We start from the raw sequence: 55,087 nt of genomic DNA, 5'->3' as shown, positions 1-55,087 counted from the left end.
GGTCGGCGAAGCGGGGCGCGAACCGGTAGCCGAGCATGGAGAAGATCCCGAACACCATGTCGCTGTCGCTGGCCTGGTCCGTCGTGACCACCTCGGGGTTCGGCCCGGCATCCAGGTTGATCAGGCAGTCCAGGATGTAGAGGGAATCGCGGGGCGTGCCGGGCACGACCATCTGCCCGATCCCCGCCACTTGATCATTTACTGCGTTGGGCCAGGTCAGACCCCTTTTATAGCCAAAGTACTTGGGTGAGGGCCCGGCGTTGATCGTCTTGACCGGGACGACGAAGCGCAGCCCGTCCACCGAGGCCAGCAGCCCGCCGCCCCACGCCGCGACGATCGGCACCCGGCCCTGGTGCTCGATCAGGATCGCGTTGGCTGCGGCGTGCGTCTCGCCGCGGACGTAGTTCTGGTCCACGTGGGGGAGCCGGCCCCGGGTCAGCGCCTCGTCCCCGGCCTTGATCACGGGTGTCAATTCGACATTGCAGGCATCGCTGATCAGCAGCGCCACCAGCGATCTCGGCAGGTCGTTCATGCGGGTGGAGATGTCGGCCAGGTGCACGTAGGCGTCCAGGAACCCGGTCCAGGCGTGCACTTCCAGCAGTAGCTCGGGCAGGTCGATGCGGGGCAGCATGGCCTGGCAGGTCGCCCGTAGCCATGCCAGCGACTCGCTCTCGCCGAGCGCGCCGAGCTTCTCCACCGACAGCCGGGCCCGACCGCCGCCGGCCGGGGTCACCACCGAGACCAGCGCGTCCTCGCCGCTTCCTCCAGCCGGGCGGCCATCTGCTTCCAGGCCGCGTCCAGGGCCAAGACCTTGTCGTTCAGATGCTTCTGGACGGGATCGGTAAGCGACAGGGAGGCCAGCACGTCCTGGGCAATCGCCTCCCACTGCGCCCCGGCCAGCAGATGCGCGCGCGGGTCAGCCCAGCGCAGCGACGGCGAGGCGAACACATCCCTGATCGTCAGGGACCGAATCAGGTGCTCCAGCACGCACACGACGTACGCGTCACGATCCACCGCCCTTGAGGCAGGTCCGGGTTGGCATACACCGCCCGCTTCCACGACGCGGCCACCAGCGCGGCGTCGATCTCCTTGGGCAGCAGCGGCCTCTTGCTGACCTGCCGTCGCGACAGCTCCGGCAGCCGGCGTACCGCGGCCAGCGCTCGGCGCCCGCCCGGCGCCGCCGACAGCGCCTTGGACTCGCCCAGCAGCCGCAGGAACGGGCGCACGGTGTTGTACTTCTCGACCAGCGCGGCCCGCATCGCCGCCTCGCCCGCAGCGGTGCGAGACGCGATCCGCGCGGCGATCAGCGATGTTGTGGCCGCAGGTTCCCGAGCCCGCGGACGGCTTCGCTCCCCGCGTGACGATCACCCATGACAACGCGGACGGCCCCGCGGCCCCGGTCTCGACGGTGCTCCGCAGTCGATGCGGCTCCTGTGGTTGCCCCGATACGCAGCGCGGAGCTGATCGTGCCGGGACGGGACCTGCAGATGTACGAATGGGCGACCTTCACCGCCGTGCCGCTGTCATCAGCGCCTTCACCGGAAAGGTGATCTCATCAGAGATGAGACAGTCCTCGGTGACGGCCCGTCGAGGGCTGTCACCTGGAAGACCCTTGCCGGGCGTATTCCGGCCGTGCCCTCCGTCCACCCGAATTCTCGGTCTACATGGGAGGGGCCGGATCTCGCAGAGTTCGCCTTCGGTTTCGCGTTCATCTGCAGGGAGGCTCGGACTACTCGCCGATCTTCTTCGCATAGAGGGTGACCAACGTGTCAACGGACACCTTCCGGCCCGCGGCCGGGGTCTGCTTGGTGATCACCCAGTTGCGATCGGAGATCTGGAACCGGTTCCGCCCTGTGGCGTCCTTGTCGTTGAGGATGTAGAACCCGGCGGCCTGCATCGTGTCCTGTCCCTCCTGCAGGTTCATCCCGACCACGTTCGGCAGGGTCCTCCTCTCTGCTTCGACCGGCTGCTCCGCTGGCGGCGTCGGCTCCTCCTCGTCTTCTGCGGTCGGCTGCTCCGCCGGCGAGGTGGGGGCCGGCTGGGTTGCGGTGACGGTCACAACCGGCGCCGCGCTGTCCGTCCCTCCACCGCATGCGGTGAGGAACGTGAGGAGGGCGGTGGTGGCGAGAGCTTGAGACAGACGCACCGTCGGGTCCTCCGTGATGTCGGGGATGGAGTCCCTATGAGACGGTTCGCCGCCGTGGCGGGTTGACGGTGCGTCCTCATACGGACATGGGGCCCGGCTCCCCTCGGCGGGACGACCCCGGGCCCTCACGCCGCCCGCCCACCCGGCGGCCCGGGTCACCCGGTGTCGTCATGTGTTCGCCCCTCGGGATCCTCCCGACAAGAGGCTGACGGCTCCTGCCTCCGCGGGCCGTTTGCCGTCTTCCCCGTCCCACCGGCCGAAGGGGGAGAGGTTGAGGGCCGGAAGTCCCTGGCGGTCAGGTCCTCCGGCCGCTGCGCGAAACTCTGTCGGAGGGGTCGGATGGAAGGGAGAACCCAGGAGGATGACATGACAGCACACGTAACGGTGGGTGCGGACGGCTCGCCTTCCTCCCAAGCCGCGGTCGAGTGGGCCGCCGACGACGCAGTGCGGCGCGGGTGCGCGCTGCGGATCGTCCACGCGTGCCCGCCGTGGATCTACGAAATGCCACTGCACACCCCGCCCGGGTTCCGCGACTCCATGACCGACCACTGCCAGAGGCTTCTGGAGGCGGCGGCTGACCTGGCCCGTGCGCACTTCCCTCAGCTGAAGGTGGAGACCGTTCTGGGGCAGGGCAAACCGGTCGACATCCTGCGGCGTGAGGCCGAGGACGCCGAACACCTCGTGCTGGGCGGCCGGGGCCTCGGTGGATTCGCCGGACTGTTGCTGGGCTCGGTCTCGCTTGCCCTGGCCGGGCACGTGACCGCTCCGGTCGTGGTCGTCAAGAAGACGCGGCACCAGACCCACGACGAGGTCGTCGTGGGGTTCGACGGCTCGTCGGGCTCGACGGCCGCCTTCGCGTACGCCTTCGAGGAGGCCGTCCTGCGCAAGGCCCGGCTGCACGCGATCCACGCCGTGCAGGCCTCCGTCCTCGGCCCGTACGCCGCGGCCTACACCTCGCTGATCGACGACACCCTGGCGGTGGAGAAGCGCCTGGCCGCCGAGACGCTCGTGCCGTGGCGGGAGCGCTACCCGCAGGTGGAGATCAAGGAGACGGTGGTCATCGGCCACCCGGTGGCCGTCCTGCGCGAGGCCTCGGAGGCAGCGGATCTGGTCGTGGTCGGCTCCCGGGGGATGGGCGGTCTCGGTTCGGCCGTGCTGGGTTCGGTCAGCCACGGCGTGCTGCACCACGCCCATTGCCCCGTCGCCGTGGTGCGTCCCAAGGGGGAGGTATGACCGACGTCCGCGACCTCGCCGTGGTCCAGGTGATGAGCCGGATCCTCGTCGCGGTCACCCCCGAGGAATCGCCCCTGCTGGCCTGGGAGATCATGCGCCGCGCGGACGTTCACCATCTGCCCGTCGTCGAGGCGGACGGCCGTTTGCGGGGTGTGCTGACCCGCGAGGACCTCACCGCCCGCTGGTCCGGCGGCCCGATCGAGCAGTCACAGGTTCCCGTTCGCGCGCTGGTGGCCGAACACCGCTGTCCGCACACCACCCCCGAGGCACGCCTGGCCGACGCCGCCGCAGTCATGATCGGTGCCGGGGTCGACGCGATCCCGGTGCTGGGAGAGGCCGGCAGGTTGGTGGGAATGGTGACCGTCACCGACGTTCTGCGCGCCGTGGCGGGTGAGATCCCCGAGCGGCGGGAGCCGCCGGAACTCATGACAGGCGTGTTCCGCCTGGTCCCGGTGCTTCCCCCGGCCCCGGCGAGATGACCGGCGTCCCGTCCCGAAGGCCGCTCCCGTACGGGCCCGCGGACGGCTCGTCACCGACTCTGAACGCGAGGCTCGCCGATGAGACGTGAAGTGGTTGTGGCGTTCGACGGATCACCTCACAGCCGTGCCGCCGTCGAGCAGGCAGCGCGGGAGACCAGGGTGCGGGGGGCGGAGCTGACCGTCTGCCACGTCTGGGACGGGCCCCACGCCGAACGCGAGGCTGCGATCACCGATCAGGAGCGTAGGCTCGCGGGTCGTACCCTGATGGACGGGGTGCAACTGGCCGAGCGGTTGCTGCCCGGCCGGCCCGTACGGTCGATCCTGGCCCGCGGGTCTCCCGGACCCGAGCTGGTCCTGTTCAGCCGGACGGCGGAGATGCTGGTGGTGGGCAGCCGGGGGCTCGGCAGGGTCGCCGGGCTGCTGCTCGGCTCGGTGAGCGCCCATGCCGTCGTCCACGCTTTCTGTCCTGTGCTGGCCGTACCGGAACGGGTCGACCCGCGGTCGCGGGCATGGCCGGCGGACGTCGTGGTGGGGGTCGACGGATCCTCCTGCTCCCTGGCCGCCCTGACGTTCGCGCTCGGATACGCCCGAAACCACCGGCTGCCGGTCCACGTGATCCACGCGAAGGCGGACGCCTTCTTGCGGCAGAGGGCGGAGGCCGAGCGGTGGGTCGCCGAGGCCATGACCCGGCTGTCCCCGAACCATCGTGACGTGGTCGTCACAATCAGCACGCCGGACGGGTCACCCGTACCCGCCCTGCTGTCCTGCGGTGAGCGGGCCCGGCTGCTGGTCGTGGGATCCCGAGGACTGGGCCGCCTCAGGGGAGGAATGCTCGGTTCGGTGAGCCAGGAGGTGCTCCGTCAGGCCCGGTGCCCGGTGGCCGTCGTCAAGCACCGAGCCGACGACCCCTCGCCTTCGCCGTATGCGCCTGTTCTCACGGCGGACCGGCCGGGGAACAGGTCGGAAGTCCGTTGACCGGCAGGTCCGGTGCCTCGGGGATCGCCTGCTCCGGTATCCGACGCCTGAGCCGATGGGATCCGTACGCGAGGAGGCACCCCTCCTGGCGTCTGGCCGCTCTCACCGCCACGGCCCTGTCGTTGCCGCTCCTGCCGGTCAGTCCCCCTCAGACGACCGCAGGCGTCATCGTGAATGCGATCGTCCTTGCAGGAGCGCTCCTCGCCTCCCGGGTTCTGAGGCGTACGGGGAGGAGGACGTCATGAACAGAACGGAGTGGTCACGGATCGAAAGAACCCTCCTGGCGCGGCTCCCAGCCCCCGCGGTCTTCACCGCGGCCGAGGTCGCGGGACTGCCCGCGCCGGTGTGCAGGCACCTTGTCGGGGCTATCGCGCCAGGCACGCCTCTGGCGTTGGCCGTCCGCCTTCGCATGCGGGGCAGCATCAGGATCGGAAGATGGCTCCCGTTCCGGGCCCGCCAGGTGCTCGTCCCGCACCGAGGGTTCGTGTGGGCGGCGCGGGTCGCTGGCCTCATCACCGGCTCGGATCACTACGCCGAAGGACGCGGCGGTATGGACTGGACAGTGGCCGGTCTGATCCCACTGGTCCACGCCGAGGGAACCGACGTCTCCCGCTCGGCCGCCGAGCGGGCGGGGGCGGAGGCGTGCTGGGTGCCGACGTCGCTGCTGCCCCGTTTCGGCGCGACATGGTCGGCCGAGGACGACACGCACATCGGCGTCAGTCACACGATCGACGGCGAGACGGTCCGGACCCGCTACGAGCTCACCGCCGACGGCCGGATCCGGTCGTTCGCGTTCGACCGGTGGGGAGACCCGGACAACACCGGATCATGGGGGCGGCACCCCTTCGGCGGCGAGATCACCGCCTGGACCACCTTCGACGGGCTCACCCTCCCCAGCGTGGGGAGAGTGGGGTGGTTCTTCGGCACCGACCGGTGGGCCGAAGGAGAGTTCTTCCGGTACCGGATCACCGGTCTTCACCCGATCACTACGCCCTTGGCCGAGGTACGGCACGGCGTCACCCGGTGTCCCGGCCCGCCGAGATCATGCCCGGAGACGTGATCGAGGTCGCGGTCGGTGACCGGGTGACCGCCAGGCCGCCGCAGCGGCCTGCGCGACCCCGGGGAACGGGCCACGCGGCTCGGAGGCGTCTTCACCGCAGAGTCCCTTCCGAAGGCGGGACCCGGCTGCGGTGGAGCGCGTCGCTGAATTAACGGCGGATGCGCCGCCCGAGCCGGAGTGCGGCGTGGCGGCGGCCTCTGGGCGGGCCGCGGGTCACCGTTCGGTTACCCGCCGCGGGAGCATCGCAAGGTTCACCACCACCACGGCGGTGACGACAACGGCCACGATCAGCACCGTGTGCGTGATGAGCGCCCAGTCGACGGAAGGGTCGTCGAAGGCGAACGGGAAGACCCGCAGAACCTGGATCAGCATGACAAGACTGATCACCGTGGTGATCAGCTCACCGGCGTGTCTCACCCACTTCGGATCGTGGACCAGGTAGATCATGTTGGCGGCGAATCCCACGATCACTGAGAGGTTGACCAGCCACAGCACTTGCCGGACGTCTTCGGTGAGGAACGGTACGGCTTGCCAGCCCGGCCGGACGTTGATGACATGCAACAGTGTCATGTCGATGACGGCGGCGATCGTGTAGCCGACCCGGCGCGTGGCGATGGCCGGCCGACCTGCCGGCATGGTGACGCCCACCTCTGCCTCCAGTGGCTCTGCGAGGATTCCCCAGAACGCGCGCGTGGCCGAGCAGAGGACACCCTAGGCGGTTCCGTCGCCCTGCTCGTCGCGTTCGACCTCGATGGACCATTCCGCGGCCAGCGCGGCCAGTGCGCCGACCGCGGTCACCACGGGAGCGGCGATGAATGCCACCACCCCGACGGTGACCGGTACCTCCAGCACGGTGTGCCCGTGAACGTTCTTCACGAAGATCCGGCGGATGTTGCCCTCGTGGATGAACTCTTTGATCTTTTCGGCGAGTTCGCCCGCGTGGACCCGTACTTCTTCCTTCGTGACGGTCATCTCATGACCTCCCTGTGCTCCCGGGTCTTCTGTCCGGCCCCCAGCATGGCCGCTGCGGCACCTCGACGACGGAGACCAAGGTCCCGACTGCGGCCGCCGATGGTCCCGCCGTGCGAACCGGCCCGCCGTATGGCTGTCGCAGAGGTCGGAAGGCCTCGGCGGCACGCGCGTCCTGCGGCTCTGCCCGGCCCCGGCGCGGTGGCGGGTCGTAGAAGGCCCGCGGTGAGGAGGCGACATGTCCGCGGTGACCGTTGATCGCCGGTGCTCATGTCGGCCGCGACGATCACCCACCCGGGGCGACCACGGGCCCCGCCGGACGGCTCCCGCCCCGCTTCCAGCGCGGGGCGGGAGCCGTCCGGTCCGGAACCGCTACCGGTCCGTTCACGCGGGAGAGTCGTCCTCGTCCCACCGGATCTCGTCGACGACATCGACCACGCCGTTGACCCGCACCGCCATATGCGCGGTGAACCGTGCCTCGCTGCGCTGTTCCATCCGGCCGGTCAGGGTCACCACACCCCGGTGCACCAAGACCTTCACCTGGGAGGTGTCAGTCCACACGGAGCGGTCCAGGATGTCCTTTTGGATCTCCTCGGTGATCGCCGCGTCCGAGCGGAGGAAGACCTTGAGCAGGTCCTGGCGGCTGACGATGCCCTGCAGGACCCCGTTCTCGTCGACGACCGGCAGGCGTTTGACGCCGCGCTCGTCCATCAGGCGCATCGCGTACACGATCGCGGACTGAGGGCGGACGGTGACGGCGGGGGAGGTCATCAGCTCGGCGGCGGTGTCACCGTGCGCCTTGGCCCTACCCCGGTCCTGCTTCCGGGCGAGCCGGTGGCGCAGCCGGGCGCGCAGCGGTGGCTGGTAGCCCTCGTGGTAGTACTGCTCCTTGAACTCTTCCTTGTGCAGCAGGTCCGCCTCGGAGACGACGCCGATGACATGGTTGCCGGCATCGACGACCGGGACCGCGCTGACACCGTGGGCGATGAGCACTTCGGCGACGTCCTTGAACGGGGTGGCGCCGCCGACGGACGTCACCTCGCGGGTCATGACCTCGCTGACCTTCACGCGCATCGTGTCCTCCTTGAGGGGTGGGGGTTCCTTCTTCATCTCACTGCGCTTCCGGTCACGCGGGCAGGGCCGGAAGTCCTGCGTCGCCGGGATGTCACGCCGCCCCGGCGGGTCCTTGGTCTCCACAGCACCCGGTCGCCGAGCCGGACGACGAGATCGTGCCCGTCGCCGGAAGGGGTCACCGTGGAGACCGGTTGTCAACTCGGTACCAACGGCCCGCGGCGCTCGCCCAACCGGGTGATCCGGCGCAGGCGGACGATGTGGCCGGCCGCGCCGTGGGAGAGGGTCACACCTCGAAGACCAGCCGGGCCAGACGGTGCTGTCGAGGATCTCGGTGAAGGAGTTGATCTCCTCCAGGTGTGCCGCTTCGCGGGTGCCGTGGCACAGCACCGCCCGGCCGCCGGTGGCCCGTACGTTGTGTACCCAGTTGGCCCGTTCCCCGAGCATCGCCACCACATAGCGCTCACCCCGGTGGTCCACGACCACCAGGAGGCAGGAGACCGGTCTGCCGGTGTGCCGGCCGGGCACCTGCAACGTCACCCGGTGACGTGGCGCCAGGATCCCGCTGGAGAACTGCACCGCCGAGACGGCGTTCATCGCTCGTGCCAGCAGATTGGGCCGCCCTGACCGGTACATCCATCTTTTGAGGCGATACAGCCCTCCGGCGATGCCTCGTGGTGTGCCCGCCTGGCTTGGTCTGCCCATCACAGCCTCGACCTCTCCTCACGGGCCGATCATCGGGGGACCGGACCCTCACCACGATGCGCGCTGTTGTGCCTGGAGGGGGAGGGCCGTTGGGCCCTCGTGAGAGGGACCAGCCTGTGTCCTGTGTTCTGTATCGGACGCGTGAGGAAGACCTGCGGCCCCGCTCAAGGCGGCGGGGGAGAGGGGCGCCGTCCTACCGCCTGTCACGACTCGTGAGCGACCGGTGTTGCCGACCAGATCCCGGCGGTGTGGGGCCGTAGGTCCCTGTCCGGTGACCGGACCGCCGGCCGACGCTGAGTTCAGAGGAGTTCGGAAGGCGGGGGTGAGGGCATGCGCACCGCATCGATCATCGCGGGGATCATCTTGGCGGTGGTGGCTTCGTGTCTGGCGGTCCTGGCCGGGCTGGCGTTCTGGCTCGGGTTGTGGGTCGGGCTGGGCGCGGGTGTCGTGCTCGCCGCCGTGGTCCTCCTGGCGGGCGGGCTGGTCTTCCAGCCCTGGCAGCACCGCTGGGGTGCCACCGACGCCGAGGTGGCCGCGGTGATGCCGGGTGATGAGGTGATCCCGGGCGCGGGTGTCACCACCCGGGCGGTCACCATCGAGGCCCGTCCGGGGCAGGTGTGGCCGTGGCTGGCACAGATCGGCTGGGGCCGGGCGGGCTGGTACAGCTATGACTGGCTCGACAACGACGGCAGGCCCAGCGCGAACCATGTCGTCGCCGACCTGCAGGATCTTCGGGTTGGTGACCGGATCCTCATGACCCCCGGCATGGGCCCGGGGTCCGCCTCCTGCACCCCGGCGCTCTGCTCGTGGCCGGGGACGAGAAGGGCGGCACATGGTGTGTGTCCCTGCGCGCGGCGGGCCAGGATCGCACCCGCCTGGTGAGCCGGTGGCGCATGGCCCCGCCTCGTTCGTCCCTGCGGAAGGTCTTCTGGTCGCTGTTCATCGACCCGGGATCGTTCCTGTGCGAACGCAGGATGCTCAAAAATCTCAGCGCCAGGATTCCCGCGGCCGCTTCCGCCTGGAATCGGCACACCCTGTCGCGGTGAACCAAGGACGAGAGCTCAGCGCGGGCCGCCGGCCAGGAAACCGGCCAGAGCGCAGGGCGGATCGTCGACCGGGAAACCGACGTGCTCCCGGGCCCGGCGTGGGTTCTCACCGTGATCGGGGCCGAAAGCCTTCCGCGGGTGGTGCTTTCGGCCCTGTGCCGGAGGGCCGGGGATGGCGACAGTGAGGAGGTGACCATGACTTCGGGCCCGGCGCGCGGCAAGAGACGACTCCGAGCGGGGAACCCACGGATCCCGCTGACGAATCGGCTGGTGATGCGGCTACTCGACTCGGCCGCGCGATCGCCGCTCGACTGTGGAATGGGCGTGCTGCGTTACACCTCGCGTACCGGCGTGCGGGTCGCCCTACCGGTGCAGGTCGCCCGTGACGACGACCGGGTCGTGGTGCTGGCCGGTGACGCCGCGAAGAAGCGCTGGTGGCGCCATTTCACTGGCCGGGCTCCGGTCGAGGTGCTGCTGGACGGCCGGTGGCACGGCGGGACGGGCGTCGTCGTGACCGGACCGGAAAGCGCCGCCGCGGAGGCATACCGGCGGGCTCATCCACGTGTCGCGCTGCCCGAGGACGCCACCTTCGTGGTGATCACCTTCCCCGGGCCGTTACCGTCGACTCTTCCCCTTCGTGGCCGGCCGCTCGCACGGGCTTGGTTCGCGACGGTCACCCTGGCGGAGTTCACCGGCTTCGCGGTACCGGCCTGCGTCGGCACCTTCACCGCCGGCATGACCTCCGCGGTCACCGTGCCGGCGCTGCTGGTCGCGGGCGCGGTCGAGGGCTGCCTGCTGGGCTGGGGGCAGGCCGCGGTGCTGAGTCACGCGCTGCCCAGGCTGCGTCGCCGCCGATGGATCGCCGCCACGGCGGGCGCCGCCGCGCTGGCCTACCTCATCGGGTTGATCCCGTCCATCTACGGGGAGTCGATGGCCGCCTGGCCGCCGGTGCCGCTCGCCATCGTGGTCGCCCTCCTCGGCACCGTCCTGCTGGCCTCCATCGGCACCGCTCAGTGGCTGGTCCTGCGCTGTCACGTACGGCACGCGGCCCGCTGGATCCCCGCGACCACTGCGGCCTGGACTGTCGGCCTCGGCATGTTCACCGGGTTCACCACGCCGCTGTGGCAGCCAGGGCAGCCCTTGGCCCTCACCGTGACCATCGGTGTCGCCGGAGGCCTGCTGATGGCGGCCACCACCTCGGCGATCACCGGTTACGCCCTGCGCCACCTCCTGCCGTAGACGACCACGGCCGGAATCACCGTTGGCTGACGGGACACCGTCGCTCCGGCTGCCTCGCTCGCTACCGGCACGGCCTGCTCGGCCCGCTGCCGGGCCGCCTCGTGGTCGGTGACCCGCTGCGTGGTCAGCCGTTCGACCTGCTGGGCGTGCTCATGCTGGCGTGCGGCCTCGGCCCGGGCCTGCGCCTGCCATGCGGCGGCGGCGTCACGCTGAGCCGCCTCCCGGGCGCCGACGGCCTCAAAGGCGCGTTGCTCACCGGCCGCGGCCGCGGCGGGCCTCCTCGGCGTGTTGTTCAGCGGCGGCCGCCTGGTCGATCAGCTGCTGGTTGGCCTGGCGCAGCTGGTCGGTGAGCGCGATCAGCTGGAAGGCCGTGCTCGCCGAGGTCGGGCAGGCCTCCGGACGGTTGCTACGCCGCGTCACCCGCCACGGCGCCCTCGGCCCGCGCCTGGGCACCGACGCCGTCAAGGTCATCGTCCGCGACCTGGCCGTCCGCGCCCGCGTGCCCGGCGGGGAAAGCTTCACCGCGCACAGCCTGCGCGCCGGCGGCGCCACCGTCGCCTACGCCGCCGGCGTCCCCGTCTCGGTCATCGCCAAGCACGGCCGCTGGGCCCTTGCCTCACCGGTGGTGCTGCGCTACATCCGCGCCGTCGACCGCTGGCGCGACAACGCCATGCGAGGCGTCGGCCTGTGAGTCCAGCCGAGCCAGGGAGCCAACCCTCACGACGAAAGCCCGCCGTCCAGCGCTGACCGCCCAGAGCACCGATCAGCCCGCGTTCCGGTGCGGCTCCGGCGGTTACAGGGAGTTACTTGCCGCTTGGCCGTGGCTTCGCGAGCACTGGGCCTGGAAGATCTGCAGCAGGCGCTGAAAGGGGCCGAACTCCGCGCCCGAGCCGCCGGACAACGCGCAGCCACCGCCCAGCAGACGATCAGTCATCTCCGCACCCCTCGGCCGCCTCCGCAGAGCGCATCGACTGAGGGCTCAAGCGATACCGCACCTCGCGAGAACTTCTCTGAGCGTCCCTGAGACGCTCACCCCCTTCCGCCACCGCGGCCATCGATGCCGGAAAACGCCTCTCCCGGCAGTGTGTCTCGCCCCGGCGTAAAAGCGCAGGTAGCGAGCCTAGGCGGACGGGAAGATCACTCATCCGGGCCGGGAGCCCTCCATCGTCGAGGGAGGCGTCACTGACGTCCCGATGACGATTCCCCCTGACAGCAGGTGACGAACTCCCAGGTCAGAGTGTCTTTCTCCTCATCACGCCTTCCCGGAAACGTCATGTGCTGTCAGCTATGCCGGCTGTCCCTGGCCGACACCGCGGCGCGCGAGGAGACCCTGGCCACCCGCACCGACCTCGAACGGGTGCGCCAACGCCACGACCAGCAGACCCGGCGCCTACCCGCCCGACTGATCCAGGCCCGGACACCGCACGAGGCCGACCAGGATCCGCTAGCCGGACTGCACGGCCGGCAAGAGGACCTCAACGCCGGTCACGCCGCCCCGCACGCCAAGACACACGACTTCCGATGGGCAGCCCCTGCGCAGGGCGCCCATCGTCGTTTCCCCCGCTGGTGACCACCATCGCACGGCGGACGGACATCACGCAGTGCCCCCTCTCGAAGGGGCATACGGTCCGTGTCGGGTGTTCTTGATCCGTACTGACGGCGGCGGGCACCTCCCGCTGACATCTCATGGCAAAACGCCAGGTCATCGGCTCGATGGGTATCGTCAGCAGGTGGCATCAGTGCCACCACGTGTCAGTGGAGCGAAGGTCTCCTCCGTACAGATCTCGCTGCCGAAACGCAGCAGGACCACGAGGTCATCGCTTACGGGCGCAGGCGGCAGACGGATGACAGGAGGCAGGCTGCGACGCGGCTTCCGCTCCGAACATGGCGTTCACCTGCGGAAATAGCCTCTGGGTGCCGCGAGGGCGCCCCTTCGACGTGGCCTATGCAAAGGACCTTGCTGACACCTTGTGGCACTCCCACTGACACCAGGTGGCATTACCCCAGGACAACTTCGCGGCAATCCGCAGCAACATGCACCTCTGCTGTCACTCCGTCTCGGAGTGTAACTTGCGGGAATTTCCATTCCCGGTACTTACTTCAGACGGAGGGAGACGCAACAGATCTTATTTTCTGATTTTTATTTTCTAGAAAATCAGAGCTGCTAGGCTGGTGGGTGTGAAAGAGTCAGGAGCGGTTACGCCGTGTAAACACTGCGGGACGCCGATCGAGCAGCGGCACGGCAGGGGGAGACCGAAGGAGTACTGCCCGCAAAGCGACTGCCAGGCCGTGGCGAAACGTGAGCGGGAGATGCGGCGGGCGACGCCGGGGCTGGAAGGGGCGTTGGCCCGCGCCGAGGAGTTCTACGAGCGCATGGAGAAGGGGATGGCCGCGGTCATCGCGCCGCTGGCGCAGGTGCTGGCCGAGGAGGTGAGCCCGGCGGGGGTGGAGGCCAAGATCAGCGCGGCGCAGGCTGAGGCGCACACGCGCGTGGCGATCGCCCGTACCGAACGAGAGCAGGCATTCGAGCAGGTACGCCTGGCACGTGAGGCGGCCGAGCACGCCCATCGTGAGCGTGAGGCGATGGCGCGTCAGGTCGAGGAGGCCCACACGGAGCGGGACACCGCGCTGGCCGACGCGGAAACCGCCCGGGAACAGGCGCTGGCCGCGTTGCACGAGGCGGCCAGCACCGAGCGGCGGGCCAGGCACGCCGAGCATGAGGCGACCCTGCGCGCGCAACGGGCCGAGGCCGCCAGGGACGCCGCGATCCGGGAGATGGCCGAACGGGTCGAGGCTGCCGAGGCACAGGCGCACCACGACCGGGAACGGGCCGCGCACGAACAGCGGCGGGCCGAACAGGCGCAGGCCGAACGCGACCGGGCGACGGAGGCGGCCGAGGCGGCCGCCGCCGCCAGGACGGAAGCCGAACGGGCCGTCGTCGCGGCGGTGGCACGCGCGGAGGCGGCCGAGGCGGAACGGGACCGCGCGCTCGCCCGCGCCGACGGTGAGGCGGCGGCCCGCTCGGCGGCGTTGGCCGAGGCTGCGGAGGCACGGGCGAGCGCGTCGCGCGCGGAGAAACAGGCGGCCGAGGTGGAGAAGCGTACGGCCCGCCACCTGGCGGCGGCCGAGGAGCGCGCCGCAGGGAAGATCGCCGAAGCACAGGAACGTGCGGCGGGCAAAGTGACCGAAGCCCTGGCCGAGCGGGACGAGGCGCGCATGCAGCTGGCCATGGAACGCGTACGCCTGTCCGACCTGCGCGAACAGCTGGACGCGCTGCGCGCCGAGGCCGACCTGCTGCGCGAGCGCGCCGTCACCGCCGAGCTGCGCGTACGGGCCACCGGGCCGGAGGCCGGGGGAGCGGCGGGATGATCACCCCGGGGCCCGGGGTGTAGGACCGCGTCGCCTCCGTACGGCTACATGGACCGCGCCTCGGACTCGCCGGCGGTGAGGAAGTGGTGTGCCGGTCGAAGGCGGAACCCGATATCGAGCACGGTGATCTGTTGGATGCGATCGATCCGGAAGAACCGGACGCCGTCGCGGAGGCGGTCCCACGCCAGCGCATACCAGACGGGGACGTTGTGGTACAGGAACTGGGCCTCGATTTCACGGTCGGTCGTGACGCCCGACTGATCTTGGTATCTGAGGGACGCGACGCGTTGGTACATGAACGCGGTGAGAAGAGCTCTGGTCACCGCCGCTTCGGGTGGGCGGTAGCCCGCGAGGACGGCAGCCGACGCCGCCTGCCCGACGAGGACGCGGTTACGGAGCGCTTTGATGCGGCGGGTCTGCGCGGGCGCGAAGGCATTGCCGACCTTCCGCATGATGGATCTCAGGTCGCCGAGCAGCAAGGGGGATCCGATCTTCTCGGCGATGTTGAGACTCAGCAGCAGCCCGAGTGCCTCCGACTCGTTGAGGTGGACCCGGCCGAGCGACCAGCCTCGCTCCAGTCGTGTGCCACCTCCGCGTCCCCGGTCGCCCTCGATCGGCATACCTGAGTGGCGCAGCGTGGCCAGGTCGCGCTGCACGGTTCGCAGGCTCACGCCGAGCTCGTCGGCGAGCTCGGCTGCGGTGGTGATGTCACGGTCGGCCAGCAGCGCCTTGAGCGCGTCGAGCCGCTGCGCTCTGCCGCGATCGGACCCTCCAGCCTCACTCATCCGCCAAATATGACAACCACTGTCGTATTTAGCAATACCGTCCCGGGAGTGGGAAACGAAAGGAGCACCATGCGCATCGCAGTAGCACCCGTGCAGAGGTCTCTGAAGGATCAGCTGTTCAACGTGGACAAGGTCGCCATGGTCGCGACCCGGCTCCAACGAGTCCAGGCGTCGTTCCGGCGTGAGGATTTCATCGACGAGGTCATGGACCGGCTCGGGGACCTCGAGCTGAAGCAGCGCATCAGGTGGATCTCCGAAGTCCTCGAGAGGCATCTGCCCGGTGACTATCGACCCGCGGTCGGCGCTCTCCTGAGGTCGCTCCCGGCACCGTGCGACCCGACGCTGTCTGATGGCGACTTCGGTGACTTCATCTACGCGGCGTACTCCGATTTCGTCGCACGACGCGGTTGCACCGACACCGACCTCGCCTACTCCCTGGACGCGCTGAAGCAGATCACCACTCGGTTCTCCGCCGAAGACGCCATCCGGACCTTCATCAACGCCTACCCCGGCCACACCATGGACACCCTGATCGGCTGGACGCGTGACGAGCATTATCACGTCCGCCGGCTCTGCAGCGAGGGAACCCGGCCGCGGTTGCCGTGGGCCCGCAGGCTCTCGGTCCCGGCGTCGGCCGCGATCCCGATCCTCGACAACCTCTTCGATGATCGCACCCGCTTTGTGACCCGCTCTGTCGCCAACCATCTCAACGACATTGCGAAGTCCGACCCGGACCTGGTCGTGGAGACGTTGCGCAGGTGGCGGACCACCGGCCGGCAGGAGCCCCGCGAGATGAACTACATCGTCCGCCACGCCACGCGCACGCTGGTCAAAGCCGGACACCGAGACACCCTGGACCTTCTCGGCGTCGATCCCGATCGACGCGTCACCGTCACCGACGTCATGATCCCACCCACGGTCCACCTCGGCGCGGTCCTCGACATCTCGATCACCGTGCATGCCGTCGAGACATCGGAGGCGATCGTCGACTACGTGGTTCATTTCGCCGGCCCCTCGGGCCGTCCCGGTGGGCGTAAGGTCTACAAGCTCAGGAGGCTCACCGTGTCGGCGGGGAACCCGGTCACCCTCGTCAAGACTCACCCACTCCGCGCAGGGATGAGCACGCGCACAATTCACCCCGGCGAGCACGCGATCGAGGTCCTTGTCAACGGCACGCCACGTGCGAGGCGAAGCTTCCAGGTCGTACAGCCCTGACCTCGTGCGGACGGAGCGCGTTTGCGGCCACGGCCCCGAGGCGCGCCACAATGAGGTGATGAGCGGTCCATCAGGGCAGGGCACGGATCAGCCGGCCGAGGCGCACGACCCATGGCTCGGCCGGGTCCTGCGCGAGGGTGCCACGCCCCGGTTGCTGACCGCGCTCGCCGAACGGCTGTCGCCGACCGACCTGCAGACGCTGCTGCTGGAGGTCTACCGGCGCCGCGCCGCCGCAGTGACACCGGGCCGCCTGCTACGGGCCTACGAGGACAACCGGTTCACCGCGCCGTCGCCGCTGGACGCCGGTGAGCTGACGCGCCTGAACGCACTCGTCCACGACCGGCTGGCCCGGCACGCCTTCACCGCTCTGGCGCTGTCGCCGCTGTGCCCGCTGGGCACCAACTCGGCCGTGGCGACCGTGGACCAGAACAAGGTGGTCACCACCGTCCGCAACACCGAGGCCGTCGCCGACGCCACCAACGTCCTGGCCCTGGAGTGCGCGGTGCGCCGCCGGCAGCTGCTGCGAGCCGACCCTCGCTCGCGAGCAAGGGTCCGGCTCGCGGCGACCCACCGGGTGGTGCGCGCCCAGGTGTTCGCCGGGCCGGGCATGACGGCGCACTTCGCGCTGCTGGGACTGTGCACCGCGGGCCGCGCCGAGAGCTCGTTCATCTTCGAGACCGCGGCCCTCACCGAACAGATCGGCGTCCACCTCGACATTCTGGACAGTGCCCGCACCCTCGGCTACCGGGTCAGGTCGGTGCGCGTGTCCGTCACCGACCTGACCGCCGGACGGCATCGCCGGACCCTGCGCGAGAGCGTCCTGGATCCGCTCACGCAGGCGTACCCCGCCACCGCGTTCGTCTTCGACGACGAGCGCGGGGCCGGACGCGGCTACTACAGCGGTGCCTGTTTCGAGATCCGCGCGACCACCCCCGCCGGAGACGACCTCAACCTCGGAGACGGGGGCTTCACCACGTGGAGCGCCGACCTCCTCAGCGACGCCAGGGAACGCCTGCTCATCAGCGGCCTCGGCCTCGAACGTCTCTGCGAGCGGTTCCGCGGGCACCCCCGGTGACCGGCGGCCGCGGTCGCGCTCTCACGGCCGCGGCGGGCGATGAGCCGGTCGATCGCGCTCTTGGAACGGGCGGGGGTCTGGTTGTCGGGTGCGGCCGGCGACGATCGCGAGCTCACCGCGGCCGAGATCAACTCTCCGCTCCCGAGCGTGTCCCTGACCGCCGGCGGCGTGGCGCGAGGCGATGTGACCGCCCGCCGTGAACCATGTTCGCGGTGGGCGGCTTGGCCTGCTCAGGAAGGGGCGGCGGGCAGGGCGGAGTACGGGTGGACCGGAATCCGCATCGGGGGCTCGGCCAGGAGGCCGATGATCTCGTCTCGGAGTTCGTCGGCCAGAGGGCTGTTCTCGTAGGCATCTTTGGCCTCCTCGGACCTGAACACCTCGACGTTCCAAAGCACGTCCGGATCTTCGTCTTCGCGAGCGATGACGAACCGGTCGGAGGCCCCCGACTTCTCCATGCCGACGGTGGCCAGTTCGAACAGCCTGTCACCCTGTCCGGGCTTGGCACGCATCTTGATGATGTACGCGGGCTGGTGCTTGAGTGTCATGCCGTCTCCAATCTCTGCCGTTTACGCCGTTCGGTGAGGACCCGCCCGGCCTTCACATCTCGGCTGGAACGTTGTTCCATGAACCAGGATGGAACATCGTTCCATCCGTGTCAAAATGGACGTATGACGACACAGAAGCCGCGGACAGGGCGGCGCGGGGACGCGCTGTCGAAGGAACGCATCGTTCGTGCCGCGGTCGAGACCCTCGATGCGGGCGGGGAGGACGCGCTGACCTTCCGAGTGCTCGCGAATCGCCTGTCGACCGGGCCTGGAGCGATCTACAACCACGTCGCCAACAAGAACGAGCTCCTGCGCGCCGCCACCGACGAGGTCATCGCTCACGTGACGACCGGCGCGGTCACCGGTCCCGAGCCTGGCGAAGCGATCCGCGCCATCATGCTCGGCGTGTTCGATGCGATCCACGCCCACCCGTGGGTCGGTGCGCAGCTCTCTCGCGAACCATGGCAAACGGCGATGCTACAGATCTTCGAGAGCGCGGGTCGTCAGCTCACAGCCCTCGGCGTCCCCGAACAAGCGCAGTTCGACGCCGCCTCCGCGCTCGTGAACTACGTTCTCGGCGTCGCGGGACAGTCCGCCGCAGGCGCCCGCGCCTTGCCAGGGGAGACCGACCGGTCCGCGTTCCTCGAAACCGTCGCCGCTCAGTGGACGACACAGTACGACGCCGCGGACTATCCGTTCGTGCATCAGGTCGCAGCCCAGCTGGCCGGGCACGACGACCGCAAGCAATTCCTCGCAGGCATCGACCTCATCCTCGCCGGAATCTCAACCCTCCGATAGGGGGTCCGTATGCTTGGTCGAAACTCGACGAACTCGCCCGTGACCCGCGGTCCTACCTAACCCGCAGTCAGCGAGCAGCTCAGCGGCCAGGCGTTCAAGGCAGGGCAGAAATCTGACCTGCGGCTCGCCCCTTTCCGTCCCCCAGCTCCGTCCCCCGGTTCGCGTGACGACCACGGATTGACAGCGGGCGGCCGGATCCAACACTCTTTCACTACATGAGTAGTGAAAGAGTGTTTCGCTGATCGAGTTCAACCTGGACCGCGGCTCGGGGGTATCGACGTACCTGCAGCTCGTTCACCAGGTCAAACAGGCGCTCCGGCTCGGTACGCTGCGGCCCGGCGACCGGTTGCCGACCGCCCGTGAGATGGTCGAGAGCCTGGCCATCAATCCCAACACCGTGCTCAAGGCGTACCGGGAACTGGAGCGCGAGGGGCTGGTCGAGGGGCGGCGAGGGATGGGCACGTTCGTCCGGCACGGCATCGCGGGGGCGACGCTCTCCGAGCACACGCGGCTGCGGCGCGGTCTGGAGGCGTGGGTGCGCGACGCCTTCGCGGCCGGACTCGATCAGGAGGACCTGCGGGCGCTGTTCACCGTGGTCCTGGCCGACGCCGCGAAGAAGGGCATGGCGTGAGTCCCGCGCTGGAGGCGACCGGGCTGGGGGCCGCTATCGCCGCACGTAGGTGTTGCGTGGCTGCTCGCTGGCGGTGCCTGCGGGCCGTGTGGCGGCGCTCGTCGGGCCCAACGGCGCGGGCAAGACCCCGCTCATGCACGCGGCCGTCGGCCTGCTGCGGCCCGCGCTGGGAAGCGTCCGCGTGGCCGGCGAGGCGGCGTTCGTGGCGCAGGACAAGCCGCTGTACGACGGCTTCACCGTCGCCGAGATGCTCACCTTCGGCCGCCGTATGAACACCCGCTGGGATGACGCCGCCGCCGACCGGCTCGCTCGGCTGGGCATCCCGCTGGAGCGGAAGGTGGGCGGCTGTCGGGCGGGCAGCGTGCGCAGGTGGTGGTCACGCTGGCGATGGCCTGCCGGCCCGACCTGCTCGTGCTGGACGAACCGCTGGCCAACCTCGATCCCCTCGCCCGCCACGACATGATGTGCTCGATCATGGCGGAGGTGGCCGGGCGGGATCTGACCGTGCTGCTGTCCTCGCACGTCGTCTCCGATCTGGAGGAGACATGCGACTGGCTGATCGTGTTGAACGGGGGTCGGCTGCAGGTCAGCGGCGACATCGAGGAGCTGCTCGACGGGCATCTCGTGCTCACCGGGCCGGATGAGGCGTCGACGGCGGGGGCGCGGGTGGTGAGCGCGAGCCGTACCGGCAGGCAGGTCAGCATGCTGGCTGAGCGTTAGGCTGGGTGGGAAGGTGCTCTCGCCGGCCGCGCAGGCGGCCCTGGGGTGTCTTGCGGCGGTGGGGCCCGCCGTACCCGAACCGTGGCGCTGGTGTGCCGCCAATGGTCCCTGCCCGTGACAGACCGCGCCCGCACAGCCGGGAGCCACGCCACGTGTGGGGAGGATCATGCGCCGGGATGAGGTGAGGCGCACGGCAGTGACCGAGCCCGTCGACCCCGATGTCGAACTCGCCGATGCGCGTCAGCGCCAGGAACTGCGCCGCTCGCACTACCGCGTGCTGGCCGTGATCGCCGCCGGAGGCGCGCTCGGCACGGGCGCCCGCTATGCGGCGGCGCTGGTGTGGCCGACCCCGGCCGGAGCGTTCCCGTGGACCACGCTGGGCGTCAACACACTGGGCTGCCTGGTGATCGGCGTGTTCCTGGTGACGCTGACCGAGGCCTGGGCCGCACCGGCCTGGCTGCGGCCGTTCTTCGCCACCGGCGTGCTCGGTGGGTTCACCACCTTTTCCACCTACTGCGTCGACATCGAGCGCCTGGTGTCGACCGGCCGGGCCGGCGCGGCGCTGAGCTATCTGGTGGCCACGGTCGTGGCCGCGCTGGCCGCGGTGACGGCCGGAGCATGGATCACCCGCCTGATCCTGGCCGCGGCAACGCGACGCAAGGCAAGGAGAACACGATGATCATGTCGGGGCGGGCGCTGCGGCTGACCGTTTTCCTCGATGACACCGACGTCTGGCATCACCGTCCGATGTTCACCGAGATCGTGCATCGCGCTCACGCCGCGGGCCTGGCCGGGGCGTCGGTCTTTCGCGGTGTGGAGGGCTTCGGCACCACCCAGATCGTGCACACCACCCGGTTGCTGTCAATGGCCGACGACCTGCCGGTCGCCGTGGTGATCATCGACACCGAGGAGCGGATCCGCGCTTTCCTGCCCCAACTGGAAGATCTGCTCATCGAAGGAGTCGCGGTGCTGGACCAGGTCGAGGTCATCCACCATCGCGGCCGGCAACAGGACGAGCAGTAAGGCGGCATAAAGGGTGAACTGGCTACTGGTACTCCTCGGTGGTGCGATCGGCGCCCCGTTGCGCTACCTGACCGACCGGGCGGTCCAAGCCCGCCACGACACGGTGTTCCCCTGGGGCACCTTCACCGTCAACGTGGTCGGCTCGCTGATCCTGGGCGCTCTGACCGGCGCCGTACTGTCCGGCGTGATCGGTCCGAACGTGCAACTGCTGGCCGGTGTCGGCTTCTGCGGGGCACTGACCACGTATTCGACGTTCTCCTACGAGACGCTGCGCCTGGCCGAGACCGGGGCACTCTTCCTCGCCGTGGCCAACGTCGTGGCCTCGGTGGTGGCCGGCCTGGGTGCGGTGTTCGTCGGCCTGGCCATCGCCCAGGCCGCCTTCGGATGACCTGATCCTCCCCGGTCACGGCGTATCCGGGCAACCTGTTCATCGGTCGCTGACTCGACCGCCAGCACATTCTCCGCAGATCGACGAAGCACCCCGCGAAGGTTCCAGCGGAACCTGTCGATTTGATCAAGGCAGTTGAGCTGAGCTGATTCTGTGTCGTCTTCTCTGTGGCGCCCCCTTCAACGGTGTCGGCGGGCTTTTGACCCACGCCGGGCCGGGCAGGTCGGGCGGAGTGGGGAAGCCGCCGTCGGCGACCGTTCGGGGTGCGCGGCGTGAGCGGCGGCCAGGACGGCGGCACGCCGGTCACGGATGGCGGCGCGGCCGTAGTACACATCCACCGGATGGTGATAGTCCACCCCCGGGTGGTAGTGCTCGTGGCTTTGTCAGGCGTAAAAGCCCTGGCAGAAGACGCGGGTGTCCTCAACGGAGCCGAAGACGGCCGGGAAGGCGGGACAGTGCTTCAGCGTCTTGAAGCTCGCCTTGAGGTGCGGGTTGTCGTTGGAGGTCTTGGGCCGGGAGTGGGACGTGGCCACGCCCAGGTCGATCAGCGACTCGGCGAGGGTCTTGGACGTCATCGAGCTACCGCGTCGGCGTGCAACGTGGGCGGTCCTGCGTCGTTGCCGTCCTTGCGCACGGTCTGACCGATGAGGTGCCGGGCCAGGCCGGCGGACTCGATCACCTGGCGGGTCTTGCCAAGCTCGGCGCGCAGCCGCTCGACCTCGGGCCCTCGCCCAAGGCCGGGTAGTTAGAGCCTGGAGCTGCGGCGCAAGAGCGTCTCACAGAGTGAACGGGGCGTGAACGAAGGAGCGGAGCTCCGGTAGAAGGGCTTTCGGCCAAGATCGCTCTTCGTGAGGAGACTCCGCTGTCCGCACAGTCTGCCATCACCCGTCGTGTCACGGTAGCCGAGGGCGTGTTCGCGCCCGGGCACCTCGGGGAGCTGACCGCGCTGATGCCGTTCGAGCTGGTCGACGCGGTGTTGGACGAGACCCGAACCGTGCAGCGCCGCCTGCGGGACCTGCCCTCACGGGTCGGCGTCTACTTCCTGCTGGCGATGTGCCTGTTCCCGGAGATCGGCTACCGGCTGGTCTGGCAGAAGCTGACGACGGGCCTGGCCGGGCTGGTGGTGGTGACACCGACCGCCAAAGCTCTGCGTGACCTGCGTCGGCGGGTCGGCAGCGTGTCGATGCGCCGATTGTTCGAGGTCGTGTCCGGGCCGTTGGCCGGGCGTCGAACACCAGGTGCGAGGTTCGGCGCCTATCGCCCGGTCTCCTTCGATGGCTGCAGCTCGCTGAAGGCCCCCGACACCGCCCGTAACCAGGCATGGCTAGGCTCGGTCGGGCACGGCGGTTACCCCCTGCTGGAGCTGATGACGCTGGTGGAGACCGGCACCCGCGCCGTGATCGGCGCGGTCTTCGGCCCGACCAGCGAGGGCGAGACGAGCTATGCCCGGCGGCTGTTGCACCTACTGACCCCGGACATGCTGGTGTTGTGGGACAAGGGCTTCGACAGCAACGACTTCCTGGCCGAGGTGAGGGCCACCGGCGCGCAGGTCCTGGGCCGGCTGCGCGGTAACCGGCGCACTCCCATCCTGCGCCGGCTTGGCGACGGCTCCTATCTGTCGGTGATCGGCGCTGTCCAGATGCGCATCATCGAGGCGCGCATCACCGTGACCTGCGCGGACGGAACCGTCTTTGTCGGCTCCTACCGGCTGGCCAGCAGCCTGGTCGACGCCGACCGCTACCCGGCCGCGGCCCTGGTCGACCTCTACCACCAGCGGTGGGAACACGAATCGGCCTACTACGCTCTCCGTCACACGATCATGAACGGCCGCGTCCTGCGCTCCGGCGACCGCCCTGGCCTGGAACAGGAGATGTGGGCCCTGCTCACGCTCTACCAACTGCTGCGCACGGTGATGGTGGACGCGGCCGAGTCCCGCCCCGGCACCGACCCCGACCGCTGCTCCTTCACCATCGCCTTCCAGACCGCCCGCGACCAAGTCCTCCAGGCCACCGGTGTGATCACCGACGGGACGGACCTGGTCGGCGCCATCGGCCACGCCACCTTGACCGCCCTGCTCCCACCGCGCCGCCCGCGCGTGAGCACCCGCAAGGTCAAGTCACCCATGTCCCGCTACAAAGAACGCCGCCCCGACGGCAGACCCGATCGCAGCCGCGCCGTCACCAGCCTCGATATCACCCTCCTCGATCCCCCGCCCACACTCCCCACCGCCTCCCGCGACGACCGGCACACCACCCCGAACAAGCGCCGCCACCACCGCGTCCTGACACTGATCCATGAACCGCCCCGACTTCGATGGAGACCTCAGGGGTTGATTCCAATGGTCTCGCTGGGCTGGTGCTGAGCGTAGTAGAGGGCTTCGTATTCCTCCGGTGGGACGTTGCCGATGGCCGAGTGCAGGCGGGTGGTGTTGAACCACTCGACCCATTCGGCGGTGGCCAGTTCCACCTCCGCCAGGGTGCGCCAGGGGCCGCGGGGTTTGATCAGCTCGGTCTTGTACAAGCCGATCTGCGACTCCATCAGCGCGTTGTCCAGCGCGTCCCCGACCGTCCCGATGGACGCGTCGATACCTGCGCCCATCAGATGGGCGGTGAAGCGGAAACCGGTGTACTGACTTCCCGCGTCCGAATGATGGATCAGGCGCGGCCCGACGGGACGCCCGGTACGGCCGCGCCGCCACAACGCCATGTCCAGGGCGTCCAGCACCAGCCCGGCACGCTTGGAGGTGGCTGCCGACCAGCCGACGATCGCGCGGGAGTAGACGTCGATGACGAAGGCGACGTAGACGATCCCGCACCAGGCATGAACGTAGGTGAAGTCGGCGACCCAGACCATGTTCGGGCGGGGCGCGGAAAAGTCCCGCTTGAGCAGGTCTGATGCCCGTTGGTGGCCGGGATCGGCTGTGGTGGTGCGGATCTTCTTTCCGCGGCGGGCCCCTGCCAGGCCCAGGGCACGCATCCGCCGCTCCACCGTGCACCGGGCCACCTGGTGGCCCTCACGCAGCAGGTGCCGCCACACCTTCCGGGCACCGTAGACGCCGTAGTTGGCGGCGTGAACCCGCCTGATGTGCCCGTCCAGCTCGGCATCGCGAACGGTGCGGGCCGAGGGCCGCCGGCTCTTGGCGGCGTAGTAGGTGCTGGGAGAGATCAACAGGCCATGCTCGGTCAGGACGCGGCAGATCGGCTCGACACCGAACACCTTGCGGTGTTCGTCGATGAAGGTCACGAGTGCGTGTGTGGCCGGTCGAGCTCGGCCGCGAAGAAAGCTGAAGCGGCTTTGAGGATCTCGTTGGCCCGGCGCAGCTCGGCGTTCTCCCGCCGCAGCCGCTTGAGCTCGGCCGATTCATCGCTGGTGGTACCCGGTCGCTGTCCTTCGTCGATCTGGGCCTGACGGATCCACTTGCGCAGCGTTTCGGCGGTGCCGATGCCGAGTTTGGCTGCGACTGCGTTGATCGCGGCCCACTCGGTCGGGTAGTCCGGGCGGACCTGCGCGACCATCCGCACCGCGCGCTTACGCAGCTCCGCCGGATAGGGGGACTTGGCTGCCATGACTCGATCCTCTCAAGAGAACAAGTCTCCATCGAAGCCGGAGCGGTTCATCCACGAACATCCCGACCGGCTCTGGCACCCCCGCGACATCGCCCTCCACCTCGGCGACATCACCCTGAACACGATGTACCGGCAGCTGTCTCGCTGGGCCGAACGCGGCCTCATCCGCAAGATCGGCCACGGCATCTACACCGCGACCACGGCTTCCCCCGGCCCCTTGCCAGCAGGCCAGAAACCCTAACTACCCGACCTCGGGCCCTCGCCCTGAAGCGTGGACGCCTTGAGTACCGGATGCTGGAGATCCGGAGACAAGGAGTTCCACATGGCGATGACGTCCTGCCCGCCGGAGTGCAAGGCGGACGCCGCCGCGGAGGCCCGCAACGCCACCCTCAAACGCGCGACGCTGCAAGGCGCCAAGCGCTGGTCCTCGGCGCATGAGGCCCGCCCGGCCGTCTTCAAGTGGATCACCCGCTACACCACCCGCAGTAGACACTCAGCCCTCGGCTACCTCAGCCCGATCGACTACGAGCAGCAGACCATCGATAGGGCACTGCTCGCCGCATGACAACCGGTGCCACACCTCGGGATGAACGCCCGCACCTGGTCCGGGCCGTCGTAGGTCAGGAAGTCGTGGCCACGGCGCAGCGCCGTGGCCGCGACGGCAATGGAGGCATCCTCCACGAGGAGATCGAAGTCGCTGGTGAACACCCCGGTCAGGCGCGGAGTCGCGGTGTCGTCGACCAGATCGAGCGTTCACCCCCACCGAACATCTCAGTCGTCGTGGGTGATGAGCATGAGTTGCCGCCACAGCAGTACCACGAACACCGCGGAACCAGCGAAGGCGAACCAGAAGGGCGCTGCGACACCGAGGCGGGTGGCCAGGACACCGCCGATCAACGAGCCGACCACCAGACCGGCGTAGACGCAGACGGTGTTGACACTGCCCACTCGACCCTGCAGTTCGCGCGGGACCGCGCGCTGGCGGACGGTGACCGAGGTCGTGCCCCATATGAAGGCGTGCGCGCCGAAGACCAGGAAGATGCCCCCGGCGATCCACGGCGAATGGGTCAGGGCCAAGCCCAGATGGGTGAAGGTTTCGATGATGAGTCCGATCCGCATCAGGACGCCGAGGCTCACCCTGCGGGTGATGGCCCCGTACAGGCCGGTGCCGATCAATCCGCCGATCCCGCCGATGGTGGTCATCAGGCCGAAGCCCAGGGCGCCGAGCCCGAGCTGTTCCTGGGTGTAGAGGACGAGAACCGACCAGGCCGCGCCGAACGTGAAGTTGAAGATCAGGACTGTGAGCGCCAGCGTGCGGACCGCCGCGTGCTGGATGGTCCAGCTGAACCCAGCGATCAATTCCCGTACGGTGTTAGGCATGAGATCGTCGGCCTGTCGGCCGTCCGGCGGCAACGTGATCCGGGAGACCAGGACGATCCCCGCCACCACCAGGAGCAGCTGGCCCGCGAACGGCCAGGTCAAGCCGAGGCCGAACAGTGCCGCGCCGATCGGCGGCCCGGCGAGCTGATTGAGCGTGATGAACCCCGTACCCAAGCGGGCGTTGGCGATAACGAGATCGTCCTTGCTGACCATCATGGGAGTCAGCGTGGCCGTCGCGTTGTCGGCGAAGACCTCGGCGATGGACCGGAGCGTGAGCGCCACCAGCGCCGTCGCCACGGTCACGGTGCCGGTCACCATGAGCGCGACAAGCGCCGCCAGCACCACGACCCGCATCGCGTTCGCGACGAGCACGATCCTGCGCCGGTCATACCGATCCGACAGCACGCCCGCATACAGGCTGAACAACAGCGGAGGCGCCCAGCCCACCAGGGCCGACAGTGAAATCATCAGCGGGTCACCAGTCAACGTCGCGATCAGCAGTGGGCCCGCCGCGGCCGCGACCCCATCACCGAGATTCGTCAGCCAGCTCGAGGCCAGCAACCACCGGAATCCTGTCCCCAGCCGGGCAGGCAGGAATCGCTCCATCACTGTGATCACGAGCGCAGCACCATACGTTTTGAGAGCATCTACGGCAACGCGTTTTCGCGTCTACGCGCTATGCGGTGCTGGGCTGTTCGTGGTCGTGGTCGTGGATCGCCCCCGTGACAGGCGGAGCCGTCAGCCGTCCTCCTCCAGGCGTACCGTGCCCGCGCTCCCGTCGATCGTGATCAGCTGCCCGGTCCTGATCCTGTGGGTGGCGTCGCGGACGCAGATGACGGCGGGGATACCGTATTCACGGGCGACGGTGGGGCCGTGCGCCACCGGTGATCCGGTCTCGGTGACCAGCCCCGCCGTCGTCAGGAACAACGGGGTCCAGCCGGGATCGGTCGTGGGGGCCACGAGGATCTCGCCCGGTTCGATGTACGCGTCGGCCGGGTCGCGGATCACCCGTGCCCTGCCGGTGGCTCGGCCGGCGGCACCCGCCATCCCCTTCAGCACCCCGTCCTCCACGGGCCCCTGCGGGGCGAGCGCCTCCACATCGGTCCCGTCCGACAGCAGGGCTCCCGGGACGGCGGGTCGCCGCAGCTCCCGCTCGTACGCCGCGCGGCGCGCCGCCACCAGACCCCGCTGGTCGGCTTTGTGGTGCACGGCGGCCTGGGCCTCGGACAGGTCGAGGAACATGATGTCGTCGGCGCGCTCCAGCAGGCTGCGAGCGGCCAGGTCGCTTCCTACGAGCAGGAGCTGGCGGCGCGCCGCCTGCAGCGCCGACAGCCAGGCGAACTTCCCGATCTCCCTGAGCCCGGTGAGCTCACGCGAGCGGCGCATCAGGAACGTCGCCAGCCGGCCGCGTACCGGTCTGCTGCGCCGTGACCGTTGCGCCAGCGTCTCGATCATTCTTTCGGCTCTCTCGGCGGCCTGGGCGAACCGCCGGTCGGGCGCCTGCTCGGGGTCGTCCACGCGCAGGTAGTTGGCGATCGTGGCGAACAGGGGAGCCGGGGCCTCCTCCCAGCGAGGCATGCCGACGTCGATCTCGGCGGCCGCGCGCATGCCGTAGGCGTCGAGGAAGCCGGCCATGCCGATGTCGGGAAGGTCCCCCGCGCGGTACCGGTCGGCGAGCTGCTCCGGCGGGGTGGTGAGGAACAGGTCACGATGGTCCCGCGCGCGCACCGCGACCCTCCAGAGCGCGAGGTCCATCTCCGTGGTCACGTTGTACGGCATCCCGCCGAGGACGGCGTCTCCGCGGCGATCGGCGCCTTCCTCGTCGGGCTCGCGCTCACCGGCGAGATCGCCGACCGGGCCCGCGCCGTCCTGACCCCGCTGCGGGATCTGTTCGCCGCGGCGTTCTTCCTGGCCATCGGCCTGTCCGTCAGCCTGTAGGAACTCCTGCCGCTGCTACCGGCCGCCTTCGCGCTGGCCGCGGTCACCGCCGTCACGAAACTGGTCACCGGTCGCTACGCCGCCTCCCGCGACGGTGTGGGAAGGCGCGGCCGGTTGCGGGCCGGGACCGCGCTCATCGCCCGTGGCGAGTTCTCCATCGTCATCATCGGCCTGCTCGGTGCCCAGTACGACAAGCTCGGCCCCCTGGTGGCCGCCTACGTCTTCGTCCTGGCCGTCGCCGGGCCCCTCATCACACGGCTCACCGGTGCCCGGCCCTCCCGCGCGCCTCTTCGGGAAAGGGCCGACGCCACCGGTTAGCGCGACCACTGCCGAACACGAGCCGAGCACCGCGGTCGCGATGACCGGACCGGCGACGGCGAACCCTCCTCACAGGAGGTAGCGCAGCCACAGGTACGGCGTGACCAGGGCGACGGTCACGACGGTGACGACGAGGCCGTACCGGGTGAACTCCCAGAAGCTGATCGGGGTGCGGTTGCGCGCGGCGATACCGACGATGACGACGTTGGCCGCGGCGCCGACCGCGGTGGCGTTGCCGCCCAGGTCGGCGCCGAAGGCCAACGCCCACCACAAAACCTGGGCGGACTCGTTGCCACCGTTCGCCTGGACCAGGTCGGCGACGATGGGGCTCATGGTGGCGACGTAAGGGATGTTGTCGACGACGGCTGACAGCCCTGCCGAGGCCCACAGCAGCACCATGGTGGTCAGCCCGAGTCGTCCCTCGGTGGCGCCCGCCGCGGCCTGGGAGACCTGCCCGATGACGCCGGTGTCGACCAGGGCGCCGACCATGACGAACAGCCCGGCGAAGAACACCAGGGTGGGCCACTCCACCTCGGCGATGGCCTGCTCGGTGGTGACCTTGGTGAGCGCCACCAGGATCCCGGCGCCGAGGAGAGCCACCACCGAGGGCTCGTAGTGCAACACCGGGTGCAGCACGAAGGCGGCCATGACCAGGGCGAGCACGGTCAGGCTCTGCCGCAGCAGCTTCCGGTCGGCGATGGCCTCGCGCTCGTCCAGCTCCATGATGTCGGCGGCCAGGTCGGGATCATAGACGAACGTCCTGCGGAACATGAGCCAGCACAATCCGATGAAGACCGCCATCAGCACGACCACCATGGGCGCCATGTGGATCAGGAAGTCGTTGAAGGACAGGCCGCCCCGGCTGGCGATGATGATGTTGGGCGGATCACCCACCAGGGTGGCGGCGCCACCGATGTTGGAGGCCATCGCCTCACTGATGAGGAACGGCACCGTGGGCAGGGCGAGCCGCTCGCACACCAGGAACGTCACCGGGGCGATCAGCAGCACGGTGGTGACGTTGTCCAGCAGCGCCGAGGCGCCCGCGGTGATGACGACCAGCAGCACCATCAGCCGGTACGGCCGCCCCCGGGCGCGTTTAGCGGCCCAGATCGCCAGGTATTCGAACACGCCGGTCTGCTTGAGCACCCCGACGATGATCATCATGCCGAGCAGCAGGAAGACGACGTTCCAGTCGATCCCGCTCTGTACGGAGAAGAACGCGGCCCCGGCGTCGGTGGCGTGGACGGCCAGCATGATCCCGGCCCCACCGAGGGCCGCGGCGACCCGGTGGACGCGCTCGGTGGCGATCAGCGTGTACGCGCCGAGGAACACGGCCACCGCGAGCCAGGCGGTGACCGTCATGGGGCGAGCAGCCGATCCAGCAGCGCCTGCAGCGTGACCGCCCCCCGCAGGTGGCCCGCATCCATGATCGCGACCAGCGGGCTGCGGGTGCGCGCCATGAGCGCCGCGATCTCCAGCACGGTGGCGTCCGGATCGGTGACCGGCAACTCGCGTGGCGCGGTGGGCAGGGCCTCGCGCACAGTCCGCCCGGCCAGGGAGCGCAGGAACGCGTCCGCGTGCGCCTCGTCCACCACCCGGGCCAGCGCCGGATCGTCCTGGCAGTAACCGGGTACGGCCAGTCGCAGTACCTGCGTGCCCGGCAGGATGTTCAAGGGCAAGCCGTCGTCGTCGATGACGATCAGGCCCGGAAGATCCTGCTCGGCGAGCAACCGCGCCGCGTCGATCACCGGAGTGTCCAGGGAAACGATCGGGAAAGTGCTGACCAGGTCGCGAGCACGCATCGGCCGGTCCTTTCGGAGTCGCTGGCACCTGCGCCGACCAGGCTTCCCGGCTCACCTGGGATCAATGTATCAACACCCGTGTCGGCCGAGCCGCAGGGCCGCCCCGCCTACTGCGGCCTGATCCGGGTTCCCACCCGCGACACGACATCCGACCATGACGCCCCGGCGGGCCGTTGCGACCTGGGGCGGCGAGCGGAACGAGCGCGCGACCGGCGGCTCGCCACGGCCCCGGCCGCTGGATGCCCCTCGGGCAGGTGCCTCACCGGCTGATCGCTCACGTTCGTTCTTCCGCGCGTAGAGAGAAGACGCCGCGCGCTGCAATATGGATGTGAGGGGCTGTGATGCGTGGAGGCGAGATGCCGAAGACGACGCCCACCACACAGGCGTGGGCACGTCCTGTAACAAACGGTGCCGATCCCGCAGGCAAAGCGGTGGTCGAGCGTCGTGCGGGCCTGCCCGTCGGCCATCCGGCAGGTCAGCGGCTCCACCGGGACCTCGTCCGGGTGCTCGATCCGGCGGTGATGGCACAGAGCGAGGATGGACTCGGGGTTCTGACAGGGTTCGGTGGCGGCCTGCCGCCGGATGCGGTGATCAGCCAGCAGGACGATCGCCGCGACCGGTCAAGCGTGGCGCGGACCGGTGAGGAGCGTGGACCAGGTGCCCATCACGTGTCGCCCCCTCAGCTCAAGGACTGTTTTCCGCGTGTGGAGCAGTCCAACGCGGCGTGGGGCCGGCAATCACCGGAACGCGCGTGAGGACGGTTTTCATGGGGCTCTCCAGACAGGAAAGGCGAAGGCTCGCCGAGATCGAGGAGCGGCTCGCGTTCGAGGATCCAGATCTCGATGCCGCGCTGGCCAGGCCGTCGGACGGGCCCGACCTCGATGTCCCGGCGACCGGCAACACACGGGTGAGGGGCTATCACGCGTGGTTTGAGACCTCTCCGACTCCATTGAAGACTCAGTGCCTGCTCGCCATCCTCGTCATCCTGGTGGTCCTGTTCGCGTTGCTGGTCCTGCTCAGCTCGGGGGAGACGCTCTGCCCTGGCGGGCCCACCGGCAGGAGTCCTTACTGCGGGACCGGCCCTGAATCGCCGGTCGTCGACACCGGACGGCTGCGGTGAGCCGTGCCGCAGGCTGCCGGCCGTGGCGCATAGGGGGTGCGGAGGTGCGTTGACGGGCGATTCTGTCGACCGCCGCGCTGTTTCTGATCGCCGGTTTCGTCCTGGGCGAGGGCGTCAGCGGGCTCATCCCGCTCGCTCCCGGGGACGCCCTGGTCGCCGTCACCATCGTGCTGTCGGTCCTGCTCCACTCCTCCACCGACATCGTGGTGGCCCGCTGGTTCGACGACGAACGCGACACTCCCGCCTGGCACGGCGCGTCAGCCGGGTACGGGCCCGGCTACGCGACAGGAAGGAGACGGGCGCCCCGGTGTAGCCTCGCCCGAGCCGCCGGTTTCTGCCTCCTGGCCCGGATCTTCGTCACCGGGGGCACCGGCACCGGCACCGATCGCGCCTCCCTTCGAGTGTTCGACCGACGTGATCGTGGTGCTGTTCGCCCCCACGCTGGTGGCGTTGACATCGCCGACACGATTGACCACGCCGAACGACTCGTCGCACCGCCCTGACTCTGCTGTCTCGACGGCGGGACCGACCGGATATGACCAGGACCCGGTCAGGCCTTCATGTGGGGTCTCCTCCCACGACGGCTTCCTGCGGGTAGTTCTTCAGGGTGATCTCGTTGTGCAGCCGCAGGCCTCTGCTGCCGAGACCGGTCAGAGTCCGGGCGATCGGCGTGGGGATACTGGTGATCACCCGGGTTCCCTGGATCAGGCCCCAGAGGTTCAGACGGGTGGCGGGGATGAGCTGCTTGGCGGCGCTGACGGCGAAGGCACGGTTGCGCCGTACGTACTCGCCGATCCGGTGTTCGTAGGCGGGGAACGCGCGGGTGTGGTCGCCTCCGGCCTCGGCCAGCTCACCGGCCAGGACGTAGGCGCCGAAGACGGCCAGGCTGGTGCTGCCGCCGACGGCGGGCCCCGGACAGTAGCCGGCGTCACCGACCAGGCTCACCCGTCCCCGGGACCAGGTGTCCATGCGCAGCTGGGTGATCGAGTCGAAGTAGAACGCCGACGCGCGGTCCATCTCCTGATCCAGCAGGCGGGGCACTTCCCAGCCCAGTCCGGCGAAGTGCCGGCGGAGGAGTTCCTTCTGCCGGTCGATGTCGCGATGGTGGTAGCCGAGTTCGGCGGCGGGGCGGAACATGAAGACCGCGCGGGCGTCGTCCATCTGTGCCCCGCTGTAGACGCCCACCACCCGGTTCACTCCCATGATTCCGTCCATGCGGTCGCGCAGGCCCAGATAGTCGGGGATGGACATGACCGCCAGGTAGGCGCCGATCCAGGTGGCGAAGCGGGATTCGGGGCCGAACACCAGGCGCCGGACGTTGGAGTGCAGTCCGTCGGCCCCGATCACCAGGTCGAACCTGCGGGCGGGGGTGTACTCGAAGGCGACGTCGATGCCGCCGGCGGTTTCGGTCATGGCGGCGATGGAGTCGCCGAACAGGTATTCCACATCGTGGCGGGTGGCGTCGTAGAAGATCTCGCTCAGATCGTCGCGCATGATCTCGACGTGCTGGTCGGACACGGCGCCTATCAGCTTGCTGACCTGTACCTTGTGGACGCGGTCGCTGTTCTCGGGGCGGATCGTGAGCCACTCGGTTCCGGTCTTCCTGGCCTGGATCGGTTCGATCAGGCCCATCCTGTCGACGATCTGCATGGCCGGGCGGAACAGGTCGACCGCATGGCCACCGGCCTTGCGCAGGGCCGGTGCCCGTTCGACCACGGTGACGGTGAAGCCGTACCGGTTGAGCCAGTAGGCCAGGACGGGACCGGCGATGCTGGCGCCCGAGATGAGAACCCGCATGGGCCGCTCCTTACTTAACGGAAGGTAAATTCCTTACTGAACGATAGGTAAGCATGCTTCACCGCCGGGTGCAAGAACTTACTTAACGGTAGATAAGGGCTATCCTCGAGCTCATGACGACGGCTCCGGACACCAGGACGCGCATCCAGGAGGTGGCGCGCGAGCTCTTCCTGAAGCAGGGCGTGCAGAACACCAGCCTCAAGCACATCGCTGATCGGCTCGGCATCACCAAACCGGCCCTGTACTACCACTTCGCGTCACGGGACGATCTACTCAAGAGCATCGTCCAGCCGTTCCTGGACGACATGGAGGCGTTCCTGACCGACCGTGAGCCCACCGGCCGGCGGCAACTGCTCGAGGAGTACTTCGACGTCATCTGGCGCCACCGTGACGTGTTCACGGTCTTCCTGCAGGCCTCGGCCACGCTGGTCGAGCTCAACCTGATGGATCGGATCTGGGAAGGACGCAAGCGACTGGTCGCGCTCCTGCTCGGCCCCGATTCCTCCACCGCCGCACAGATCCGCGCGACTGTGGCCCTCGGCGGCCTGGCGGACTGCGTGATGGAGCACGCCACCGTTCCGTTCGACGAGGTCAGGACCATCGCCGTGGAGGCCGCGCTGAACGCGCTCGCCCTCTGAGGACATGACCGGGGTCCCATGGAACCGGCCGACCGGCGCTTCCGGTGGCGCGGGTCTCGAAGACCCGGCGGGCCTGTTCGGCCGCCGGGCTGCTGTTGATCGGGCAGGAGGGCATCGCAACCGTGACGAGCCCGGCGACGCCGCGGGGATGATGGGCCCGTTTGTCGCCGACCAGCCGTTCCGGGCCGCCCGCATGTACGCCGCAGGCGTCGCCCCACGGCCTCAGCCGCAGCGGCGCCTGTCTGCTGAAAGACTCGCCGACGCCATTGGCCAGGCCACCAGCGACCTGTCCATGGCCCGTGCCGCCGCGGCGCTCGCAGAACGCGCCCGCGCCGGAAACGGCGCCGCGCAGGCCGTCAGGATCCTGGAGACCCTATGAAGTACATCCCTCACAGATCCGTCCAACCACCCACGGCCGGGATGCGTTGGTGGGTGGCCTGGCGGCAAGCGGGTCGGTCAGCCACGGCCGTTACATCGATGGCACGGCGATCGGGCAGGTCACCGGCTACCCGCAGAGCCTGACCGTGCTGACTGCCCCGCGTTTCAGCGATGACGCGGCCAGGCAGTCCGCGATCGACATGGCCGGGTATTCAGGAGGCGAGGGCGCCCAGCGCGGCCTCCACCACGGCGATCCTGACCTCGTCGAACGGGACGGCGTGCCCCATCACGCAGCCCGACAGGCCACCGAGCGCCACGGTCGTGTGGATCTGCGCAGCGCTCGAAGGGACGGGGCCGAGCAGGAGGGCGATCAGCCGCTTACGTCGTCCCCTATCCGGTTCGTCGGAGTGAGATCCGGGCCGGCGGGTACGCCGTTATGTCCACGCTGTGCGCGCAGGCCCCGTCACCGGAACAGGCCCCCGCGGACCACCGATGACCAACTGTGCGACGATGACGGGCCATGCCTGGACTGCAGCGCCCCACCCGTATCGCCGAGCTGGCCGCCGGGCCGGTGGAGTACCGCCTGGACGGCACCGGCAACGGCGCTCAGAGCACAGGCAAGGGCACCGTCCTGGTCTTCCACGGCGGTCACATGCGAGCCGGGCTGCCCCTGGGCGAGGAGGTCTTCATCCAGGCGGGCTACCGCGTCCTGGTGCCTTCGCGCCCCGGCTACGGCCGCACCCCGCCACGTACCGGGAAAGGCTCCGCCGCCGCCTTCACCGACGTCACCGCTGACCTGTGCGACCACCTCGGCATCGAGCATCTCGCCGCAGTGGTGGGCATATCCGCTGGAGGGCGAACCGCGGTCACCATGGCCGCCCGCCATCCCCACCGGGTACACCGGCTGATCCTGCAAAGCGCGGTCGCCTTCCTGCCCTGGCCCGACCGGCGGACCCGCATCGCGGCCGGCATCGCGTTCATCCCCGCCACCCAAGCGCTCACCTGGGGTGCGGTACGCCTGCTCATGCGTCTGGCACCGTCGGCCGGGCTGCGCCTGATGCTGAGCGACCTGTCGACGCACCCGGCCGCCGACGTCGTCTGCGCCCTGTCGGAGAAGGACCGGGTCACGCTTGTCGAGCTGTTCACCCTCATGCGCTCCGGGCACGGCTTCACCGCCGACCTGCGTGCCGTGCCCGACCTCACCGCCCAGGTCACCCAGCCCACCCTGATCATCGCCAGCCGGCACGACGCCTCCGTCCCGCTCGCGCATGCCGAGTCTCTGACCGCGGCCATCCCGGGCGCCCGCCTGGCCGTCAGCGAGGCCGACAGCCACTTCGTGTGGTTCAGCCCCGACTACCCGGCCATCGCCGCCCAGATCCGCGACTTCCTCACCACCGGTGACTGACCGCCCCCTGTGGTACGTGCCGGGCCCTTCACCCTCAGCGCGCCGGGTCCGGAACCGGGCGGCGGCCCCTGCGTGCGGGCAGATCACGCCGGTCTCCTGCGGCACGCCGGACCGCGAGGGACGATTCGCTTCCCCGCGTCCGTGCCTGGACGCGTGCCCCGGTCGGGCAAAGCCCCGTAGTCCCATCCTCTCCTGTCGCGTCCCTGTCGCATGGCCCTGTCACCTGCGCGGGTGCGGGATCTCCGCCAGGTCGTCCTCGTCGTAGGCGGCCTCGACGCGCAGCTCGACGATCCCCTCGACCTCCCAGGCCGCCTCGGCGAGCCGGGCGAGCTGGGAGCGCCTGGCCACCCGTCCGCCGATGCGCACCACACCGTCCTCCACGCTGATCGCCAACGACCGACAGTCCAGGCGCAGGCGCGCGACGGCCGCCGCCACCTCCGCCAGGATGACCGGTGCCCGCCTGGCGAAGATCTTCAGCAGGTCGCCCTGGTGCACGGTGCCGACGATCCTCCCGCTGACCGCGTCCACCACCGGCAACTGCTTGATCCGGTTGTCGTGCATCAGCCGGACCGCCTCCCGCACCGATGTCTCCCGGGTGACCGTCAGCGCCGGGCTGCTCATGATCCGCCCAGCGGTCATCCCGGCGGCCCTGTCCCGGTCCCGGTGTCGCCCGCGGCCCGCCGCAAGGCTCCCGCTCCGGGCGGTGCCGGTCTCCTTCAGCAGCAGGTCCTCCTCCGACACCACCCCGACGGGGACACCGTCGGCGTCGACCACGGCGACGGCGTTCACCTTGAAACGGCGCATGGTCGCCACCAGCTCGGCGAACGTCGCCTCCGGGTGAGCCGCGACGGCCACCGCACCCATGACGTCCTTCACCTTCATCGTCATGACCTGCCCCCCTGTCGTTGCGCGTGCTCTGCGACGCCCGCTTCCCGGTCAGCCTTCGGCGGCGTTCGAGGTCGCGGGGGCGGGTTCGGGCGGTCGCGGGTCCCGCGGCAGGCCCGGGACGACCGGACAGCGCGCGTGCGCGGCCACGTACCCGGCGACCGACCCCAGCACGATCTCGGCCATCGCCCCCACCCCCACCTCCCATTCTCGGCCGGGCCACCCGGAGGCGGCAGGGCGGAAGGTCCCCTCAAGCGGAGACCTTCGTACTGCTCACGCAGCCGCCTCAGTTGCGAAGACGCCTCCCACGCATCGTGATCACCCCCATGCCGGCGCCACGACGCCCGGAGGACCTTCGCCCCTGTCCGATGACACGGAGAACCGGGAAGGATGAAAGGCAGACGGCCTCCGCAGGCGGGCGTCGAGGCATCGGCCCGGCGGAGAAGAACGCGAGGTGATGACCATGACAACGCCCATCATCGTCGGCGTCGACGGCTCGGCATCGTCACTGCGGGCCGTGACCTGGGCAGCGCAGGAGGCCGCTCTACGAGACGCGCCGCTGCACATCGTGCACGCCGCGCTACGCTGGGCCCACGACGTCCCGCTCGCCCCGCAGCCCGCACACTGGGGTCCGGCCGCGGAGGCCGCCGCTCACCACCTGCTCCGCCAGGCGGCCGAACAGGCCCGCGCCGACGCCCCCGCCCCGACGGTGACCACCGAACTCCTCGACGGCGCCGCGGCCACGGCGATCGCCGCCGCGGCCGCAGACGCGCAACTGGTCGTCGTGGGCAGCCGCGGCCGTGGCGGATTCACCGGACTGCTGCTGGGCTCGGTCGGCCGTGATCTCGCCGCCCTGTCCCCATGCCCGGTGGTGATCGTCAGGGAACCAGGCGCCGACCGGGCCGAGATCGCCGTCGGCGTCACCGGGCGTCCCGGCCAGGAACCCGTGCTGCGCTTCGCCTTCGAGGAGGCCGTCCTACGCCGGGCCCCGCTACGCGCCGTGCACGCCTGGACCCACCCGGCCACCCGAGCGCCCGGCGACATGCAACCGCTCGTCTACGACATCGAGGGGATCGGCCAGGAAGAGGCACGCCTGCTGGCCGAGGTGCTCGGCGGCTGGCGGGAGAAGTTCCCCGACGTGGAGCCGGTCGAGGAGGTCGTCCACGAGCATCCCGCTCAGGCGCTCATCCGCGCCACCGAGACCGCCGCGATGGTCGTCGTCGGCGCTCCCCGCCGGGCGGGCCTCCTCGGCCTCGGATCAACCGTGCACGCCCTGCTGCACCACGCGCGCGCACCCGTCGCCGTCATCCCCCACACGATGCCGGACACGCCGCAGAGCTGAACCGAACCGCGTACCGGGCCGCCGTACCCGGCCGGAACGACGCTGCCCTGCCCGACGCGGGGCCACCAGGACAACCGAGCTCCCCGTTTTTGAGCGGTTGAAGAAGCGCTGGTCAGAGGGCTTGGCCGCACACTGTCGGCACGCCAGGCGGCCAAGGTCTTGCCGTTTCGGCAACGGAACTTGCAGCCTAGCCCGGCACTGAAGACGCTGACCTCGGCTGAACGACCAGCTTGAATCGCATGAGAAAGCAGGACTCTGATGCACGTCTCGTTACCGGAGCGAGCGGCTACATCGGTGGCGCCGTCGCCACCCGCCTCCTTCGGGCAGGTCACACCGTCACCGGCCTGACCCGGGACGCGACCAGGGCAGGCGACCTCGCCCGGCTGGGCATCCAGCCGGTGGTGGGCAGCTTGGATGATGCGAGTACGCTCACCGAGCACGCCGGCCGCGCCGACGCGGTCGTCAACGCGGCCGACAGCGACCATCGCCGAGCAGTGGAAACACTTATCGCCGCGCTGGCCGGGTCAGGCAAGCCGCTCATCCACACCAGCGGCTCCAGCATCGTGGGCGTCGGCACCGGCGCCAAGAGGCCCCTCCTGCGCGCAGGGTTCCGGCCTCTACACCAACGTGCCCGCCTACAGCGACTGGATCAACAAGACCATCCGCGCGAACAGCTGAGCCGCAGCACAGCAGGCCCGATGACGAACCGGACCTGCCCGCGGGCGGGGGTTGCCGTAGCGCGGAAAATCGGGGAATAGCCCGATTTTCCGCGAGTACTACGGCAACCCCCAGAAACCCGAGGGTTCCCAGGGGCGAGGAACCGGCGGACAGCGGTCATCGTGAGAATGATCTTGCTAAGGGCGCCGAGGGGCAGAGACGGAATGTGGGCGGAATAGCCGCCGGTCAGCGTCGCGCGAGTGCCCGTGCAGGCGGTGGAGCGGCCGATTTTGAGAGTGCGGGCGGCCTCGGTGACCGGGACGCCGTCGACGACCGTGCGGCTACCGCGGGCCTCGTGACGGCCTGGCAGGCGAGTCACCGGTCAACTCTCCGGTTGACACTCGTACCGGGTGGCGATCGCGGCGGCGCGGTCGCGCAGGGGGGTGCGCAACCACTGCGGGGCCAGAGCTTCCGCGTCCGTGGCGAGCTGCCACAGCGCCCACTCGGCGTGTCTCGGATCCTGGAAGGTCACCTCCAGACGTAGCCGGCCGTCTGAGTCGGCTTCTTCGGCGCGGACGGCCAGCGCGGTGCCCACCAGGTCCTCCCGCCGCGCCGGGTCCACCCGTACCAGCACGGTGACCTGGTCGCCGCCGGTCCGAAACCGCGTGCTGCGTTCCTGCCAGGCCCGGTCCAGATCGACCCGGTCCGGTCGCTGTGCGGGTTCGGCGAGTTCCTCGGCGGCCAAGACCCGGGACAGCCGGTAGGTGCGGTCCGCACCGGACCTCGTGGCCAACAAGTAGCCCCGGTCGCGTACGGTGACCAGGCCGATCGGGTCCACCGTGCGCCACTGCGGGGTCTGGTCCGCAGCCGCGTAGTGGATGCGCAGCTTGTGTCCGGCGAGCACCGCGCGCCGGACCTCGGCCACTACGGTGTCAGGCACCTCCTCATCGACCAGCCGGCGCGAGAGGAGGTCGGTCTCCGGGTCGATGAGCAATCGCTCGGCCGCACCGGCCGCGGTGTCCCGATAGCTTTCAGGTAGCGCGTCAACCACCTTGAGCATCGCCGAAGCGAGCGCCGAGCCGAGGCCGAACGCCTGCGCGCCACGCCGCGATCCGGCGATCAGCAGGGCGAGGGCCTCGTCGTGGTTCAGTCCGGTGAGCTCGGTCCGGAAACCGGGCAACAACGCGAAACCGCCGTGCCGGCCGCGTTCGGCGTAGACCGGGACGCCGGCTGCGGACAGCGCCTCGATGTCGCGCAGCACGGTGCGGGTGGACACCTCCAGCTCGCGGGCCAGCGCGACCGCGGACAACCGGCCGTGCTGCCGCAGCAGCAGCACCAGCGAGACCAACCGGTCGGCGCGCACACCGAAACGCTACAGGAATACACGACACAGGATGTCGTGATTTGCCGGGAGGCTTAGCGGCACGACCGAAAAGATGGCGGCTATCGAGCCGCTGGACGTACGTGTTGTCGACGAATCGAATGGAGCTGATGTGGCGATGGAGCGAACGGCGGTCAACCCGTGGACGTGGTCGGTGGAGCTGGGGTACAACCAGGGAGAGATCGTCTCCGGGCACACCCGGACCCTGTACTGCTCCGGGCAGACCGCGATGAACGGCGACGGCAAGCCCCGGCATGCCGATGACATGGCGGCGCAGTTGGCGCTGAGCCTCGACAACCTGGAGGCCGTGCTCGGCGCGGCCGGCATGTCCCTTGCGAACCTCGTCCGGCTCAACGTCTACACCACCGACGTCGATCGGCTCTTCGAGCACTACGGCGTGCTGGCGTCGCGGTTGGGTGCCGCCGGGGTGGCGCCGTCCACCACGATGCTCGGGGTGACACGGTTGGCGATCCCCGACCTGATGGTCGAACTAGAGGGGACCGCCGTCGCGTGATGCGGCCTCGCCGCCTCCGGTTTGCGCACCGTGCTGCGGCCGCCGCGCAGGCGCGGGGGCCGCAGGTCGCCGCCGGCCGGGGCGGTGGCCCGGATCCGGCCGGCGGCCCGTCATCGGTCAGGTCGACGTCCGGCCGTCGAGCGTCTCGCGCAGGATGTCGGCGTGTCCGGCGTGCTGGGCGGTCTCGGCGATGATGTGCGTCAGCACCCGGCGCACGCTGTACACCGTTCCCGGCTCGTGCCAGGGCGCCTCCGGCAGCGGGTGCGTCGCCGACAGGTCGGGGACGGAGGCGATGATCTCCTCGCTGCGGGCGGCGACCTGCTCGTAGCGCGCGATGATCCCGGCCAGCGTCTCGCCGGGCAGCATCTGGAAGTCGTTGTGGCGGTCGATCGCCCACTGCGGGAGCTCACGTGCGGTACCGGCCGCGAAGTCGGCCCAGGTGACACCGTCGGGCAGGTCGTAACGCATCGCCGACGGGCCCTCGACCACGAAGCGCATCCATCCTTCCTCCACGGACGCGACGTGCTTGATCAGCCCGCCCAGGCACAGCGCGCTGACCGTCGGGCGCTCGCCGAGTTGCTCGTCGCCGAGCCCGCGGACGGTGTTGGTCAGGGCGGATCGCACGGTCGCGAGCTGGGCGATCAGGTCGGCCCGCTCAGCGTCGAGAGCGGTGGGGGGCGTGGTCGTGGCGGTCACGGTGATCGGGTCCTTCTGGTCGTTCTCGTTGCTTGGCACGGGACCACAGTCGCAGGAGAAGCGGTCAGGTTGTGGCCGCTTCTCAGGGCAGTATCGGTGTCATGCCGAAGACGTCAGCGCGACTGCTGTCCTTGCTCTCCCTGCTCCAGGCACGCCGGGACTGGCCGGGGGCACTGCTGGCCGAGCGGTTGGAGGTCAGCCCGCGTACCGTGCGCCGCGATGTCGACCGCCTGCGCGAGCTCGGTTACCCGATATCGACCACCAAAGGTCCCGACGGGGGGTATCGGCTCGACGCCGGAACGGAGCTGCCCCCGTTGCTGTTCGACGACGAGCAGGCCGTCGCCCTGGCCATCGCACTCCAGATCGCCGCCACCACCGGTGCCGGCATCGAGGAAGCCGCGGCGCGCGCGCTGAACACCGTCCGGCAGGTCATGCCCGCACGGCTGCGCCACCGGATCGACACCGTCCGGGTCACCGCCGTCGAGCGGTCCGCGACTCGACCGGCCCCGCAGGCCGACAGCGGCGTACTCATGACGCTCAGCGCCGCCGTCCATGCCCGGGAGGTGCTGCGCTTCGACTACACCCCCGCGTCTCCGCCGGCGGTGGACGGTGACGGCGTGCAGATCCCGCCGCGCCGGGTGCAGCCCCATCATCTCGTCACCTGGGGCGGGAACTGGTATCTCGTCGCCTGGGACCTCGACCGCGAGGACTGGCGCACCTTCCGTGCCGATCGGATCACCCCGCGCACTCCCACGGGGCCCCGCTTCACCCCGCGTGAGCTGCCCGGAGGCGAGGTGGCCGCTTTCGTGGCCGGCAGGTTCCGGGGCTCCGGCGGCTCCGGCGGCTGGCCCTGCCGCGGCGAGGTGATCCTCGACCTGCCGGCCGCCGCCGTGTCCCGCCACATCTATGACGGAGTCGTCGAGGAACTCGGCCCGAACCGCTGTCGGCTCGTCCTGGGCTCGTGGTCATGGCCTGGCCTGGCCGCCATCATCGGCAGGTTCGACGCCGACATCGAGGTCGTCGGCCCGGCGGAGCTCAAGGACGCCTTCGCGCGCCTGGCCCGCCGCTACGCCGACGCCGCCACCGGGGGGCCGCGGAGGCCGTGACCCTCCTCGCCCTCGCCCGCGATCCGTTGGAGCGCCCGGGAGCCCCCGCGGCGTCACCGAGGCTGCGGCCTCCCTGCGCCTCCCGCGCGGAGCCACCGGGGCGACGGCCGGGTGACGCGTGCCGACGGCGGCGTCGTCTGGCCGGTTCCGCCCACGGGCGGCCGTCTCCGCGGGGCCTGGGTCAGCCGCGCCAGCCGTTCTCGTCCACCCCGCCGGGCACGTCCGCCTCGGGATCGTAGGGAGTGCGGGTGAAGATGAAGGTGTTGAGATCGAGGTGGCTGACCGAGCCGTCGGCCCGGCGCACCGCGCGCAGCGTCTCGCCCGCGTAGTAGCCGTCCAGCCCCAGCCAGGTCCCGTCGGCCTGGGCGGCGAACCGGGAGGCCCGGCCGGCTCCGCCGATCGGGTTGAGGGAGACCCCGCCGTCGGGCAGCAGCCGCAGCGCGTACGGGGCGGGGCCCCAGTACCACGGCCCGGTCATCTCCAGCAGGCCCGCGGTGTCGGCGACGGGCTCCCACTCGTCGGGCAGGCGCGGCTCGTGCTGGTCGAGGATGGCCAGCAGGTCGGTGAGCAGGGTGCGGCTGACCCCCGCGGTGGAGTTGGCGGTGAACAGCACGCCGACCCGGTCGGACGGGTCGGCCCACACCGTGGCCAGGAAACCGGGCATGGAACCGGTGTGGCCGGCCAGGCGGCGGCCCCCCGCGCGGGCCAGCTGCAGGCCCAGGCCGTACCCGCCGGTCCAGGCGTCGCCGTCGTCGACGGTCGCGGGTTCGCGCATCTCCGCCACGGTGGCGGGGGAGAGCACGTCCCCGGTGTCGCCGGCGACGAACGCCGCCCACCGCGCCAGGTCGGCGGGGGTGGACCACAGCTGACCGGCCGGGGCCATGGCGACCGCGTCGTGCTCGGGCTCGGGCAGCAGCACGTCCGCCCACGGGTGCACGGCGTAGCCGACGGCGTGCGGGGCACGCGGCCGGACGGTGGTGTCGCGCATGCCCAGCGGCTGCAGGATCTCCTCCCGGACCGCCTGTGCCCAGCTCATCTCCCGGTGCCGGGCGACCAGCTCGCCCAGCAGGGCGAAGCCGACGTTGGAGTAGTGGTAGCGGCGGCCGGGCCGGTGCTTGGCGGCGTCCGGGCCGAGTGAGGCGACGAGCCGTTCCACCGGCACGCCCTGGGTCCGCTCCCACCACTGGCCGGGGGACTCGGCGCTCAGGCCGGAGGTGTGCGACAGCAGCTGGGCGACGGTCACCTCGCCGATCTGCGTGCCGGGGACGTGCTTGCCGATCGGGTCGAGCAGCTCGATCCGGCCCTCGTCGCGCAGCCGCATGACCACGGTGGCCACCAGGCTCTTGGTGATGGAGCCGATCCGGTACTGGGTGGCGGTGGTGGGGGCGGCGCCGTCGACCTTGCCGCGCGAGCCGAACCAGGCGAGCTCCCCGTCGCGCACCACCGCCGCGGTCAGGGACGGCAGCCGCCCCTCGGCCTGCTCGACCGCGATCCTGCGCAGGAGCGCGCGAGCCGTACTCTCCAGAACCGGCGCCATCGAAAGACTCCTCCCCGATATCAAAAAGTGTCCCCAGGTTAGGGCCTGTGCCGCTCAAGCCTCGACAGCATCGGCGGGAGATCTCCCCGGTGCGTCACGGTCAGCCGCCGGGTCGCGCGGGTGATCGCCACATAGAGGTCGTTACCGCCCATCGGCGTCTGGGTGAGGATCTCCTCCGGTTCGACGACCACGACGGCGTCGAACTCGAGCCCCTTGGCGGCGGTGACGGTGAGGACCGCGACGGGGACGTCGAGGACGTCGCCCTCCCGCGGGAAGAGCGCGGATATCCAGGCGTGCCGGGCGTCGGGCACGATGACGGCCAGACGCCCTTCTCCGATCTCCGCCAGCTCGTCCGCCACCAGCGCCTCCAGCGCGGCGGGGCCGCCGGGGGCGTCCGGGTCGAGGCGGACGGCACGCGGCGGGCTGCCGCCGTCGCGGACCGACTCGGGGGGTTCCTGGTCCGGCGCGACCGCGCGCAGCACGTCGGCGGCCACCCGCATGATCTCCACCGGGGTGCGGTAGCTGACCAGCAGGTGCTCCTGCCGCCACCGGCCTTTGACGTACGGATCGAGCATCTCCTCCCACGAACGAGCCCCGGCCGCGGAACCGGTCTGCGCGATGTCGCCCACCACGGTCAGCGAGCGCGCCGGGATGCGGCGCATCACGGTGCGCCAGGCCATCGCCGACAGCTCCTGCGCCTCGTCGACGATGACGTGCCCGTACGCCCACCGGCGGTCGCGGCGGGCCCGTTCGGCGGTGGTGATGACCGGGCCGGTGTCGCGGTGGCGTCCGGCCAGGATGTCGGCCGCCATCATCTCGTCCTCCAGCAGGCCGGTGAACTCCAGCACGCCCCGGGCGTAGCGTTCCTCGGCCTCGCGCTCCTCCTCGGTGGCCCGCACGACATCGGCGGGAGGACCGGCGTCCTCGTCCTCGCCGAGGAGTTCGGCGGCCTCGTCCAGCAGGGGCACGTCGTCGACCGTCCACGGCGCGCCGGGCGGTCGCAGCAGCGCGGCCCGTTCCTCCTCCGACAGATCGGGGGCGGCCGAGCCGAGCGCCTCGGAGGAGGTGAGCAGGTCGGCGATCAGTTGTTCGGGGGTCAGCGACGGCCACAGCCCGTCCACCGCGTCGCGGACCGCGTCCTGCGACCACAGCGCCTTGCGGGCGTAGCGCAGGTCCTCCTCGTCCGGGGGCGAGCCGAGCTGTTCGGCCTCGTCCGCGGCGAGCGCCTTCAGGATGTCCATCATGAAGAGGCGGCGGGCCACGTTGTGCGGGTGGCGCGAGGTCCTGGCCCGGTCGCGGGCACGCACGCAGGTGTCATGGTCCACGGTGAGCGTCATCCGCTCGACCACCACCTCCACCCCGTCGCGCAGTGATGTCCGCACGGTGATCGCGACCCACAGGTCGCCGTCGGGGACGCGCTGGCGGTCGCGCAGCGCAGCGGCGACGACACCGGCCATACGCGCGTCACCCTTGACGACGGCGGTGGCCGGGGTGTCGGAGGCGGTGGCGCGCACGCCCGGGTACAGCTCGCCGAGGCTGGACAGGACCACGTCCGTCTCGCCCAGGGAGGGCAGCACCTGACCGATGTAGCGGGAGAACAGCGGGCTGGGGCCGACCACCAGGATGCCGCGCCGTTCCAGGGTGGTGCGGTGGGTGTAGAGCAGGAAGGCGGCGCGGTGCAGCGCGGCGACGGTCTTGCCGGTTCCGGGGCCGCCCTGCACCACCAGGGCACCGGCCAGGCCCGAGCGGATCACCCGGTCCTGCTCGGCCTGGATGGTGGCGACCACGTCGCTCATCCGGCCGGTGCGTTCCCGCCGCAGGGCGGCCAAGAGCGCGGCCTCGCCCACCAGTGTCCGGCGGTCGCCCTCGCTGAGGCGCTCCAGGTCGAACACCTCGTCGTCGAGGCCCACCACGGTACGTTCGCGTAGGTGCAGGTGGCGGCGGCGGACCAGCGACTCCGGGGTGGCGGGCGTGGCGGTGTAGAAGGGGCGGGCCGCGGGAGCGCGCCAGTCGGTGAGGATGATCTCCCGGTCCTCGTCGCGCAGGCCGATCCGGCCGATGTAGAGGGTCTCGCCGTCGGTGTCGTCGATCCTGCCGAAACACAGGTCGCGCTCGACGCCGAACAGTTGCGCCAGGCGGCGGGCGTGCTCGCCCGCGGCGACCTCACGCTCGACCCTCGCCTGGTGGGAGCCTCCGCTCTCGCCGCGCGCGTACTCGGCGCGCAGGGCGGCGGCGGTCTCCTTCCTGGCGGTGTCGAGACGGTCGTAGAGCCTGGTGACATGGACCTGCTCGGCCTGGAGGGGCTCAGCGAGCGCGGAATCGTGTTGACGGAGCTCCATATCTTTGATAGACTCCTGACGAGAGGTGTTTTATTTTTCGCGGGCGCTCTAGTGTAGCGTGATCTCCGCGTTCCCTCGTGCGGCATCGACGTTCCTCTTCTCGGGTGCCGTCATCCCACCGTTCGCGGTCCTGCCCGGTTTCCTCCTCCCGAAGCTGACCCGGGCCCCAAAGGGGTGCGAGCGGCGCGAGACGCCGTTCGATCACCAGATCGTCGTGTCCGACACCGGCTCCTACGGCGACCTCGTCTTCGGCCTCCTGGAACTCCTGGGGACCTCCTACCGGCCGGCGCCGGCTGCCCCGCCCCGGTCGTCCCGGCCCTGCCGGGCCACCGGAAATCGGGTGGCGCCGAATCATCCGCCGGTAGTTCACTGGGATGATCATCTACAGGGGGTCCCTCAATGATCGTGATCTCGGCCGCCTCCGGTGCGCTCGGTCGTCTCGTCGTCGACAATCTCCGTGCCCGGACAGAGGTGGTGGCGGTGGTACGCGATCTCGGACGCGCTCCCGAGGGCGTCCCAGCACGGCACGGTGACTACGACGACCCGGCGAGCCTGCGCGCGGCGTTCGACGGAGCCAGTCGTCTCCTTCTGATCTCCTCCCCGGAACTGGATCCCAGTCGCAAGACCAGGCAGCACCTGGCCGCCGTGGCCGCCGCCGAAGCAGTCGGTGTCGGCGCCATCGCCTTCACCAGCTTCCTGGGAGCCGGTACGGTCGCCACCGGCATGACCGAGGCCTACCACGCCACCGAACAGGCCATACTCGACAGCGGCCTGCCGTACACGATGCTGCGTCATCCGTTCTACAGTGACGCGTTCGTCCCGCGGATCTCCGGTGGAGAGCTCACCGGCAGCACCGGGGGCCGCGGTCTGAACACGGCATTCCGCTCGGATCTGGCCGAGGCGGCGGCGAATGTCCTGGTGGGCGAGGGGCACCTGGGCAGGGCGTACGACTTCACCGGCCCGCTGTGGAGCCATCCCGAGGTGGCCGCGGCGCTGGGAGTGACCTACCGAGAGGTGCCGGACACCGGCCCGGGCCCCATGAGCTGGATCAACGGCCTGGTGCGCGCGGGCGCGCTGGAGCAGCAGACCCCCGATCTGGAACGGGTGCTCGGCAGGCCCGCCGAGACGGTCGTCTCTCGTCTGCTGGGCCGGCGCACGCCGTAGGCCCTCGGGCGGGACGCGGGTGCCGGTGGCCAGGTGGTAGCCGATGGCCGTGCAGATCCCGCCGGGCGCCAAAGCCGTGAGTGCTCGCCGCAGTCCCGAGGCGCGTGAGGTCACCTCGACGACGACGTCGTAGCCCTGGCGGACGTCCCGGACGACGGTGGCGCCGAACGATGTGGCGATCGCGCACCGGCCGGGGTCGGAGTCGAGGTAGTGGACGGCCGCGGCTCCGTAGGCGGCCAGTGTCCTGTCGGTCGTGGTCGCGCACTTGGGGGTGAGGCCGTGGCGGCAGGGCGGGCAGCTCACACCCGCAAAGCCTCAGACTCGCCCAGCCCAGCCGCGGCCGGCACCACCTTCGTGGCCTCCTCGACCAGTCCGCTCTTGCGGCGCTCCGACAGAGCCCCCGCCGAGACTGCGAATGGGCGGCGTCATGGACCCGGTGATCATCGAACAGCTCGGCCGCGACCCGCAAACGTAAACGCGCCGCCGTCTCCTCCTTCTGCCGATGGGCCGTCCGCCAGGACCGCCTCGACACCGCGCTCGGGCGGCCTGCCCGGCCTCCTTCGATCGCGTACTCCACGCGGTGCGCGCCATCACCGTGCCAGCCGATCGCGATGGCCTTGCCGCCGTCGCGCGAGAGCTCCGACAACCGAGGTTCTTCTGTGACGTCCATCCACTGGATCTGCACCGCCAGGGTCCAGGCGCCGCAGGGGCCGACGAGGATGATCCCGTCTTCGTCACTGGGCGTCTCATCACCCTGGAAGCCGAGTCCGATCTCCTCCAGCGTGAGCGTCGTCGCGCTGCCCAGGTCCGCCGAGCCGCCGGGCTGCCGTTCGGGTCCGCGAGCACCCCTCAGGAGGCGTCCGGGGGCTGCCTGATGTCCACCCAGCCCGCCCCGGTAAATCGTTTGTCAACCTGGTTCCACCATGCCATGGTTCGTCATGGCCCGGTGGCCGGTCATCGTTGGCGATCCGGCAACCACTCCAGGAACGTTTTCATCGGAAAGGCGCTAATAAATTGACAGGCATCAAGAACATGGACGAACAGTACGCGGATATCTGCCGGAAATCCCTGGCCGAGGAGCAGGAGCGGAGCCTGTCGGCCACCGGCGGCTGGGCCCATGTCAACAAGGATCAAGTCCACAAGGATTGGCATGATCTCTACAGCGAGATGGCGAGCCGCCTAGAAGGGGCACGACCGGAGGATGACCACATCCAGTTGTTCATCGAGAGACATTTCGAGATAGCCTGCCGTTTCTACACCCCGACCAAGAATGCCTATATCGGTATGGCGATCCTCTATTCGGAGGACTCCGCCATGAAGGAATTCCATAATTCTTACCATTCCGATATGGTTGACTTTCTGGGCGATGCCATGTACGCGTACGCTCAGAAGCGACTCTGAGTCTGATCACCGCGCTCCTGGTCCTACCGCGGCCGGGGGTCGTGTCGATCCCGCCGCACCGCTCTTCGGATCCGCCTCGATCCTGCCACCTTGGTGCTTGGAGGGTGTCATATTCCTCGCTGGGCCGGTTATCGCCCATTCGTATTGTTCGACGACGGACCCGACGCCGCTCAGGTTGTGACCTGCCACCGGGCACACTGGCCCGTGCGTCCCAGGCTCGGGGCTGCTGCCCTGACCCACTGAGCGAGGGGCCAGGGCAGCTGTACGCGAACGTGTCCGCGGCCCCCCTCCCGTTCATGCAGAAGGCTCCGACTCAATCAGGCCGAGGTTCTTCCTGCGGTAGGCGCTGGAGCGCGGCCACCCACTCGACTGGCCAGGGAGTGCTGGAGACCGGAACCGCACTGTCACGGCCAGGCTCGACGTGCACGGTCACGTAGCGGCCGCTCGCAGCCCTGGTGCGAGGCCGGCCGTGCAGTTCCTCCCCCCAGATCTCGAACCGGAAGGACATCGACGCGGTCCCGAGGCACTCCAGCTCGACCACCGCGGTCACCTGCTGGCCGAAGCACAGGGGTGCCTCGAAGTCGACCTCGAAGCGGACTCTCGGCGCTCGGGGAAAGTACTGCCACAGTCCGCGAGAGCGCATAAGTTCGGCTTCGGCCGCCTCGGCATAACGGGTCACCGTGGAGTTGTGGTAGATGCCTGCGGCGTCGGTGTCGATCCATTCCACCCGCGTGCGGTGGACGCCTCGCAGTGTGTGCGTAAGCGCGGTCACCGGATCAGCGGTCACGGCGCCGCCCGCGCTTCCGGCCTGCGTGCTCATCGCTGGTGCTCCAACGAGACCGAGGCAACGTCGGCCTCGTCCTCCGCAGCGGCCGCTCGCAGGACATGACGCTGGATCTTGCCACTGGGGTTGTAGGGCAGCGACGTGACGAAGCGGATCTCGCGCGGGTACTTGTACGGTGCGAGGGTCTGTTTGACGTGGTCCTGGATCTGTCGGGCCTTGGCCGAGTCGGCTGGGATTCCATCCTTGAGGACAACGAAGGCGCACACGATCGTGCCGCGGTCAGGGTCGGGTTTGGCGACGACGGCGGATTCGAGGACGTCATCGTGGGTGTTGATGGTCGCTTCGACTTCGGGTGCGCCGATGTTGTAGCCGGAGGAGACGATCATGTCGTCGGTTCGCGCGCAGTAGTAGAAGTAGCCGTCGGCATCCCGGTAGAAGGTGTCGCCGGTGACGTTCCAGCCGTTGACGACGTAGCCGGCCTGACGATGGTCGTCGAGGTAGCGGCAGCCGACGGGGCCGATGACCGCGAGCTTGCCTTCGACGCCGGGTGGCAGTTCGTTGCCGTCGGGGTCGAGGATCGTGGCTCGGAAGCCGGGAAGCGGTTTGCCGGTGGCGCCGGGGCGGATGTCGTCTCCGGCTGCGGAGATGAAGATGTGGAGCATCTCGGTGGAGCCCATCCCGTCGATGACGCGCAACCCGATGGCGTGTTCGATCCGCTCCCAGACCGGTCGGGGGATGTGCTCGCCGGCACTCACTCCGACACGCAGGCCGCTCAGCCGGCCGATCTTGCCTGCTTTGAGGATCTGCCGGAACGCCGTCGGCGCGGTCGCCAGAACGGTGACGCCGTGCTCTTCGACAAGGTCGGCGAGCCGTGCGGGTGCGGCTCCTTCGGTGAGGAACATGCAGGCGCCCGCGCGCAGCGGGAAGACCACGAGCATGCCGAGGCCGAAGGTGAACGCCAGCGGGGCGGTGCTGGCGACGACGTCGTCGGGACGCAGCCGCAGGAGCGTCCGGCCCGCGGTGTTGTCGATGGACAGCAGGTCCCGGTGGAAGTGGGTGGTGATCTTCGGTGTGCCGGTGCTGCCGGACGTGGGGCCGAACAGGGCGACGTCGTCGGCCGCGGTCGCGACGTTGTCGAAGGCACCCGACTTCGCCGAGCAGCGGATGGTCAGGTCCTGCCCGCTGTCGGCGCCGAAGGTGACGATCTGGAGGTCGGGAGCTTCAGTGTCGCGGATGGTGCGCACGTCGTCGGCGTAGCGGTGGTCGACCAGTGCGATGGATGGTCTGGTCTTGGCGATGACGGGGCTGAGGTCGCGGACGCGCAGGGCGGCCATGGTGGTGACGGCGATGCCGCCTGCTTTGAGGATCCCGAACCAGGAGGCCACGGCCCACGGGTTGTTCGGTGAGCGCAGCAGAACCCGGTTGCCGGGTTGGAGCGCGAAGTCCTCGGTGAGGACCTGGGCCACCTGGTCGGCGCGCCGTTGCAACTCGCCGTAGGTCCACATCTCGCCGGTGTCGGTGCGGATCGCGGGCCGGTCGGGGCCGTAGGCCGCGATGGTGGCGTCGAGGATCTCACCTGCGGCGTTGAGCCGGTCGGGGTAGTTCAGGGCTTCGGTGGTGAATTCCAGGTGCGGCCACAGTTCGGCGGGCGGCAGGTGGCCACGGGCGAAGGTGTCGGTGTGGGCGGTGGGTGACAGCTGCATCGCTGGTCCTTCCGGTGGGAAGCATACGCCCTCACAAGGAGGGCGCCGGGGGGTTTCACCGTCCTGCCCGCCTCGACGATCGTGTGCAAGGACGCCGCCTGCTCAGCGTGCGGCGGTGTCGGCAGGACGGTCCGACCTGGGAGCGGCTCGGACAAGGCGCGGCGCCAGGGCGATGGTGCTGATCATCGGGAGAGGCGGGAAGTCGTGGTTGGGCTCTCAGGGCCGGTTCGTCCAGTGGCGCAGGGCCTCGTCGGCGATGTCGGCGAGGTTGACGACGATGTTGTCGGGGGTGCGGGTGGTCATCCAGGTCAGCGGCTTGTTGCGGTCGAGGTTGCATTCGACGTGGGGCATGAACGGCGGGACGAACACCCAGTCGCCTTCTTCCATGTCGATGTAGTCCTCGTACTCGGCGCCGAAGTAGATGCGGGCCCTGCCGGACAGGACGTAGCCGCCGGTCTCGGCCTCACCGTGGTGGTGGGGGACCGACCGGTATCCTGGGTCGTTGCTGACCTTGCCGAACCAGATGCGGGTCGCGGGCGTGTGCTGGGGGCTCACGCCGGAGATGCGGGAGGCGCCGTCGGACTGGCCGGTCTGCGCGGACTCCAGGCCGCCCCGGGTGACGACGGGGATGACCAGGCCGCTCTCGGTGGCGTACATGGAGTTGTCGCCGTCGAGCCGGTAGCCGAGGTCCTTGTCGGTCGGTTGCATGATGTGCTCCTGGAACGTGGTGAACGAAGAAGGGGGAACGGGCCGGCCGGTGGTCGTCCGCGCTCGGTCGGCGATGTCAGGTGGCGGGGGCTGCGCGGTTGAGGATGCGGCGGGTGCTGCGGGGCATGGAGACGCTGAAGCCGCCATCGATGGGCAGGTCGATGCCGGTGATGAAGCCGGACAGCGGACTGGCGAGGAAGACGACGGCGTGGGCGACGTCGTCGGGCTCGCCCCACCGGTCCAGGGGGACGAGGTCGAGGGCCGCGTCGCTCAGTTCGGGGTCGCGGGTGTAGGCGGTGTTGATGTCGGTGTCGATCCACGCCGGGCTGACGGAGGTGACCCGTACACCGGAGGGGCCGAGTTCGGCGGCGAGCGCCTGGGTGAGGTGGCGGATCCCGGATTTGGCTGCGCCGTAGGGAGCGATGGCGGGCCAGGGGGCGTGGACGGCGATGGAGGAGACGTTGACGATGGTGCCGGTGCGGCGCTCGGCCATGCCGCGGCCGAGCCGCTGGCAGAACAGCAGGGTGCTGGTCAGGTTGAGGTCGAAGACCTTCTGCCATCCTTCGGGCCGCACATCCATGATCGCGGCCTGGAACCTGGGGCCGCCGGCGTTGTTGACCAGGACGTCTACGGGGCCGAGGTCGTTCTCGACGCGGGTGCAGGCGGCCTCGATCTGCTCGGGCACGGTGACGTCGCAGCCGACGACGAGCGCGCGGCGGCCGAGTGCGCGGATCTGGGCGGAGACCTTGTCCAGGTCGGGAAGGGATCGTCCCAGGACGGCGACGTCGGCGCCGGCTTCGGCGAGCCGCAGTGCGCAGGCGGCGCCGATGCCGCGCGATGCCCCGGTGACCAGGGCGTTGCGCCCGGCGAGCGGTCCGGAGCTCTGGGAAGCGGTGGTTCTGGTGTTCATGGGCGTCCTTGCGGGCGGGGTCCCGGCACCCGCGCACTGGAGGCGGGTGCCGGAGTGTCCAGGTGTCCGGGGTGGGCGGGCCGGTCAGGGGCGCCAGCGGGCGTGGCGGGTGATGGTGGTGCCTTCGCGGATGAGCTGGAGGCGGGGCTTGGGGCCGTCGGTCCGGCCGGTCTGGGGCCTGCGGCTTCCGCCGCGCCAGGGCAGCGGCCAGGTGGCGCCGGGTCCGGTGTAGTCCTGTTCGGCGGCGGCGTGCAGGGTCCAGTTGGGATCGTAGAGGTGGACGCGGCCGAGCGCGCACAGGTCGGCGCGGCCGGCCAGCAGGAGGGAGTTGACGTCGTCGTAGGAGGAGATGACGCCGACGGCGATGGTAGGGATTCCGACCTTGTTGCGGATCTGGTCAGCGAACGGCGTCTGGTAGGAGCGGCCGAACGCGGGGCGCTCGTGGGGTGCGACCTGTCCGGTGGACACGTCGATGGCGGCGGCCCCGGCGTCGGCGAAGGCGCGGGCGATGTGGACGGCGTCATCACCGGTGATGCCGTCCTCGATCCAGTCGGTGGCTGAGATCCGGACGGTCATCGGCTTGTGGGCGGGCCAGACCTGCCGGATGGCGGCGAAGACCTCCAGCGGGTAGCGCAGCCGGTTGTCCAGGGAGCCGCCGTAGGCGTCGGTGCGCTGGTTGGTGACCGGGGAGATGAACGACGACAGCAGGTAGCCGTGGGCACAGTGCAGCTCCAGCAGGTCGAATCCGGCGGCGTCGGCGCGGCGGGCGGCGTCGGCGAACTGGCGGGTGATCTCGGCCATCTCCTCGACGCTCAGCTCGCGCGGCACCTGGTTGACGCCTTCGGCGTAGGGGATGGGGGAGGGGGCGACCAGCTCCCAGTTGCCGGACTCCAGGGGCTGGTCGATGCCTTCCCACATGAGGCGGGTGGAGCCCTTGCGGCCGGAGTGGCCCAGCTGCAGGCCGATCTTCGACTGGCTTTCGGCGTGGACGAAGTCGGTGACCTGCCGCCACTTGTCGGCTTGGGCGTCGGTCCAGATCCCGGCGCAGCCGGGGGTGATGCGGCCGGTGTCGGAGACGCACACCATCTCGGTCATGACCAGTCCGGCGCCGCCGAGGGCCTTGCCGCCCAGGTGGACGAGGTGGAAGTCGGACGGCATGCCGTCGACGGCCTTGTACATGTCCATCGGCGAGACCACGACCCGGTTGGCCAGGTGCAGGCCGCCGAGCCGGAAGGGGTGGAACATCGGCGGGGTCGCGGCGACGTCGCCGGGTCGCCCCTGGTGTCCGGCGAACCAGCCGTCGATGGCGGCGACGAACTCCGGGTCGCGCAGGCGCAGGTTGTCGTAGGTGATGCGGCGGCTGCGCGTCAGGATGTTGAACGCGAACTGCTCGACGTCCTGGTCCATGTACTGGCCGAGGTTCTCAAACCATTCCAGGCTGGCCTGGGCGGCGCGCTGGGTGGAGTGGACGACGGGCTTGCGCTCGTTCTCGTAGGCGGTGAGCGCGGCGTCGACGGTGGGGTGCTCGTGCAGGCAGGCGACCAGCGCGAGAGAGTCCTCCATCGCGAGCTTGGTGCCCGAGCCGATGGAGAAGTGCGCGGTGTGGGCGGCGTCGCCGAGGATGACGATGTTCTCGTGCCGCCAGCAGGCGTTGCGGACGGTGGTGAAGCTGATCCACTTGCTGTTGTTCGCGAGGATCTCCCCGCCGTCCAGCGCTTCGGCGAACAGCTCCCGGATCTTCGCGATCGACTTCTCGTCCGATTCGCCCGGGGCGTACTCGCGGGCGGCGAAGGCGTCGAAGCCCGCGGCACGCCAGACGTCCTCGTGCATCTCGGCGATGAAGGTGCTCCCTGAGGCGTCGTAGGGGTAGGCGTGGCCCTGCATGACCCCGTAGGGGGTCTCCAGGATGAAGAACTTGAACGCCTCGAAGACCTTGTCGGTGCCCAGCCACATGTACTTGCAGGCGCGCTGCTCCAGGTCGGGCCGGAACGACTCGGCGTACCGGGTGCGTACCGCGGAGTTCAGCCCGTCGGAGGCGACCACGAGGTCGTGGGACGCCGCGAGCTCGGCGACGTCGGGGGCCTCGGCCCGGAAGTGGATGGTCACGCCGAGTTCCAGGCAGCGGGCCTGGAGGATCTCCAGCAGC

General features: G+C 69.9%; 56 protein-coding genes and 4 pseudogenes (2 of these 60 running past the window's edge). 35 read left to right on the top strand and 25 right to left on the bottom strand.

Features of this window, described 5'->3' with window-relative positions:
* Both F4562_RS36580 and F4562_RS36155 read right to left on the bottom strand, forming a co-directional pair.
* Window positions 1-1,274 (bottom strand): annotated as a pseudogene (locus F4562_RS36580) (Tn3 family transposase) (its annotated part extends 158 nt beyond the left edge of the window); the annotation flags it as partial.
* A gap of 455 nt (window positions 1,275-1,729) precedes the next feature.
* Window positions 1,730-2,059: a PASTA domain-containing protein gene (locus F4562_RS36155; protein WP_221207989.1), complete on the bottom strand. Its 330-nt coding sequence runs from the start codon at window positions 2,057-2,059 to the stop codon at window positions 1,730-1,732.
* Between the two features lie 453 nt (window positions 2,060-2,512).
* Here F4562_RS36155 and F4562_RS00545 point away from each other — a divergent pair, with 453 nt between their 5' ends.
* From F4562_RS00545 to F4562_RS36150, 4 genes are all read left to right on the top strand, one after another.
* Window positions 2,513-3,379, top strand: coding sequence for a universal stress protein (locus F4562_RS00545; protein ID WP_184548998.1), 867 nt, complete (start codon window positions 2,513-2,515; stop codon window positions 3,377-3,379).
* Complete coding sequence (locus tag F4562_RS00540; RefSeq protein ID WP_184548996.1) at window positions 3,376-3,858, top strand: CBS domain-containing protein; 483 nt, start codon at window positions 3,376-3,378, stop codon at window positions 3,856-3,858. Before F4562_RS00545 ends, F4562_RS00540 begins: the two co-directional genes overlap by 4 nt.
* 78 nt (window positions 3,859-3,936) lie before the next feature.
* Window positions 3,937-4,833: a universal stress protein gene (locus F4562_RS00535; protein WP_184548987.1), complete on the top strand. Its 897-nt coding sequence runs from the start codon at window positions 3,937-3,939 to the stop codon at window positions 4,831-4,833.
* Window positions 4,781-5,893 carry a DUF6544 family protein gene (locus F4562_RS36150; RefSeq protein ID WP_311734318.1) on the top strand — a complete coding sequence of 371 codons (1,113 nt, stop codon included), beginning with the start codon at window positions 4,781-4,783 and terminating at the stop codon, window positions 5,891-5,893. The genes F4562_RS00535 and F4562_RS36150 overlap by 53 nt, the downstream gene beginning before the upstream one ends.
* Before the next feature lie 213 nt (window positions 5,894-6,106).
* Here the strand turns inward: F4562_RS36150 and F4562_RS00525 are convergent, their stop codons facing one another.
* The 3 genes from F4562_RS00525 to F4562_RS00515 form a co-directional block, all read right to left on the bottom strand.
* Entirely contained in the window at window positions 6,107-6,541 is a 435-nt protein-coding gene (locus F4562_RS00525) for a hypothetical protein (protein WP_184548983.1), read from the bottom strand.
* 63 nt (window positions 6,542-6,604) lie between these two features.
* Window positions 6,605-6,865 (bottom strand): DUF4342 domain-containing protein, encoded by a 261-nt coding sequence (locus F4562_RS00520; protein ID WP_184548981.1) that lies wholly within the window; start codon window positions 6,863-6,865, stop codon window positions 6,605-6,607.
* A 381-nt stretch (window positions 6,866-7,246) separates the two neighbouring features.
* The gene (locus F4562_RS00515) at window positions 7,247-7,936 is read right to left on the bottom strand and encodes a CBS domain-containing protein (RefSeq protein WP_184548979.1); all 690 of its coding nucleotides are present in this window, start codon (window positions 7,934-7,936) and stop codon (window positions 7,247-7,249) included.
* Between the two features lie 1,032 nt (window positions 7,937-8,968).
* On the opposite strand from F4562_RS00515, the gene F4562_RS00510 reads away from it, so the two are divergent.
* The 6 genes from F4562_RS00510 to F4562_RS00485 all read left to right on the top strand — a co-directional run bounded on the left by F4562_RS00510 (window position 8,969) and on the right by F4562_RS00485 (window position 14,292).
* Entirely contained in the window at window positions 8,969-9,520 is a 552-nt protein-coding gene (locus F4562_RS00510) for a hypothetical protein (protein ID WP_184548969.1), read from the top strand.
* A gap of 11 nt (window positions 9,521-9,531) precedes the next feature.
* Complete coding sequence (locus F4562_RS00505) at window positions 9,532-9,684, top strand: hypothetical protein (RefSeq protein ID WP_184548967.1); 153 nt, start codon at window positions 9,532-9,534, stop codon at window positions 9,682-9,684.
* 195 nt (window positions 9,685-9,879) lie between these two features.
* Window positions 9,880-10,923, top strand: a complete 1,044-nt coding sequence (locus tag F4562_RS34010) for a hypothetical protein (RefSeq protein WP_221207988.1) — start codon at window positions 9,880-9,882, stop codon at window positions 10,921-10,923.
* A 325-nt stretch (window positions 10,924-11,248) separates the two neighbouring features.
* The gene (locus F4562_RS00495) at window positions 11,249-11,614 is read left to right on the top strand and encodes a site-specific integrase (RefSeq protein ID WP_184548965.1); all 366 of its coding nucleotides are present in this window, start codon (window positions 11,249-11,251) and stop codon (window positions 11,612-11,614) included.
* 582 nt (window positions 11,615-12,196) lie between these two features.
* On the top strand, window positions 12,197-12,493 hold the full coding sequence (locus F4562_RS00490) for a hypothetical protein (protein WP_184548963.1): 297 nt from the start codon (window positions 12,197-12,199) through the stop codon (window positions 12,491-12,493).
* 719 nt (window positions 12,494-13,212) lie between these two features.
* On the top strand, window positions 13,213-14,292 hold the full coding sequence (locus F4562_RS00485) for a coiled-coil domain-containing protein (protein WP_311734317.1): 1,080 nt from the start codon (window positions 13,213-13,215) through the stop codon (window positions 14,290-14,292).
* A gap of 44 nt (window positions 14,293-14,336) precedes the next feature.
* Here the strand turns inward: F4562_RS00485 and F4562_RS00480 are convergent, their stop codons facing one another.
* A complete protein-coding gene (locus tag F4562_RS00480; protein ID WP_184548959.1) occupies window positions 14,337-15,077 on the bottom strand; it encodes a helix-turn-helix transcriptional regulator in 741 nt (246 codons plus the stop codon).
* A gap of 69 nt (window positions 15,078-15,146) precedes the next feature.
* Between F4562_RS00480 and F4562_RS00475 the strand changes: the two genes are divergently transcribed.
* Together F4562_RS00475 and F4562_RS00470 are read left to right on the top strand one after the other, a co-directional pair.
* The gene (locus F4562_RS00475) at window positions 15,147-16,292 is read left to right on the top strand and encodes a YhaZ family DNA alkylation repair protein (RefSeq protein WP_184548957.1); all 1,146 of its coding nucleotides are present in this window, start codon (window positions 15,147-15,149) and stop codon (window positions 16,290-16,292) included.
* A gap of 58 nt (window positions 16,293-16,350) precedes the next feature.
* On the top strand, window positions 16,351-17,367 hold the full coding sequence (locus F4562_RS00470; protein ID WP_184548955.1) for a hypothetical protein: 1,017 nt from the start codon (window positions 16,351-16,353) through the stop codon (window positions 17,365-17,367).
* 230 nt (window positions 17,368-17,597) lie between these two features.
* Here the strand turns inward: F4562_RS00470 and F4562_RS00465 are convergent, their stop codons facing one another.
* Window positions 17,598-17,912 carry a putative quinol monooxygenase gene (locus F4562_RS00465; RefSeq protein WP_184548953.1) on the bottom strand — a complete coding sequence of 105 codons (315 nt, stop codon included), beginning with the start codon at window positions 17,910-17,912 and terminating at the stop codon, window positions 17,598-17,600.
* Window positions 17,913-18,035: 123 nt separating this feature from the next.
* Here F4562_RS00465 and F4562_RS00460 point away from each other — a divergent pair, with 123 nt between their 5' ends.
* From F4562_RS00460 to crcB (F4562_RS00435), 7 genes and pseudogenes are all read left to right on the top strand, one after another.
* Entirely contained in the window at window positions 18,036-18,710 is a 675-nt protein-coding gene (locus F4562_RS00460; RefSeq protein WP_184548950.1) for a TetR/AcrR family transcriptional regulator, read from the top strand.
* 238 nt (window positions 18,711-18,948) lie between these two features.
* On the top strand, window positions 18,949-19,341 hold the full coding sequence (locus F4562_RS00455) for a GntR family transcriptional regulator (protein WP_184549000.1): 393 nt from the start codon (window positions 18,949-18,951) through the stop codon (window positions 19,339-19,341).
* Window positions 19,342-19,390: 49 nt separating this feature from the next.
* A pseudogene (locus F4562_RS36575) lies at window positions 19,391-19,549 on the top strand (ATP-binding cassette domain-containing protein); the annotation flags it as partial.
* A gap of 203 nt (window positions 19,550-19,752) precedes the next feature.
* Complete coding sequence (locus F4562_RS34400) at window positions 19,753-20,061, top strand: ATP-binding cassette domain-containing protein (protein ID WP_246473314.1); 309 nt, start codon at window positions 19,753-19,755, stop codon at window positions 20,059-20,061.
* A gap of 196 nt (window positions 20,062-20,257) precedes the next feature.
* Window positions 20,258-20,740, top strand: a complete 483-nt coding sequence (gene crcB, locus F4562_RS00445) for a fluoride efflux transporter CrcB (protein WP_311734315.1) — start codon at window positions 20,258-20,260, stop codon at window positions 20,738-20,740.
* Entirely contained in the window at window positions 20,737-21,084 is a 348-nt protein-coding gene (locus tag F4562_RS00440) for a DUF190 domain-containing protein (protein ID WP_184548946.1), read from the top strand. The genes crcB (F4562_RS00445) and F4562_RS00440 overlap by 4 nt, the downstream gene beginning before the upstream one ends.
* Window positions 21,085-21,097: 13 nt before the next feature.
* A complete protein-coding gene (crcB, locus tag F4562_RS00435) occupies window positions 21,098-21,472 on the top strand; it encodes a fluoride efflux transporter CrcB (RefSeq protein WP_184548944.1) in 375 nt (124 codons plus the stop codon).
* A gap of 383 nt (window positions 21,473-21,855) precedes the next feature.
* On the opposite strand, the gene F4562_RS00430 is transcribed toward crcB (F4562_RS00435), so the two are convergent.
* A complete protein-coding gene (locus F4562_RS00430; RefSeq protein ID WP_184548935.1) occupies window positions 21,856-22,047 on the bottom strand; it encodes a hypothetical protein in 192 nt (63 codons plus the stop codon).
* A 335-nt stretch (window positions 22,048-22,382) separates the two neighbouring features.
* Between F4562_RS00430 and F4562_RS00425 the strand changes: the two genes are divergently transcribed.
* Entirely contained in the window at window positions 22,383-23,834 is a 1,452-nt protein-coding gene (locus tag F4562_RS00425; protein WP_221522785.1) for an IS4 family transposase, read from the top strand.
* On the opposite strand, the gene F4562_RS00420 is transcribed toward F4562_RS00425, so the two are convergent.
* Window positions 23,795-25,038 (bottom strand): IS3 family transposase gene (locus F4562_RS00420; RefSeq protein WP_246473313.1). Its coding sequence is split into 2 segments (ribosomal slippage): window positions 23,795-24,756 and window positions 24,756-25,038, totalling 1,245 coding nucleotides; the frame shifts between segments, so codons are not numbered across the junction. The two genes, F4562_RS00425 and F4562_RS00420, sit on opposite strands and share 40 nt — an antisense overlap.
* On the opposite strand from F4562_RS00420, the gene F4562_RS00415 reads away from it, so the two are divergent.
* Together F4562_RS00415 and F4562_RS00410 are read left to right on the top strand one after the other, a co-directional pair.
* Complete coding sequence (locus F4562_RS00415; protein WP_184854752.1) at window positions 25,037-25,279, top strand: type IV toxin-antitoxin system AbiEi family antitoxin domain-containing protein; 243 nt, start codon at window positions 25,037-25,039, stop codon at window positions 25,277-25,279. The genes F4562_RS00420 and F4562_RS00415 overlap by 2 nt on opposite strands.
* 117 nt (window positions 25,280-25,396) lie before the next feature.
* Window positions 25,397-25,603 (top strand): annotated as a pseudogene (locus F4562_RS00410) (integrase core domain-containing protein); the annotation flags it as partial.
* 206 nt (window positions 25,604-25,809) lie between these two features.
* Here the strand turns inward: F4562_RS00410 and F4562_RS00405 are convergent.
* Together F4562_RS00405 and F4562_RS00400 are read right to left on the bottom strand one after the other, a co-directional pair.
* Window positions 25,810-27,036 carry an MFS transporter gene (locus tag F4562_RS00405; protein ID WP_184548355.1) on the bottom strand — a complete coding sequence of 409 codons (1,227 nt, stop codon included), beginning with the start codon at window positions 27,034-27,036 and terminating at the stop codon, window positions 25,810-25,812.
* A gap of 29 nt (window positions 27,037-27,065) precedes the next feature.
* Window positions 27,066-28,227: pseudogene (locus tag F4562_RS00400) on the bottom strand (PEP-utilizing enzyme); the annotation flags it as partial.
* Between F4562_RS00400 and F4562_RS34005 the strand changes: the two are divergent.
* Window positions 28,129-28,356 (top strand): cation:proton antiporter, encoded by a 228-nt coding sequence (locus tag F4562_RS34005; protein WP_221207909.1) that lies wholly within the window; start codon window positions 28,129-28,131, stop codon window positions 28,354-28,356. The pseudogene F4562_RS00400 and the gene F4562_RS34005 sit on opposite strands and share 99 nt — an antisense overlap.
* 114 nt (window positions 28,357-28,470) lie before the next feature.
* Window positions 28,471-28,674, top strand: coding sequence for a hypothetical protein (locus tag F4562_RS34000; RefSeq protein ID WP_221207910.1), 204 nt, complete (start codon window positions 28,471-28,473; stop codon window positions 28,672-28,674).
* A gap of 69 nt (window positions 28,675-28,743) precedes the next feature.
* Here F4562_RS34000 and F4562_RS00390 read toward each other — a convergent pair whose 3' ends face one another.
* Both F4562_RS00390 and F4562_RS00385 read right to left on the bottom strand, forming a co-directional pair.
* Window positions 28,744-30,036, bottom strand: coding sequence for an ArsB/NhaD family transporter (locus F4562_RS00390; protein ID WP_184548359.1), 1,293 nt, complete (start codon window positions 30,034-30,036; stop codon window positions 28,744-28,746).
* A complete protein-coding gene (locus F4562_RS00385) occupies window positions 30,033-30,476 on the bottom strand; it encodes a CBS domain-containing protein (protein WP_184548361.1) in 444 nt (147 codons plus the stop codon). Before F4562_RS00385 ends, F4562_RS00390 begins: the two co-directional genes overlap by 4 nt.
* 356 nt (window positions 30,477-30,832) lie before the next feature.
* Between F4562_RS00385 and F4562_RS00380 the strand changes: the two genes are divergently transcribed.
* Window positions 30,833-31,231, top strand: a complete 399-nt coding sequence (locus F4562_RS00380; RefSeq protein ID WP_184548363.1) for a hypothetical protein — start codon at window positions 30,833-30,835, stop codon at window positions 31,229-31,231.
* Between the two features lie 11 nt (window positions 31,232-31,242).
* On the top strand, window positions 31,243-31,596 hold the full coding sequence (locus tag F4562_RS00375) for a DUF3040 domain-containing protein (protein ID WP_184548365.1): 354 nt from the start codon (window positions 31,243-31,245) through the stop codon (window positions 31,594-31,596).
* A gap of 558 nt (window positions 31,597-32,154) precedes the next feature.
* Here F4562_RS00375 and F4562_RS00370 read toward each other — a convergent pair.
* Window positions 32,155-33,393, bottom strand: a complete 1,239-nt coding sequence (locus F4562_RS00370) for an FAD-dependent monooxygenase (protein ID WP_184548367.1) — start codon at window positions 33,391-33,393, stop codon at window positions 32,155-32,157.
* Window positions 33,394-33,506: 113 nt separating this feature from the next.
* On the opposite strand from F4562_RS00370, the gene F4562_RS00365 reads away from it, so the two are divergent.
* The 3 genes from F4562_RS00365 (at window position 33,507) to F4562_RS00355 (ending at window position 35,814) form a co-directional block, all read left to right on the top strand.
* Window positions 33,507-34,031, top strand: a complete 525-nt coding sequence (locus F4562_RS00365; RefSeq protein WP_184548369.1) for a TetR/AcrR family transcriptional regulator — start codon at window positions 33,507-33,509, stop codon at window positions 34,029-34,031.
* A gap of 148 nt (window positions 34,032-34,179) precedes the next feature.
* Window positions 34,180-34,410: a hypothetical protein gene (locus F4562_RS00360; protein ID WP_184548371.1), complete on the top strand. Its 231-nt coding sequence runs from the start codon at window positions 34,180-34,182 to the stop codon at window positions 34,408-34,410.
* A gap of 519 nt (window positions 34,411-34,929) precedes the next feature.
* Entirely contained in the window at window positions 34,930-35,814 is an 885-nt protein-coding gene (locus F4562_RS00355; RefSeq protein ID WP_184548373.1) for an alpha/beta fold hydrolase, read from the top strand.
* A 219-nt stretch (window positions 35,815-36,033) separates the two neighbouring features.
* Here the strand turns inward: F4562_RS00355 and F4562_RS00350 are convergent, their stop codons facing one another.
* Both F4562_RS00350 and F4562_RS35605 read right to left on the bottom strand, forming a co-directional pair.
* Complete coding sequence (locus F4562_RS00350; RefSeq protein ID WP_246473312.1) at window positions 36,034-36,702, bottom strand: CBS domain-containing protein; 669 nt, start codon at window positions 36,700-36,702, stop codon at window positions 36,034-36,036.
* A 48-nt stretch (window positions 36,703-36,750) separates the two neighbouring features.
* Window positions 36,751-36,885 (bottom strand): hypothetical protein, encoded by a 135-nt coding sequence (locus tag F4562_RS35605; RefSeq protein ID WP_260316547.1) that lies wholly within the window; start codon window positions 36,883-36,885, stop codon window positions 36,751-36,753.
* Between the two features lie 277 nt (window positions 36,886-37,162).
* Between F4562_RS35605 and F4562_RS00345 the strand changes: the two genes are divergently transcribed.
* Both F4562_RS00345 and F4562_RS00340 read left to right on the top strand, forming a co-directional pair.
* Window positions 37,163-38,041, top strand: a complete 879-nt coding sequence (locus F4562_RS00345; protein ID WP_184548375.1) for a universal stress protein — start codon at window positions 37,163-37,165, stop codon at window positions 38,039-38,041.
* 239 nt (window positions 38,042-38,280) lie between these two features.
* Window positions 38,281-38,799 carry an NAD(P)H-binding protein gene (locus F4562_RS00340; protein WP_184548377.1) on the top strand — a complete coding sequence of 173 codons (519 nt, stop codon included), beginning with the start codon at window positions 38,281-38,283 and terminating at the stop codon, window positions 38,797-38,799.
* Between the two features lie 281 nt (window positions 38,800-39,080).
* Here F4562_RS00340 and F4562_RS00335 read toward each other — a convergent pair whose 3' ends face one another.
* The gene (locus F4562_RS00335; protein WP_184548379.1) at window positions 39,081-40,061 is read right to left on the bottom strand and encodes a helix-turn-helix transcriptional regulator; all 981 of its coding nucleotides are present in this window, start codon (window positions 40,059-40,061) and stop codon (window positions 39,081-39,083) included.
* A 136-nt stretch (window positions 40,062-40,197) separates the two neighbouring features.
* Between F4562_RS00335 and F4562_RS00330 the strand changes: the two genes are divergently transcribed.
* Entirely contained in the window at window positions 40,198-40,593 is a 396-nt protein-coding gene (locus tag F4562_RS00330; protein ID WP_184548568.1) for a RidA family protein, read from the top strand.
* Between the two features lie 117 nt (window positions 40,594-40,710).
* Here the strand turns inward: F4562_RS00330 and F4562_RS00325 are convergent, their stop codons facing one another.
* Window positions 40,711-41,328 (bottom strand): DinB family protein, encoded by a 618-nt coding sequence (locus F4562_RS00325; protein WP_311734286.1) that lies wholly within the window; start codon window positions 41,326-41,328, stop codon window positions 40,711-40,713.
* Window positions 41,329-41,390: 62 nt separating this feature from the next.
* Between F4562_RS00325 and F4562_RS00320 the strand changes: the two genes are divergently transcribed.
* Window positions 41,391-42,395, top strand: coding sequence for a helix-turn-helix transcriptional regulator (locus F4562_RS00320; RefSeq protein WP_184548381.1), 1,005 nt, complete (start codon window positions 41,391-41,393; stop codon window positions 42,393-42,395).
* Window positions 42,396-42,576: 181 nt separating this feature from the next.
* On the opposite strand, the gene F4562_RS00315 is transcribed toward F4562_RS00320, so the two are convergent.
* Window positions 42,577-43,932 (bottom strand): serine hydrolase domain-containing protein, encoded by a 1,356-nt coding sequence (locus F4562_RS00315; RefSeq protein WP_184548383.1) that lies wholly within the window; start codon window positions 43,930-43,932, stop codon window positions 42,577-42,579.
* 38 nt (window positions 43,933-43,970) lie between these two features.
* On the bottom strand, window positions 43,971-46,271 hold the full coding sequence (locus tag F4562_RS00310; RefSeq protein ID WP_184548385.1) for a HelD family protein: 2,301 nt from the start codon (window positions 46,269-46,271) through the stop codon (window positions 43,971-43,973).
* Between the two features lie 399 nt (window positions 46,272-46,670).
* Between F4562_RS00310 and F4562_RS00305 the strand changes: the two genes are divergently transcribed.
* Both F4562_RS00305 and F4562_RS00300 read left to right on the top strand, forming a co-directional pair.
* Window positions 46,671-47,435, top strand: a complete 765-nt coding sequence (locus tag F4562_RS00305) for an NAD(P)H-binding protein (RefSeq protein WP_184548387.1) — start codon at window positions 46,671-46,673, stop codon at window positions 47,433-47,435.
* Window positions 47,436-48,449: 1,014 nt separating this feature from the next.
* Window positions 48,450-48,836 carry a TipAS antibiotic-recognition domain-containing protein gene (locus tag F4562_RS00300; protein ID WP_221207911.1) on the top strand — a complete coding sequence of 129 codons (387 nt, stop codon included), beginning with the start codon at window positions 48,450-48,452 and terminating at the stop codon, window positions 48,834-48,836.
* A gap of 313 nt (window positions 48,837-49,149) precedes the next feature.
* On the opposite strand, the gene F4562_RS00295 is transcribed toward F4562_RS00300, so the two are convergent.
* From F4562_RS00295 to F4562_RS00275, 5 genes are all read right to left on the bottom strand, one after another.
* Window positions 49,150-49,656: an acyl-CoA thioesterase gene (locus F4562_RS00295; RefSeq protein WP_184548389.1), complete on the bottom strand. Its 507-nt coding sequence runs from the start codon at window positions 49,654-49,656 to the stop codon at window positions 49,150-49,152.
* Complete coding sequence (locus F4562_RS00290) at window positions 49,653-51,323, bottom strand: AMP-binding protein (protein ID WP_184548391.1); 1,671 nt, start codon at window positions 51,321-51,323, stop codon at window positions 49,653-49,655. Before F4562_RS00290 ends, F4562_RS00295 begins: the two co-directional genes overlap by 4 nt.
* Window positions 51,324-51,539: 216 nt before the next feature.
* Complete coding sequence (locus tag F4562_RS00285) at window positions 51,540-52,031, bottom strand: cupin domain-containing protein (RefSeq protein WP_184548393.1); 492 nt, start codon at window positions 52,029-52,031, stop codon at window positions 51,540-51,542.
* A 76-nt stretch (window positions 52,032-52,107) separates the two neighbouring features.
* Complete coding sequence (locus F4562_RS00280; protein WP_184548395.1) at window positions 52,108-52,941, bottom strand: SDR family NAD(P)-dependent oxidoreductase; 834 nt, start codon at window positions 52,939-52,941, stop codon at window positions 52,108-52,110.
* An 84-nt stretch (window positions 52,942-53,025) separates the two neighbouring features.
* Window positions 53,026-55,087, bottom strand: the 3' portion of a protein-coding gene (locus tag F4562_RS00275) for a bifunctional salicylyl-CoA 5-hydroxylase/oxidoreductase (RefSeq protein ID WP_184548397.1). The gene runs 293 nt beyond the window's last position; the window shows 2,062 of its 2,355 coding nt (coding positions 294-2,355); the start codon falls outside the window, past its right edge; its stop codon occupies window positions 53,026-53,028.

It is taken from the genome of Streptosporangium becharense (assembly GCF_014204985.1).
Lineage (GTDB): Bacteria > Actinomycetota > Actinomycetes > Streptosporangiales > Streptosporangiaceae > Streptosporangium > Streptosporangium becharense.
Note: the sequence above shows the minus strand (reverse complement) of the source record. Positions and strands in the feature narration are given on the sequence as shown.

Excerpts from the sequence above, each read along its gene's own strand:
- F4562_RS00305 (WP_184548387.1), top strand. The coding sequence starts at position 46,671 with ATGATCGTGATCTCGGCCGCCTCCGGTGCGCTCGGTCGTCTCGTCGTC.
- F4562_RS00285 (WP_184548393.1), bottom strand. The coding sequence starts at position 52,031 with ATGCAACCGACCGACAAGGACCTCGGCTACCGGCTCGACGGCGACAAC.
- F4562_RS00535 (WP_184548987.1), top strand. The coding sequence starts at position 3,937 with ATGAGACGTGAAGTGGTTGTGGCGTTCGACGGATCACCTCACAGCCGT.
- F4562_RS00330 (WP_184548568.1), top strand. The coding sequence starts at position 40,198 with ATGGAGCGAACGGCGGTCAACCCGTGGACGTGGTCGGTGGAGCTGGGG.
- F4562_RS00415 (WP_184854752.1), top strand. The coding sequence starts at position 25,037 with ATGACTCGATCCTCTCAAGAGAACAAGTCTCCATCGAAGCCGGAGCGG.
- F4562_RS00365 (WP_184548369.1), top strand. The coding sequence starts at position 33,507 with ATGACGACGGCTCCGGACACCAGGACGCGCATCCAGGAGGTGGCGCGC.
- F4562_RS00540 (WP_184548996.1), top strand. The coding sequence starts at position 3,376 with ATGACCGACGTCCGCGACCTCGCCGTGGTCCAGGTGATGAGCCGGATC.
- F4562_RS00350 (WP_246473312.1), bottom strand. The coding sequence starts at position 36,702 with ATGACGATGAAGGTGAAGGACGTCATGGGTGCGGTGGCCGTCGCGGCT.
- F4562_RS00505 (WP_184548967.1), top strand. The coding sequence starts at position 9,532 with ATGGCCCCGCCTCGTTCGTCCCTGCGGAAGGTCTTCTGGTCGCTGTTC.
- F4562_RS00475 (WP_184548957.1), top strand. The coding sequence starts at position 15,147 with ATGCGCATCGCAGTAGCACCCGTGCAGAGGTCTCTGAAGGATCAGCTG.
- F4562_RS00460 (WP_184548950.1), top strand. The coding sequence starts at position 18,036 with ATGACGACACAGAAGCCGCGGACAGGGCGGCGCGGGGACGCGCTGTCG.
- F4562_RS00510 (WP_184548969.1), top strand. The coding sequence starts at position 8,969 with ATGCGCACCGCATCGATCATCGCGGGGATCATCTTGGCGGTGGTGGCT.
- F4562_RS00380 (WP_184548363.1), top strand. The coding sequence starts at position 30,833 with ATGCCGAAGACGACGCCCACCACACAGGCGTGGGCACGTCCTGTAACA.
- F4562_RS00340 (WP_184548377.1), top strand. The coding sequence starts at position 38,281 with ATGAGAAAGCAGGACTCTGATGCACGTCTCGTTACCGGAGCGAGCGGC.
- F4562_RS00390 (WP_184548359.1), bottom strand. The coding sequence starts at position 30,036 with ATGACGGTCACCGCCTGGCTCGCGGTGGCCGTGTTCCTCGGCGCGTAC.
- F4562_RS00515 (WP_184548979.1), bottom strand. The coding sequence starts at position 7,936 with ATGCGCGTGAAGGTCAGCGAGGTCATGACCCGCGAGGTGACGTCCGTC.
- F4562_RS00430 (WP_184548935.1), bottom strand. The coding sequence starts at position 22,047 with ATGACGTCCAAGACCCTCGCCGAGTCGCTGATCGACCTGGGCGTGGCC.
- F4562_RS00465 (WP_184548953.1), bottom strand. The coding sequence starts at position 17,912 with ATGACACTCAAGCACCAGCCCGCGTACATCATCAAGATGCGTGCCAAG.
- F4562_RS00345 (WP_184548375.1), top strand. The coding sequence starts at position 37,163 with ATGACAACGCCCATCATCGTCGGCGTCGACGGCTCGGCATCGTCACTG.
- F4562_RS34005 (WP_221207909.1), top strand. The coding sequence starts at position 28,129 with ATGGTCCCGCGCGCGCACCGCGACCCTCCAGAGCGCGAGGTCCATCTC.
- F4562_RS00320 (WP_184548381.1), top strand. The coding sequence starts at position 41,391 with ATGCCGAAGACGTCAGCGCGACTGCTGTCCTTGCTCTCCCTGCTCCAG.
- F4562_RS34010 (WP_221207988.1), top strand. The coding sequence starts at position 9,880 with ATGACTTCGGGCCCGGCGCGCGGCAAGAGACGACTCCGAGCGGGGAAC.
- F4562_RS00440 (WP_184548946.1), top strand. The coding sequence starts at position 20,737 with ATGATCATGTCGGGGCGGGCGCTGCGGCTGACCGTTTTCCTCGATGAC.
- F4562_RS00470 (WP_184548955.1), top strand. The coding sequence starts at position 16,351 with ATGAGCGGTCCATCAGGGCAGGGCACGGATCAGCCGGCCGAGGCGCAC.
- F4562_RS35605 (WP_260316547.1), bottom strand. The coding sequence starts at position 36,885 with ATGGCCGAGATCGTGCTGGGGTCGGTCGCCGGGTACGTGGCCGCGCAC.
- F4562_RS00375 (WP_184548365.1), top strand. The coding sequence starts at position 31,243 with ATGGGGCTCTCCAGACAGGAAAGGCGAAGGCTCGCCGAGATCGAGGAG.
- F4562_RS00490 (WP_184548963.1), top strand. The coding sequence starts at position 12,197 with ATGTGCTGTCAGCTATGCCGGCTGTCCCTGGCCGACACCGCGGCGCGC.
- F4562_RS00545 (WP_184548998.1), top strand. The coding sequence starts at position 2,513 with ATGACAGCACACGTAACGGTGGGTGCGGACGGCTCGCCTTCCTCCCAA.
- F4562_RS36150 (WP_311734318.1), top strand. The coding sequence starts at position 4,781 with ATGCGCCTGTTCTCACGGCGGACCGGCCGGGGAACAGGTCGGAAGTCC.
- F4562_RS00520 (WP_184548981.1), bottom strand. The coding sequence starts at position 6,865 with ATGACCGTCACGAAGGAAGAAGTACGGGTCCACGCGGGCGAACTCGCC.
- F4562_RS00310 (WP_184548385.1), bottom strand. The coding sequence starts at position 46,271 with ATGGAGCTCCGTCAACACGATTCCGCGCTCGCTGAGCCCCTCCAGGCC.
- F4562_RS00295 (WP_184548389.1), bottom strand. The coding sequence starts at position 49,656 with ATGAGCACGCAGGCCGGAAGCGCGGGCGGCGCCGTGACCGCTGATCCG.
- F4562_RS00290 (WP_184548391.1), bottom strand. The coding sequence starts at position 51,323 with ATGCAGCTGTCACCCACCGCCCACACCGACACCTTCGCCCGTGGCCAC.
- F4562_RS00480 (WP_184548959.1), bottom strand. The coding sequence starts at position 15,077 with ATGAGTGAGGCTGGAGGGTCCGATCGCGGCAGAGCGCAGCGGCTCGAC.
- F4562_RS00385 (WP_184548361.1), bottom strand. The coding sequence starts at position 30,476 with ATGCGTGCTCGCGACCTGGTCAGCACTTTCCCGATCGTTTCCCTGGAC.
- F4562_RS00370 (WP_184548367.1), bottom strand. The coding sequence starts at position 33,393 with ATGCGGGTTCTCATCTCGGGCGCCAGCATCGCCGGTCCCGTCCTGGCC.
- F4562_RS00280 (WP_184548395.1), bottom strand. The coding sequence starts at position 52,941 with ATGAACACCAGAACCACCGCTTCCCAGAGCTCCGGACCGCTCGCCGGG.
- F4562_RS00315 (WP_184548383.1), bottom strand. The coding sequence starts at position 43,932 with ATGGCGCCGGTTCTGGAGAGTACGGCTCGCGCGCTCCTGCGCAGGATC.
- F4562_RS00355 (WP_184548373.1), top strand. The coding sequence starts at position 34,930 with ATGCCTGGACTGCAGCGCCCCACCCGTATCGCCGAGCTGGCCGCCGGG.
- F4562_RS00360 (WP_184548371.1), top strand. The coding sequence starts at position 34,180 with ATGATGGGCCCGTTTGTCGCCGACCAGCCGTTCCGGGCCGCCCGCATG.